The organism is Kocuria rhizophila DC2201, from assembly GCF_000010285.1.
Taxonomy (GTDB): domain Bacteria; phylum Actinomycetota; class Actinomycetes; order Actinomycetales; family Micrococcaceae; genus Kocuria; species Kocuria rhizophila_A.
This window is the reverse complement of sequence record NC_010617.1, coordinates 1957750-2015420: the sequence shown is the minus strand read 5'-3', so window position 1 is coordinate 2015420 and position 57671 is coordinate 1957750. Positions and strand designations below refer to the sequence as shown.

At 72.9% G+C, this 57671-nt stretch carries 50 protein-coding genes, 1 tRNA gene and 2 pseudogenes (2 of these 53 only partly in view); 31 read left to right on the top strand and 22 right to left on the bottom strand.

Going from position 1 to position 57671, the window contains the following annotated elements:
* On the top strand, positions 1 to 524 hold the 3' portion of the coding sequence (locus tag KRH_RS08735; protein ID WP_012398844.1) for a Bax inhibitor-1/YccA family protein. The gene continues 274 nt to the left of window position 1, outside the view; 524 of the gene's 798 nt are visible here — the last part of the coding sequence; the start codon falls outside the window, past its left edge; the stop codon is at positions 522 to 524.
* Between the two features lie 236 nt (positions 525 to 760).
* Here the strand turns inward: KRH_RS08735 and KRH_RS08730 are convergent, their stop codons facing one another.
* Positions 761 to 1363 carry a hypothetical protein gene (locus KRH_RS08730; RefSeq protein ID WP_105590587.1) on the bottom strand — a complete coding sequence of 201 codons (603 nt, stop codon included), beginning with the start codon at positions 1361 to 1363 and terminating at the stop codon, positions 761 to 763.
* Between the two features lie 74 nt (positions 1364 to 1437).
* Between KRH_RS08730 and KRH_RS08725 the strand changes: the two genes are divergently transcribed.
* Positions 1438 to 2805, top strand: a complete 1368-nt coding sequence (locus KRH_RS08725; RefSeq protein ID WP_012398842.1) for an AI-2E family transporter — start codon at positions 1438 to 1440, stop codon at positions 2803 to 2805.
* 153 nt (positions 2806 to 2958) lie between these two features.
* Positions 2959 to 4206: a threonine ammonia-lyase gene (ilvA, locus tag KRH_RS08720; RefSeq protein WP_012398841.1), complete on the top strand. Its 1248-nt coding sequence runs from the start codon at positions 2959 to 2961 to the stop codon at positions 4204 to 4206.
* Positions 4207 to 4225: 19 nt separating this feature from the next.
* Here the strand turns inward: ilvA and KRH_RS08715 are convergent, their stop codons facing one another.
* The 3 genes from KRH_RS08715 to KRH_RS08705 all read right to left on the bottom strand — a co-directional run bounded on the left by KRH_RS08715 (position 4226) and on the right by KRH_RS08705 (position 5746).
* A complete protein-coding gene (locus KRH_RS08715; RefSeq protein ID WP_041297397.1) occupies positions 4226 to 4438 on the bottom strand; it encodes a hypothetical protein in 213 nt (70 codons plus the stop codon).
* Between the two features lie 171 nt (positions 4439 to 4609).
* On the bottom strand, positions 4610 to 5107 hold the full coding sequence (gene greA, locus KRH_RS08710) for a transcription elongation factor GreA (protein WP_012398839.1): 498 nt from the start codon (positions 5105 to 5107) through the stop codon (positions 4610 to 4612).
* A gap of 165 nt (positions 5108 to 5272) precedes the next feature.
* Positions 5273 to 5746 (bottom strand): DUF4307 domain-containing protein, encoded by a 474-nt coding sequence (locus KRH_RS08705; protein WP_041297396.1) that lies wholly within the window; start codon positions 5744 to 5746, stop codon positions 5273 to 5275.
* Positions 5747 to 5899: 153 nt separating this feature from the next.
* Between KRH_RS08705 and mca the strand changes: the two genes are divergently transcribed.
* From mca to KRH_RS08690, 3 genes are all read left to right on the top strand, one after another.
* Complete coding sequence (gene mca / locus KRH_RS08700) at positions 5900 to 6811, top strand: mycothiol conjugate amidase Mca (RefSeq protein WP_012398837.1); 912 nt, start codon at positions 5900 to 5902, stop codon at positions 6809 to 6811.
* 8 nt (positions 6812 to 6819) lie between these two features.
* Positions 6820 to 7203, top strand: a complete 384-nt coding sequence (locus KRH_RS12700; protein WP_226905853.1) for a hypothetical protein — start codon at positions 6820 to 6822, stop codon at positions 7201 to 7203.
* A 159-nt stretch (positions 7204 to 7362) separates the two neighbouring features.
* Complete coding sequence (locus KRH_RS08690; RefSeq protein WP_012398835.1) at positions 7363 to 9648, top strand: thioredoxin domain-containing protein; 2286 nt, start codon at positions 7363 to 7365, stop codon at positions 9646 to 9648.
* Between the two features lie 149 nt (positions 9649 to 9797).
* Here the strand turns inward: KRH_RS08690 and trhA are convergent, their stop codons facing one another.
* Complete coding sequence (gene trhA, locus KRH_RS08685; RefSeq protein ID WP_012398834.1) at positions 9798 to 10511, bottom strand: PAQR family membrane homeostasis protein TrhA; 714 nt, start codon at positions 10509 to 10511, stop codon at positions 9798 to 9800.
* 138 nt (positions 10512 to 10649) lie between these two features.
* On the opposite strand from trhA, the gene KRH_RS08680 reads away from it, so the two are divergent.
* Both KRH_RS08680 and KRH_RS08675 read left to right on the top strand, forming a co-directional pair.
* Entirely contained in the window at positions 10650 to 11411 is a 762-nt protein-coding gene (locus tag KRH_RS08680; RefSeq protein ID WP_012398833.1) for an isoprenyl transferase, read from the top strand.
* A 182-nt stretch (positions 11412 to 11593) separates the two neighbouring features.
* The gene (locus KRH_RS08675) at positions 11594 to 13114 is read left to right on the top strand and encodes a PhoH family protein (protein ID WP_226905855.1); all 1521 of its coding nucleotides are present in this window, start codon (positions 11594 to 11596) and stop codon (positions 13112 to 13114) included.
* Between the two features lie 133 nt (positions 13115 to 13247).
* Here KRH_RS08675 and KRH_RS08670 read toward each other — a convergent pair whose 3' ends face one another.
* Positions 13248 to 14012: a hypothetical protein gene (locus KRH_RS08670; protein ID WP_012398831.1), complete on the bottom strand. Its 765-nt coding sequence runs from the start codon at positions 14010 to 14012 to the stop codon at positions 13248 to 13250.
* 79 nt (positions 14013 to 14091) lie between these two features.
* On the opposite strand from KRH_RS08670, the gene KRH_RS08665 reads away from it, so the two are divergent.
* Both KRH_RS08665 and KRH_RS08660 read left to right on the top strand, forming a co-directional pair.
* Positions 14092 to 14631: a prepilin peptidase gene (locus KRH_RS08665; protein ID WP_012398830.1), complete on the top strand. Its 540-nt coding sequence runs from the start codon at positions 14092 to 14094 to the stop codon at positions 14629 to 14631.
* A 29-nt stretch (positions 14632 to 14660) separates the two neighbouring features.
* Complete coding sequence (locus KRH_RS08660; protein ID WP_012398829.1) at positions 14661 to 15128, top strand: NUDIX hydrolase; 468 nt, start codon at positions 14661 to 14663, stop codon at positions 15126 to 15128.
* An 80-nt stretch (positions 15129 to 15208) separates the two neighbouring features.
* Here the strand turns inward: KRH_RS08660 and KRH_RS08655 are convergent, their stop codons facing one another.
* The 4 genes from KRH_RS08655 to KRH_RS08640 all read right to left on the bottom strand — a co-directional run bounded on the left by KRH_RS08655 (position 15209) and on the right by KRH_RS08640 (position 20498).
* Positions 15209 to 16951 carry a pyruvate dehydrogenase gene (locus KRH_RS08655; protein WP_012398828.1) on the bottom strand — a complete coding sequence of 581 codons (1743 nt, stop codon included), beginning with the start codon at positions 16949 to 16951 and terminating at the stop codon, positions 15209 to 15211.
* Positions 16952 to 17282: 331 nt separating this feature from the next.
* Positions 17283 to 18689 (bottom strand): class II fumarate hydratase, encoded by a 1407-nt coding sequence (locus KRH_RS08650; protein ID WP_012398827.1) that lies wholly within the window; start codon positions 18687 to 18689, stop codon positions 17283 to 17285.
* 209 nt (positions 18690 to 18898) lie between these two features.
* Complete coding sequence (locus KRH_RS08645; RefSeq protein ID WP_012398826.1) at positions 18899 to 19543, bottom strand: carbonic anhydrase; 645 nt, start codon at positions 19541 to 19543, stop codon at positions 18899 to 18901.
* Between the two features lie 151 nt (positions 19544 to 19694).
* Complete coding sequence (locus tag KRH_RS08640) at positions 19695 to 20498, bottom strand: DUF4245 domain-containing protein (RefSeq protein ID WP_105590588.1); 804 nt, start codon at positions 20496 to 20498, stop codon at positions 19695 to 19697.
* Positions 20499 to 20628: 130 nt separating this feature from the next.
* Between KRH_RS08640 and glpX the strand changes: the two genes are divergently transcribed.
* Together glpX and KRH_RS08630 are read left to right on the top strand one after the other, a co-directional pair.
* Positions 20629 to 21636, top strand: coding sequence for a class II fructose-bisphosphatase (gene glpX, locus KRH_RS08635; RefSeq protein ID WP_041297395.1), 1008 nt, complete (start codon positions 20629 to 20631; stop codon positions 21634 to 21636).
* Positions 21637 to 21755: 119 nt separating this feature from the next.
* Positions 21756 to 23462, top strand: a complete 1707-nt coding sequence (locus KRH_RS08630; protein ID WP_012398823.1) for a hypothetical protein — start codon at positions 21756 to 21758, stop codon at positions 23460 to 23462.
* Between the two features lie 108 nt (positions 23463 to 23570).
* Here KRH_RS08630 and KRH_RS08625 read toward each other — a convergent pair whose 3' ends face one another.
* The 5 genes and pseudogenes from KRH_RS08625 to KRH_RS08610 all read right to left on the bottom strand — a co-directional run.
* The gene (locus KRH_RS08625; protein ID WP_012398822.1) at positions 23571 to 24326 is read right to left on the bottom strand and encodes an SDR family NAD(P)-dependent oxidoreductase; all 756 of its coding nucleotides are present in this window, start codon (positions 24324 to 24326) and stop codon (positions 23571 to 23573) included.
* Positions 24323 to 25315: a lipid II:glycine glycyltransferase FemX gene (locus tag KRH_RS08620; protein ID WP_041297394.1), complete on the bottom strand. Its 993-nt coding sequence runs from the start codon at positions 25313 to 25315 to the stop codon at positions 24323 to 24325. Before KRH_RS08620 ends, KRH_RS08625 begins: the two co-directional genes overlap by 4 nt.
* 93 nt (positions 25316 to 25408) lie before the next feature.
* On the bottom strand, positions 25409 to 27145 hold the full coding sequence (locus tag KRH_RS08615) for an LCP family protein (RefSeq protein ID WP_012398820.1): 1737 nt from the start codon (positions 27143 to 27145) through the stop codon (positions 25409 to 25411).
* Positions 27146 to 27494: 349 nt separating this feature from the next.
* Positions 27495 to 27998, bottom strand: coding sequence for a 5-(carboxyamino)imidazole ribonucleotide mutase (gene purE, locus KRH_RS12845; RefSeq protein ID WP_267865994.1), 504 nt, complete (start codon positions 27996 to 27998; stop codon positions 27495 to 27497).
* 102 nt (positions 27999 to 28100) lie between these two features.
* Positions 28101 to 29219: pseudogene (locus KRH_RS08610) on the bottom strand (5-(carboxyamino)imidazole ribonucleotide synthase); the annotation flags it as partial.
* Between the two features lie 212 nt (positions 29220 to 29431).
* Here KRH_RS08610 and KRH_RS08605 point away from each other — a divergent pair.
* Positions 29432 to 30052, top strand: coding sequence for a GtrA family protein (locus tag KRH_RS08605; protein ID WP_041297393.1), 621 nt, complete (start codon positions 29432 to 29434; stop codon positions 30050 to 30052).
* Between the two features lie 72 nt (positions 30053 to 30124).
* Here KRH_RS08605 and KRH_RS08600 read toward each other — a convergent pair whose 3' ends face one another.
* Entirely contained in the window at positions 30125 to 30832 is a 708-nt protein-coding gene (locus KRH_RS08600) for a TIGR03089 family protein (RefSeq protein WP_012398817.1), read from the bottom strand.
* A gap of 230 nt (positions 30833 to 31062) precedes the next feature.
* On the opposite strand from KRH_RS08600, the gene KRH_RS12695 reads away from it, so the two are divergent.
* From KRH_RS12695 to KRH_RS08580, 4 genes are read left to right on the top strand one after another with little or no spacing between them, the layout of a single operon-like run.
* Entirely contained in the window at positions 31063 to 31632 is a 570-nt protein-coding gene (locus KRH_RS12695) for a WhiB family transcriptional regulator (RefSeq protein WP_050738062.1), read from the top strand.
* 5 nt (positions 31633 to 31637) lie between these two features.
* A complete protein-coding gene (locus tag KRH_RS08590; protein WP_012398815.1) occupies positions 31638 to 32207 on the top strand; it encodes a DUF3499 family protein in 570 nt (189 codons plus the stop codon).
* A gap of 53 nt (positions 32208 to 32260) precedes the next feature.
* A complete protein-coding gene (locus KRH_RS08585) occupies positions 32261 to 33529 on the top strand; it encodes a L,D-transpeptidase (protein WP_012398814.1) in 1269 nt (422 codons plus the stop codon).
* A 7-nt stretch (positions 33530 to 33536) separates the two neighbouring features.
* Complete coding sequence (locus tag KRH_RS08580; RefSeq protein ID WP_012398813.1) at positions 33537 to 34247, top strand: TIGR01906 family membrane protein; 711 nt, start codon at positions 33537 to 33539, stop codon at positions 34245 to 34247.
* On the opposite strand, the gene KRH_RS08575 is transcribed toward KRH_RS08580, so the two are convergent.
* Entirely contained in the window at positions 34231 to 35856 is a 1626-nt protein-coding gene (locus KRH_RS08575; protein ID WP_105590589.1) for a dolichyl-phosphate-mannose--protein mannosyltransferase, read from the bottom strand. The two genes, KRH_RS08580 and KRH_RS08575, sit on opposite strands and share 17 nt — an antisense overlap.
* A gap of 107 nt (positions 35857 to 35963) precedes the next feature.
* Here KRH_RS08575 and rsmI point away from each other — a divergent pair, with 107 nt between their 5' ends.
* Complete coding sequence (gene rsmI / locus KRH_RS08570) at positions 35964 to 36854, top strand: 16S rRNA (cytidine(1402)-2'-O)-methyltransferase (RefSeq protein ID WP_012398811.1); 891 nt, start codon at positions 35964 to 35966, stop codon at positions 36852 to 36854.
* A gap of 231 nt (positions 36855 to 37085) precedes the next feature.
* Here the strand turns inward: rsmI and KRH_RS08565 are convergent, their stop codons facing one another.
* From KRH_RS08565 to KRH_RS08555, 3 genes are read right to left on the bottom strand one after another with little or no spacing between them, the layout of a single operon-like run.
* On the bottom strand, positions 37086 to 39620 hold the full coding sequence (locus KRH_RS08565) for a transglutaminase TgpA family protein (RefSeq protein WP_226905856.1): 2535 nt from the start codon (positions 39618 to 39620) through the stop codon (positions 37086 to 37088).
* Complete coding sequence (locus KRH_RS08560) at positions 39617 to 41062, bottom strand: DUF58 domain-containing protein (RefSeq protein WP_012398809.1); 1446 nt, start codon at positions 41060 to 41062, stop codon at positions 39617 to 39619. Before KRH_RS08560 ends, KRH_RS08565 begins: the two co-directional genes overlap by 4 nt.
* Positions 41059 to 42009 carry an AAA family ATPase gene (locus KRH_RS08555; RefSeq protein ID WP_041297392.1) on the bottom strand — a complete coding sequence of 317 codons (951 nt, stop codon included), beginning with the start codon at positions 42007 to 42009 and terminating at the stop codon, positions 41059 to 41061. The genes KRH_RS08560 and KRH_RS08555 overlap by 4 nt, the downstream gene beginning before the upstream one ends.
* A gap of 200 nt (positions 42010 to 42209) precedes the next feature.
* Between KRH_RS08555 and KRH_RS08550 the strand changes: the two genes are divergently transcribed.
* The 4 genes and pseudogenes from KRH_RS08550 (at position 42210) to KRH_RS08535 (ending at position 47082) form a co-directional block, all read left to right on the top strand.
* Positions 42210 to 43211: a TatD family hydrolase gene (locus KRH_RS08550; RefSeq protein ID WP_041297674.1), complete on the top strand. Its 1002-nt coding sequence runs from the start codon at positions 42210 to 42212 to the stop codon at positions 43209 to 43211.
* Between the two features lie 125 nt (positions 43212 to 43336).
* A pseudogene (gene rsmA / locus KRH_RS08545) lies at positions 43337 to 44212 on the top strand (16S rRNA (adenine(1518)-N(6)/adenine(1519)-N(6))-dimethyltransferase RsmA); the annotation flags it as partial.
* 311 nt (positions 44213 to 44523) lie between these two features.
* Entirely contained in the window at positions 44524 to 45516 is a 993-nt protein-coding gene (locus tag KRH_RS08540) for a 4-(cytidine 5'-diphospho)-2-C-methyl-D-erythritol kinase (protein WP_012398805.1), read from the top strand.
* Positions 45517 to 45639: 123 nt separating this feature from the next.
* Positions 45640 to 47082: an RNB domain-containing ribonuclease gene (locus tag KRH_RS08535; RefSeq protein ID WP_041297391.1), complete on the top strand. Its 1443-nt coding sequence runs from the start codon at positions 45640 to 45642 to the stop codon at positions 47080 to 47082.
* Here the strand turns inward: KRH_RS08535 and KRH_RS08530 are convergent.
* Positions 47072 to 48427, bottom strand: a complete 1356-nt coding sequence (locus KRH_RS08530) for an APC family permease (RefSeq protein ID WP_012398803.1) — start codon at positions 48425 to 48427, stop codon at positions 47072 to 47074. The two genes, KRH_RS08535 and KRH_RS08530, sit on opposite strands and share 11 nt — an antisense overlap.
* Positions 48428 to 48722: 295 nt before the next feature.
* Here KRH_RS08530 and KRH_RS12375 point away from each other — a divergent pair, with 295 nt between their 5' ends.
* From KRH_RS12375 to KRH_RS12685, 6 genes are all read left to right on the top strand, one after another.
* Positions 48723 to 49277 (top strand): TetR family transcriptional regulator C-terminal domain-containing protein, encoded by a 555-nt coding sequence (locus KRH_RS12375; RefSeq protein WP_041297390.1) that lies wholly within the window; start codon positions 48723 to 48725, stop codon positions 49275 to 49277.
* Between the two features lie 14 nt (positions 49278 to 49291).
* On the top strand, positions 49292 to 50704 hold the full coding sequence (locus KRH_RS08520; protein WP_012398801.1) for a flavin monoamine oxidase family protein: 1413 nt from the start codon (positions 49292 to 49294) through the stop codon (positions 50702 to 50704).
* A gap of 73 nt (positions 50705 to 50777) precedes the next feature.
* Complete coding sequence (locus KRH_RS08515) at positions 50778 to 51083, top strand: antibiotic biosynthesis monooxygenase family protein (protein WP_012398800.1); 306 nt, start codon at positions 50778 to 50780, stop codon at positions 51081 to 51083.
* Positions 51084 to 51395: 312 nt separating this feature from the next.
* Positions 51396 to 52034: a hypothetical protein gene (locus KRH_RS08510; RefSeq protein ID WP_012398799.1), complete on the top strand. Its 639-nt coding sequence runs from the start codon at positions 51396 to 51398 to the stop codon at positions 52032 to 52034.
* 338 nt (positions 52035 to 52372) lie between these two features.
* Positions 52373 to 52882 carry a hypothetical protein gene (locus KRH_RS12690; protein WP_012398797.1) on the top strand — a complete coding sequence of 170 codons (510 nt, stop codon included), beginning with the start codon at positions 52373 to 52375 and terminating at the stop codon, positions 52880 to 52882.
* Positions 52879 to 53280, top strand: a complete 402-nt coding sequence (locus KRH_RS12685) for a GTP-binding protein (protein WP_226905858.1) — start codon at positions 52879 to 52881, stop codon at positions 53278 to 53280. Before KRH_RS12690 ends, KRH_RS12685 begins: the two co-directional genes overlap by 4 nt.
* Before the next feature lie 9 nt (positions 53281 to 53289).
* Here KRH_RS12685 and KRH_RS08500 read toward each other — a convergent pair whose 3' ends face one another.
* Positions 53290 to 55155, bottom strand: coding sequence for an ABC-F family ATP-binding cassette domain-containing protein (locus tag KRH_RS08500; protein WP_012398795.1), 1866 nt, complete (start codon positions 55153 to 55155; stop codon positions 53290 to 53292).
* A gap of 127 nt (positions 55156 to 55282) precedes the next feature.
* Here KRH_RS08500 and KRH_RS08495 point away from each other — a divergent pair, with 127 nt between their 5' ends.
* From KRH_RS08495 to glmU, 3 genes are all read left to right on the top strand, one after another.
* Positions 55283 to 56011: a hypothetical protein gene (locus KRH_RS08495; protein WP_012398794.1), complete on the top strand. Its 729-nt coding sequence runs from the start codon at positions 55283 to 55285 to the stop codon at positions 56009 to 56011.
* Between the two features lie 73 nt (positions 56012 to 56084).
* Positions 56085 to 56156: transfer RNA gene (locus KRH_RS08490), tRNA-Gln, on the top strand.
* A 22-nt stretch (positions 56157 to 56178) separates the two neighbouring features.
* On the top strand, positions 56179 to 57671 hold the 5' portion of the coding sequence (glmU, locus tag KRH_RS08485) for a bifunctional UDP-N-acetylglucosamine diphosphorylase/glucosamine-1-phosphate N-acetyltransferase GlmU (protein ID WP_387696442.1). It continues 25 nt past the right edge of the window; only the first 1493 of its 1518 coding nucleotides appear in the window; its start codon is at positions 56179 to 56181; its stop codon lies beyond the right edge, outside the window.

The following is a 57671-nucleotide window of genomic DNA, read 5'->3' as shown; positions in this document are numbered from 1 at the left end:
TCAACAGCTTCAAGCGTGAGCCCAGCCCCGTGCTGATCATCCTCTACGCCCTCGCGGAGGGCCTGTTCCTGGGCGGTGTCTCGGGGATCTTCGAGGCCCGCTACCCGGGCATTGTGATCCAGGCGGTCATCGGGACCCTCGCGGTCTTCGTCTCCGTGCTGGTGCTGTACAAGACCGGGGTGCTGCGCGCGACGCCGCGGGTGACCAAGTTCTTCATGGTCGCGCTCATGGCCTACGCGATCTTCGCCCTGGTGAACCTGGGCACCAGCCTGCTGGGCGGGTTCGACATGCGCTCCGAGGTGAGCGTCATGGGCATCCCGCTGGGGCTGATCGTGGGCGCGGTAGCCATCCTGCTCGCGGTGTACAGCTTTGTGCTGGACTTCGAGAACATCAGCGACGGCGTGGCCCGCGGCATCCCGCAGAAGGCGGCCTGGACCGCGGCCTTCGGACTCACCGTCACCCTCATCTGGACCTACGTGGAGATCCTGCGGCTGCTGTCCATCATCCGCTCCATGAGCGACTGACCCACCCTCCGGCCGCGGCCGGGGCTCCGGGGCCGTGTCCCCGGGCCGGCCCCGCGGTCGGTCGCGGGGACCCCTCGGACGGGTCGGTCACCGCACGTCACGGCGGCCCGGTGCACTGCGCACCGGGCCGCCGGTCCATGCACGCGACGGTCGTTCGTGGGCGGGCCGGACGGCGTCGCCTGTCGCCCTGTCGCCCTGTCGCACTGGGGCCCGTGGCCCGGCGCCGGGGGACGGGCTCAGAGGTAGCTGATGCCGAGTTCGCGCGGCGGCAGGTTGATGGCGCGCGCGGGCACGCTACTGCTCGCGGCGCGACCCACGAACAGCCAGCCCAGCACCTCCTCGTGCTCGTTCAGGGAGTAGAAATCGCGCAGCAGCGCACGGTCGTAGGGCTCGCGCCGGGACCACATGGTGGCCCAGCCCTGGGCGTAGAGCGCGGCCTCGAGCACCCCGCGGGCCGCGTGGACGTCCCCGCGCTGCTCCTTCTTCGACTCGGCCAGCTCCGGGTGGTGGCGGAAGACGATGGCCAGCGCCACCCCGCCGCGCGAGGCCCACTGCAGGCTGCCGCGGTAGGCGGCCAGCACCCTGATCTTCTTCCCCTTGAGCCGGGGGACCGGGCCCGTGAGGTTCGGCACGCTCGTGAGACCGGCCATGGCGGCCGCGAGCAGGGGCGCCGAGCGGCGGTCGGTCACGGCCACCCGCCACCCCGTGGGCCGCTCGTCGTACTTCGCCCCCGCGGCGGCGCGCAGGACGGTCTCGAGCTCCTCGCGGCGCGGGCTCTCCTGGGTCAGCAGGCTCGCGGGCCGGCGCTGGGCCAGGACCCTCAGCAGTGTGGTGGACATGGCAGCCATCTTGTCACCCTCCCGTGGCGTTCTCCGGTACCAGCGCTGCGCGCAATGGTGCGATGATAGGGGACATGTCATCCAGCGTTCCGACGTCGCGCCCGGGCTCGATCCCGCCCGGTGCCCCAGACGTCCCCTCCCGTCCCCATCCCGCCGAGGACCCCCAGGACATGGTCACTGCCCCGGTGCGGATCGCCGCGGCCTGGTCCTGGCGGGTGCTGCTCATCGTCGCCGGGGTGGGTGTGGTGTGGTGGCTCCTGGGCCACGTCACCACGGTGCTCATCCCGGTGCTGCTCGCCGCGCTGATCGCCGGTCCGCTCTCCCCGGCCGTGCGCTGGCTGCGGGCCCGGCACTTCCCGTCCGCGCTCGCGGCCATCACGGTGGAGCTCGGCCTGATCCTCGTGGTCCTGGGTCTGCTGGTGCTCTCCGGGCAGCAGATCGTCGTGGGCTTCGCGCAGCTCTCCGACAAGGCCGTGGCCGGCTTCCAGAAGCTGCTGGGCATGCTCGAGGACAGCCCCCTGAAACTCACCACGGACTCCATGAGCCAGTGGTTCTCCGAGTTGGGCAACACCCTGCAGGAGAACTCGAACGCCATCCTGTCCGGGGCCATGACGTTCGGCTCCACCGCCGGCAGCATCCTCACCGGCACCATCCTGATGCTGTTCGTGCTGCTGTTCTTCCTGTTCGACGGCGAGAACATCTGGCTGTTCCTGGTCAAGCTCTTCCCGCGCCGGGCCCGCGCCGCCGTGAACGGTGCCGGGCGCCGGGGCTGGATCTCGCTCGCGCAGTACGTGCGGATCCAGGTCTTCGTGGCGTTCGTGGACGCCCTGGGCATCGGGCTGGGCGCGTTCCTGCTGGGAGTGCCCTTGGCGCTGCCCATCGGTGTGCTCGTGTTCCTGGCCTCGTTCATTCCCATCGTGGGTGCCGTGGTCACCGGCGCCGTGGCCGTGCTGGTGGCCCTGGTGGCCGTGAGCCCCGGGATCGCCCTGGCCATGCTGGGCGTGGTGCTGCTCGTGCAGCAGATCGAGTCCAACATCCTGCAGCCGCTGATCATGGGCAAGGCCGTGTCCCTGCACCCCGTGGCCGTGCTGCTCGCCGTGGCCACCGGCAGCATGCTCTTCGGGATCGTGGGTGCACTGTTCGCGGTGCCGGTCATGGCGTTCGCCAACACCATCGTGCGCTACCTGGCCGCGCGGTCCTGGGAGCACGACGACCAGATCGCCTGGGAGCCGTTCCTCTACCCCTGGGAGATCAAGAAGACCGCGAAGAAGAAGAACCTCACGCCGGACCAGGTCATGGCCCAGCTGCAGCGCTTCCGCGGCAAGCGCCACCAGGAGCGCGAGGACGCGGAGAAGAAGCTCGAGGAGAAGCTCGAGGAGAAGCACCGGAAGGACACCCGCCACCGCGAGTCCTCCGGGCACCTCGAGGACACCCGGCACTAGCACCCGGCCCCTCGCGTAATAGCATGGAACGCGGCGTCTCCCACCCGGGGCGCCGCGTTCTCCGTGTTCCCGCAGCACGTCCGGCAGTGATCCCACCGGGCCGTGCCCCCGCAGGGCGAGCCGCCTCGATCGGCGCCGACGAAAGAAGTTCTTGTGGCCCACACTGCACTGTCCGTCTCCGTGGACGACGTCCGCGACGCCGCCCAGCTCCTCGACGGGGTCATCGAGCGGACTCCTCTTGCCCACTCCCGGGCGCTGTCCCGCATGCTGGGCTCCGAGGTCTACCTCAAGTGCGAGAACCTGCAGCGCGCCGGGTCCTTCAAGGCCCGCGGCGCCTACGTGCGCATGTCCCAGCTCTCGGAGGACGAGAAGCGCCGGGGCGTGGTGGCGGCGTCGGCGGGCAACCACGCGCAGGGCGTGGCGCTCGCGGCCGCGAAGCTGGGGATCACGGCGCGGATATACATGCCGCGGGGCGCGGCCCTGCCCAAGATCGCGGCCACCCAGGACCACGGTGCGGAAGTGGTGCTGCACGGCTCCTCCGTGGACGAGGCCCTGGCCGAGGCTCAGCGTTTCGCGGACGAGACCGGGGCGGTCTTCGTGCACCCGTTCGACCACCGGGACATCATCGCGGGTCAGGGCACCATCGGCCTGGAGATCATCGACCAGCTGCCCACCGTGGACACGGTGATCGCGGGCGTGGGCGGAGGCGGCCTGCTGGCGGGGGTCTCCGTGGCGCTCAAGGCCAAGGCCCGGGAGCAGGGCAGGGACATCCGCGTGATCGGCGTGCAGGCGGAGAACGCCGCAGCCTACCCGCCGTCCCTGGCCGGGGACGCGATCGTGACGCTCTCCAAGGTGTCCACGATCGCGGACGGCATCGCCGTGGGGCGCCCCGGGCAGCTCCCGTTCAGCATCATCCGCGAGCTCGCGGACGACGTCGTCACGGTCTCGGAGGACTCCCTCGCCCAGGCGCTGATCTTCATGCTCGAGCGCAACAAGATGGTGGTGGAACCCGCCGGCGCCGTGGGGGTGGCCGCGATCCTCGAGGGCGAGCTGCGCGAGAGCCACCCGGACCTGGGCACCACCGTGGTGCTGCTCTCCGGCGGGAACATCGACCCCATGCTCATGCTCAAGGTCATCCAGCGGGGACTCTCCGCGGCGGGGCGCTACATGACCATCAAGATGATGCTCACGGACCGGCCCGGTGAGCTGGCGCAGATCTCGCAGCTCATCGCCGCCATGGACGCGAACGTGACCGGGGTGAACCACACGCGGATCGGCGGCTCCCTGTCCATGGGGGACGTCTCCATCACCATCGACATGGAGACCAAGGGCCACTCGCACTGCGACCAGGTGCTCGCGGCCCTGGAGTCGCACGGCTACCACCCCGTGGTGGTGCACTGAGCCCGGCGCGGACGGGAGCTCAGCGGCGTCGTGCGCGCGCGGTGACGTAGGTGATCAGCGCCATCGCGAAGGTGGCGACGATCAGGAGGTTGCGCGGCCCGCCGGTGGCGTTGAGCGCGGGGTTGCCCAGGCCCAGCACGTGCACCACGATCGCCGCCACCGCGAGCAGCGCGGTGACCACGGTCAGCGGCACGGTCCAGGGGGCGGGGCTGCGGTTCCAGTGCGTGACCACGGGCGGGCTCCTCACGGTGCGGGGGACGGGGCGTGACGACGTGCCTCCAGCGTATGCCCTGCTCCTCGACGCGAGGTGTGAACGCCCGGCGGCCGCGGGGCGCCGCGCAGGCTCGGGAACGCCGGAGGCCACCCCGCCGCAGCGGGGTGGCCTCCGTGGTGAACCGTGGGATCAGCGGCTGAAGGGCTTGGCCTTGAGGATCTTCACGGTGATGTCCTTGCCGTTGGGCGCCTGGTAGCTCACGGTCTCGCCCACCTTGTGGCCGTTGATCGCGGCACCCATGGGGGAGCGCTCGGAGAAGACCTCCAGGTCCTCCCCGCCGGTGAGGTCCTCGGCGACCTCGCGGGAGCCCATGAGGAACGTCATCTCGTCCCCGGCGATCTCCGCGGTGACCACCATGCCGGCCTCGATCACGCCGTCGTCCGCGGGGGCCTCGCCCACCTGGGCGTTCTCCAGCAGCTGGGTGAGCTGCACGATGCGGCCCTCGTTCTTGCCCTGCTCCTCACGCGCGGCGTGGTAGCCGCCGTTCTCCTTGAGGTCACCCTCGGAGCGGGCCTGTTCGATCCGGTCCACGATCTCCTGGCGGTAGGGCCCGGCAATGTAGTCGAGCTCCTTCTTCAGCCGGTCGTACGCTTCCTGGGTGAGCCAGGCTCCCTCTTGTGCAGGCACGGTGCCTCCGTTCTCTGGTGTCCACCGCCCTGGTGGACACGTGTGAAAAACCCCGCCCCGGTGCGGGCCAGGTGGCCCAGCGGTTCCGGGTCGGGGATGTGATCTCGGCAGAAGTCTAGAGGACCGGCGGCGTGCAACCCAAAGTGACGTGCGACACCGGCGGGCTCACCCGGTGGTGTTCCAGCACGAGTCCACCCCGGCCGTGGTGGCCGTGTTGGTGGTCCGTACGGGCACCCGGTGGGTGCTGGTGCGCCCGTTGAGCTGGTCCTCGGGCACGTGGCCGATGGTCACCTCGTTCCAGCCGACCACCGCGTACTGCTCGTTGAGGGCCTGCACCGCGCACGTGACGCTCTGCTCCGGGTCCTTGGTGAGGTCGAAGTCCGCGTACCCGTGAGCGGCGTCGGTGATCTGGAAGCCGACGTCCTTGAACACGGGCCGCTGGGACTGGCCCCACACGATCCACACCACGAACAGCGCGCTCACGAGCGTGGCGGCCGCGGCGATGAGGATCCAGCCGCGCCCGGACGGGCCGCGGCGCGGGGTGCGGGCGACGGTGCGGTGCCCGGAGCCGTAGCGGCGGGTGAGCCGTTCGGTGGGGGTGGGCCCGCCGTCGGCCGGCTGGGACGTCGCAGAACTCATGCCCACGAGTCTAGCGAGCGCCCAGGGGTGCCCTCTGTGGGTTCCCGCCCGAGTGCGTCCCCGCGTGAACCGGTGCGGGATCCGGGCCCGGCCGGCGGCGTAGGATATCCGGGGTTGTCATTTTCGCTTCGACGTCTTGGAGGCATCCGTTCGGTGACGGACTATTCGCAGCTTCGTTTGTTGGCCATCCACGCCCACCCGGACGACGAGTCCAGCAAGGGTGCGGCGACCATGGCCCACTACGCGCGCCTCGGTGCCCGGGTCATGGTGGCCACGTGCACCGGTGGTGAGCGCGGGTCCATCCTCAACGCCGAGATGGAGGGCGACGTCGCGGCCGAGCGGGACCTCACCGGCCTGCGCCGCCACGAGATGGCGGCGGCCGCCGCGGCCCTCGGCGTGGAGCACCGCTGGATCGGCTTCATGGACTCGGGCCTGCCCGAGGGGGACCCGCTGCCGCCCCTGCCGTGGGGCTGCTTCGCCCTGCAGCCGCTCGAGCGTGCCTCGGCGCCCGTGGTGCAGCTGGTGCGGGAGTTCCGCCCGCACGTGATCCTGAGCTACGACGAGAACGGCGGCTACCCGCACCCGGACCACATCCAGACGCACAACGTGGCCATGGAGGCCTACCGCCGCGCCGGTGATCCCGAGGCCTACCCCGGCACGGGTGAGCCGTGGACCCCGTCCAAGCTCTACTACGACCGCGCGTTCAACCCGGAGCGCTTCCTGGCCCTGCACGAGGCCCTGCTGGAGCGCGGGCTGGACTCCCCCTACGCGGAGCGCATCGCGGCGTTCCAGGAGTCGGACCCGGAGGGCCACCGCCCGCCCGTCGCCCGCCACGAGACCACCACCAGGGTTCGCTGCGAGGAGGAGTTCCCCGCCCGGGACCGCGCGCTGAGCGCCCACCGCACGCAGGTGGACCCCAAGGGCCTGTTCTTCTGGGTCTCCACGGACACCCAGGCCGAGGTATGGCCGTGGGAGGACTACACCCTCGCGGAGTCCCGTGTGGCCAGCGAGCTGCCGGAGACGGACCTCTTCGCAGGAATCGACCCCACGACCCCCCGGAAGTGAGTGCCGCCGTGCCCACGCTGCTGACCGTCCTGACCGCCGCCACGCCCGCTCCTAGCCCGGAGAACACGCTGCGTCCCGGGCTGGACCCCAGCCAGGTCTCGCCGGGTCTCGTGGGCTTCCTCATGACGTTCGTGCTCACGGCGGCCGTGGTGCTGCTGGTGATCGACTTCAACCGCCGCAACCGTCGGCTGCGCTACCGCGCGCAGTACGCGGAGCAGCGCGCTGCGGAGGAGCAGGCGGTCCAGGTCACCGCGGGTGCGTCCGGGCACGACGCCGCCCGCTCCGGTTCCGCACCCCGGCCCGCCGACCGCGCTGCTCACCCTCACGATCACCCCGGAGCCAGCGGGGAGAACGAGCTCCGAGACGCCCCCGGGGACCGTCACCGGCCCTGAGGAGGGCCAGGCCACCCGCGGTGGGCGGCCGCGTCCGTTGGGACCGGTGTCCGTCCTGCGAGCCCGCGATAGCCCTCCCCGCCTGTCGGGAACCCCCTCTCGCGCTGCTCCGTGCAGCGGCCGGTACCACCGTCCGGCGGTCTGTGAGACGGTGGGGCCATGTCGAACCGCCTGGCCCGCGCCACCAGCCCGTACCTGCTCCAGCACGCCGAGAACCCCGTGGACTGGTGGGAGTTCACCCCGGAGGCGTTCGCGGAGGCGCGTGAGCGGGACGTGCCCGTGCTGCTGTCCGTGGGGTACGCGGCCTGCCACTGGTGCCACGTGATGGCCCACGAGTCCTTCGAGGACCCCGAGACCGGCCGGGAGATCAACGAGCACTTCGTGGCCGTGAAGGTGGACCGTGAGCAGCGCCCGGACGTGGACTCGATCTACATGGCGGCCACCCAGCTGCTCACGGGGCAGGGCGGGTGGCCCATGACCGTGTTCCTCACCCCACAGGGCAGGGCCTTCCACGCCGGGACCTACTACCCGCCGCGCCCGATGCAGGGTCGGCCGTCCTTCCGGCAGCTGCTCGCCGCGGTGCACGAGGCGTGGACGGCCCGGCGGGACGAGGTGCTGCGCAGCGCAGACCAGCTGGCGGACGCCCTGGCCCGGCACCCCCGGCTCGTGGACCGGATGCTTGCGGACGCCGGCCCCTCGGTGGTGACCGAACCGGGCGAGGACGCCCCCGACGCCGCGCAGCGGCTGGTGGGTGCGTGGCTTGACGGGCTGGAGCTCGCGCGCGACGCCGCCCACGAGGGTTTCGGCTTGGGCGCCAAGTTCCCGCCGTCCCCGGCCCTCGAGGCCCTGACACGGATCGCTCGCCCCGGCACCGCCGCGGATCGGCAGCACCGCGCGGCCGCCCCCGCCGCCGCGGGCGGCGCGACCCCGGACACCACCGGCTCAGCCGCCACCGACTCAGGCGGCATGGCCCCAGTCACCACCGACCCAGCCACCACTGACTCGGGCGGCACGGCCCCAGCCACCACCGACTCCGACATCCCCGACGCAGCCGCCACCGCCGCGGAGGCCACCGGCCCGGCCCCTGCGGAGCGGGAGACCGCTCGGGAACTGCTGTGCGCCACCCTGGACGCCATGGTGCGCGGGGCGCTGCAGGACCACGTGGGCGGGGGCTTCTTCCGCTACTCCGTGACCCCGGACTGGTCCCTGCCGCACTACGAGAAGATGCTCTACGACAACGCCCAGCTGCTGCGGGTGCTGGCGCGCACGGTGGAGCTGCTGGAGCGCGCGGGCACGGACACCGCCCGGGCGGCCCGATACCGGCACGCGGCCACGGCCCTCGTGGCATGGCTGCAGCGGGAGATGACCACCCCGGAGGGGGCCTTCGCGGCCTCGCTGGACGCGGACAGCGATCCCTCCCCGCACGACCCCGGGGCCGAACGCGAGGGCGCCTACTACACGTTCTCCCGCGGGTCGGCGGGCACCGGGGGAGAGGATCGGAGCGCGGGTCCGGGGCCCGTCACTGCGGCGTGGGGCGAGGCCGGCGCCGTCACGGGCATCCTGGACGAGAGTCTGCGCCGCACCCTCTGGGACCGTCGGCTGGAGCGCACCGCGCCGCACCGCGACGACAAGGTGGTCACGGCGTGGAACGGCATGGCACTGACCGCGCTCGCGGAGGCCGCGGTGCTGCTCGAGCACCCGCAGTGGCTCGAGAGCGCCGAGACGGCCGCCGAGTTCCTGTGGCAGCGGCACCGGGATCCCGAGGACGGGACCCTTGCGCGGACCTCGCGCGGCGGCGTCGTGGACCCCCACGAGGGGCGGCTGGAGGACTACGCGTTCCTGGGCGCCGGGCTGCTCGCGCTGGGCCGGGCCACGGGGCGCGGCGTGTGGTACGAGCGCAGCGTGGCGCTCGCGGACACGGCCGTGGCCCGGTTCGTGCGCGACGGAACCGTGCACGACGACGCCGCCCTCGACCCCACGCTCGAGGCCGCCGGGGCCACGGGGCGCGCCGAGCCGTTCGACGACGTCGCCGCGTCCGGCGCCTCGGTGCTCGCGCGCTGGATCGCGGAGCTGTCCCGGCCGGAGACGGGAGGGCGCCCGAGCCGGGAGATCACGGAGCTGGTGACCTCGTGGGCCACGGGGGTGGTGCTCAAGGCGCCCACCGCCGCGGGCGGGATGGTCTCTGCGGTGCTGAGCTGCACGCGGGCCCCCGAGCTGCTGGAGGTCGTGGACGCCTCACCCGGGCAGTGGCGCGAGGTGCTGGACGTCCTGGGCGCGGAGCGTGTGCTGGACACGCTCGTGCTGGACGGTGCCGTGGCGCCCTACGGGGTTCCGGCCACCGGCACCGCGGGGTTCACGGTGTGGCGGTGCCGGGACGGGCGGTGCGAGCTCCCCGTGCACTCGGTGGCCGAGCTGGCGGCCCGGTCGGGAGCCCGCCGCGGGTGAGGCCCGGTCCCGGACGGCCCGGCAACGGCGGACAGCGGCTCACGCCCCGACGGGGAACGGCTCCCCACGAGCGATGACCGGCGCGGGCGGTGCGACGCTCCGAGCGGCGTCCGGACCGGTCGTGCGGGGGTCGCGCGGCCGGGGCCCGCTCACGAGGCGAACATGGCCAGCATGATCGAGATGTAGTGGCACACGAAGCCCACGATCGTGCACGCGTGGAAGACCTCGTGGAAGCTGAAGGTCGCGGGCAGCAGCCGGGGCCACTTGGTGGCGTAGAACACCGCGCCCGCGATGTAGGCGGCGCCGCCGCAGATCAGCAGGACCGTGGCCGGCACGTTGACCGCGAAGAACGCGGGCAGGTACAGCAGGGCCAGGCACCCCATGACCACGTAGAGCGGGGTGTAGAGCCAGCGCGGGGCCCCGAGCCAGAACACCCGGAAGACCACCAGCAGTGCCCCGAGGGACCAGATCACCGCGAGCAGCACCGTGGCCCGGCCGCTGGGCAGGAACGCCACCGCCAGGGGCGTGTACGTCCCCGCGATGATCAGCGCGATGTTCGAGTGGTCCATCCGGCGCAGCACCGCGTTCATGCGGGTACCCCAGTAGAAGCGGTGGTAGACCGCGGAGGTGCCGAAGAGCATCACCGCGGTGATCGTGTAGACCACGCACGCGAGCCGCAGCTGCACGGTGGGTGCGAGCACGATGGCCACCACCCCCATGGCGATGGCGAACGGGCTGAAACCGGCGTGGATCCAGCCCCGCCACGCGGGCTTCTTCTCCACGGTGAGCGGACCGCTGCGGGTGTGGCGCACCACCGTGGGTGGCGTGGCCGTCCTGGACGTGGTCGCGCGATCGTCTCGCATGATCGGTTCCCCTGCCTTCCGTGACTGCCCCGGCCGGGGCCGGGGCGATGAGGCGCTGCTGGATTGCGCTTGACCTACGGGTAGTTTAGACGGTGTGAATCCGCGTTGGCCGAGTCGATCCAGGGGGTTTGGGCACCTGTGAAGCTCCCCCGTCTGCTGTACTCCTTCTACGAGCACCGCCTGGCTCGCACCCTGGACCCGCACGAGCTGCCGCACCACGTGGGCGTGCTCGTGGACGGCAACCGCCGGTGGGCCAAGCAGTTCGGCGCCACCACCGAGGAGGGCCACCGCGCCGGGGCCCGGAAGATCGTGGAGTTCCTGCGCTGGTGCCACGAGCTCGACATCCAGGTGGTCACCCTCTACGTGCTCTCCACCGAGAACCTCAACCGCCCGGCGGAGGAGCTCACGGCGCTGCTGGAGATCATCACGGACCTCATGCGCCAGCTCCAGGACGAGGGGCTGTGCCGCATCCAGGCCGTGGGTGCACTGGCCACGCTGCCCGAGGCCCTGCAGGAGCAGGTCGCGTGCAGCGTGCGCCGCACGGTCTCCAACCCCGGCCCGCACCTGAACATCGCCGTGGGTTACGGAGGGCGCCAGGAGATCGTGGACGCCGCCCGGGAGGTGCTCGCGGACGCAGACGCCCGCGGGGAGTCCCTCGCGCAGGTGGCCCGCTCGCTGAGCGTCGAGGACATCTCCGAGCACCTCTACACCCGCGGCCAGCCGGATCCGGACCTGCTGATCCGCACCTCCGGTGAGCAGCGGCTCTCCGGGTTCCTCATGTGGCAGTCCGCGTACAGCGAGTTCTACTTCTGCGAGGCCCTGTGGCCGGACTTCCGCCGCGTGGACTTCCTGCGGGCGCTGCGCGACTACGCCCGCCGGCACCGGCGCTTCGGGGGCTGAGGGCGGAGATCACACGGGGAGGCCCTCCGTTCACCCGGGTGCCCGGGGGAGGGCCGCGCGGTGGCGGATCCACGGGTGATGTTCACGCGGCGTTCACCGCGGGGGAGCCTGCACCTCGAACGGTGCTCCTAGCGTGGGCGGCGTCCGGCGACTGCCGGCGCGACCCGTGTGAAGAGGCCCCCATGAGCACCGAGACCCCCGTGGCACTCGTCCGCTGCACCACCGAGGCACCGGGCACGAGCCCCACCGACGCGGAGCCCGCGTCCTCCGCACCGGCGCACCCCGCCACGGAGCCCGGGCAGCCGGGGGAGGCAGCCGCGGGTGCGCCGGGAGCAGAGCGGACGGGGACGGGCGAGCGCACCGGCGGTGCAGCGTCGTCGTCGGGTCACGGTGCCGCGACGGGCGCCGGGACGAGCGTGCGCAGCTACGTGGTCGACACCTCCGTGCTGCTCTCGGACCCCCGCGCGCTGCTGCGCTTCGCCGAGCACACGGTGGTGGTGCCCCTGGTGGTGGTCACCGAGCTGGAGGCCAAGCGCCACGACCCAGACCTCGGGTACTTCGCCCGCGCGGCCCTGCGACTGCTGGACGAGCTGCGGGTGACCCACGGCGGGCTGGACCGCCCCCTCCAGCTGCCGGGCGGCGGGAGCCTCACGGTGGAGCTGAACCACGTGGCAGACACCGTGCTGCCCCAGAGCTTCCGGCTCAAGGACAACGACTCACGCATCCTCTCCGTGGCCGCGAACCTCGCGCAGGAGGGCCACGACGTGTGCGTGGTCTCCAAGGACCTCCCGATGCGCGTCAAGGCCTCGGCCCTGGGACTCGCCGCGGACGAGTACCGCGCCGAGTGGCTGGGCGGTGACGACGAGTACACGGGCGTGGCCCAGCTGGACGTGCCCGACGGCGTCGTCTCCGAGCTCTACCTGGACGGGCGCGCCGAGGTGCCCGGGGCCCGGGAGCTGCCCGTGAACACGGGGCTCGTGGTGCGCTCCACGGCCGGCAGCGCGCTCGCGCGCGTGCAGCGGGACGGTGCGGCACGCCTCGTGGCCGCGGACAAGGACGTGTTCGGGGTGCAGGGCCGCTCGGCCGAGCAGCGCCTGGCGATCGACCTGCTGCTGGACCCCTCCGTGGGCATCGTGTCCCTGGGTGGACGCGCGGGAACGGGCAAGTCCGCGCTCGCGCTGTGCGCCGGGCTCGACGCCGTTCTGGAACGCCGTGAGCACCGCCGGATCATGGTGTTCCGCCCCCTCTACGCGGTGGGCGGCCAGGACCTCGGCTACCTGCCCGGCACCGAGGAGGAGAAGATGAACCCGTGGGGCCAGGCGGTCTTCGACACCCTCTCCGCCGTGGTCTCACCTGCGGTCGTGGACGACGTCGTGGCGCGCGGGATGCTCGAGGTGCTGCCCCTGACGCACATCCGCGGACGCTCGCTGCACGACGCGTGGGTGATCGTGGACGAGGCCCAGTCCCTCGAGCGCAACGTGCTGCTCACGGCGCTGTCCCGGATCGGGCAGAACTCCAAGGTGGTGCTCACCCACGACGTCGCCCAGCGGGACAACCTGCGGGTGGGCCGCCACGACGGCATCATGGCGGTGGTCGAGGCGCTCAAGGGCCAGCCGCTGTTCGGCCACGTGACCCTCACCCGCTCGGAGCGCTCGCCCATCGCCGCGCTCGTCACGGACGTCCTGGAGCGCCACGCCGTGTGAGGCCGCCCGCGCACGCGCGGTCACGGCGGCGTCGGGCGGGGGACGACGCCGCCCGGTCCGGTGTGACGGGGCGGCGCACCCACGGCGTCCCCGCGGCGGCGGGATCGCACGTGGGACCGGAGGTGCCGTGCCGCTAAGAGGCGGCCACGGGCCAGGGGACGTGGCGCGAGACGTCCGTGAGGTCGAAGTCCTCGCGGGTGAAGAGGTCGTCCAGCATGTACTCGTCCACTCCCTCGACCACGAGCCGGTGGCCCTGCCCGGCGAGCGGTCCGCCGAGCACGCGGGAGGACACGCACACCCCGGTGGCGGTGTCCACGGCCAGACGCGTGGGGCCCGGTGCCAGCGGGTGCCCGGGTGTGACGGGTCGGTAGCGGGCGGCGGGATGCACAGTGGCGCACCACACGGGCCGTCCCGCGAACGTGTCCACCGCGACGTCCCGCAGCACCGCCGGGCGCTGCTCGGGCAGGTACGGGGGAGCGGGGGCGGACCCCGCGCACTCCACGGGGTCCAGGATCGCCTGCCAGCGGCCCCCGGCGAAGACCGGATCGCCGTAGGCGGCCTCCGGGCGGCGGGTCACGAGGGCGCGGTCGTCGTAGACGGGAGCCACCAGGGCCGGCGGCAGCAGCCACGAGCGGGGCGTGTCCGCCACGTAGAAGTCGTCCCGGGAGCGCTCCAAAGACGTGGTGGTGTACAGGGGCTCGCCGTCGAGGGTCTCGACCCGCAGGTCCGAGGGGCGGCGCAGCCACGCGCGCACCGGCTCGGCAGGCTCCGCAGCCCCCGTGCCCGTCCAGTGCAGCGTGAAGCGCAGGGTGTCCCAGCGCCACGGGGAGGAGCGGCACAGGGCCGCGAAGTCCTCGGCGGTGACGTGGGCGGGGCCGTTCTGCCAAGCGGCGGTCATGGCCCCAGTCTAGGGAGCGCCCCTCCACAGGCCCCGCAACACAGGGCGCTCCCGGGCGGGCGGTGCCTACGATGAGCACATGATGCAGCCCAACGCGGCGGGCATCGGGGGGTTCGTGGGGGATCACCTGCAGCAGGCGGCATTCAGCGCGCAGCTCGCGGCGGTGATGTGCGCGCTGGCCGTTCTGGTGCTCGCGTGCTCCGGAGTGTGGCTCGCCGCCACCGACATCCGGGAGCACCGCCTGCCCGGAACCGTGGTCCGCCCGCTCTACCCGGTGACCGCGCTGCTGCTCGGTGCTGCCGCGCTGCTCGCCCACGACTCCGACCGGCTGTGGTGGATGCTGTGGGGGCTGGTGATCATGGGCGGGCTGTTCCTCGTGCTGCGGCTGCTGCACCCGGCGGGCATGGGACTCGGGGACGTGCGCCTCGCCGGTGTGCTCGGGATTCTCACAGGGTTCTCCTCCGTGACGCACACGGTGCTGGCCCTGGCCGCCACGTTCGTGCTGGCCGGCCTGTTCTGCGCGGTGCTGCTGCTGGCTCGCGCCGCGGACGCAAGGAGCCGGATCCCCCTGGGGCCCTTCATGATCGTGGGAAGCTTGGGTGTCGTGGCATTCGCCTGACCACCCGCCCCGCCCCAGGAGACCGCACCATGGCAACACCGCAGTTCATCCAGAGCCTTCGCACCAGGATCGGCCACGAGCTGCTGTGGCTGCCGGGCTGTACCGCCGTGGTGCTGCACGAGGGCCGCGTGCTGCTCGGGCGGCGTGCGGACAACGGCAGCTGGGGGCTCGTCACGGGCATCGTGGAACCGGGGGAGGACCCCGGTGTGGCCGCCCGCCGGGAGTGCCTCGAGGAGACCAGTGTGGAGATCACCGTGGACGCCCTGGTGCGGGTCAAGGCCGGAGACGTGGTGCAGTTCCCCAACGGGGACCGCTGCCAGTTCCTGGACCACACCTTCCTGTGCAGCTACGTGGGCGGGGAGGCACGGGTCGCGGACGATGAGTCCCTCGAGGTGGGCTGGTACCCGGTGGACGCGCTGCCCGAGATGCCCGAGCACCAGGCGCAGCGGCTGCGGGCCGCGCTGGATTTCACGGGGCGCACCGGCTTCGAGAGCTGAGCCCGCGCCCGGACACGCGACGACGCCGCGGGGGCGGCCCCGCGGCGTCGTCAGTGCATGGTCCGGACCGGGCCCGGCGATCAGCCGCGCGGGATGTTGCGCAGGTTGGAGCGGGCCATGGAGACGGCCTCGCCGGCGCCGCGGTTGAGCACGATGCGGGACATCGCGGTGGCGAAGCCGAAGACCTGGTCCTTCTTGATCTCCGGGGGGATGGACAGGGCGTTGGGGTCGGTGATGACCTCCACCACGGACGGGCCCTGGTGGGCGAGCGCGGTGGTGAACGCGGACTCGAGGTCCTTGGGCTTCTCCACCCGGATGCCCTGCATGCCCATGGCGGTGGCGATCTGCGCGTAGTTCGCCTGGGGCACGTCCACACCGAAATCCGGTAGCCCGTCCACGAGCATCTCCAGCTTGACCATGCCCAGCGTGGAGTTGTTGAACACCACCACGGTCACGGGCAGGTTGTAGGTCGCCAGCGTCAACAGCTCGCCCATCAGCATGGAGAGCCCGCCGTCGCCCGACATCGAGATGACCTGGCGGCCCGGTTCGGCCAGCTGCGCGCCGATCGCCTGCGGCAGGGCGTTGGCCATGGACCCGTGCAGGTAGGAGCCCAGGATGCGACGAGTGCCGAGCGGGTTGATGTAGCGGGCGCTCCACACGTTGCACATGCCGGTGTCCGCGGTGAACACGGCGTCCTCGGCGGCCACCTGGTCCAGGATGGACGCGGCGTACTCGGGGTGGATGGGCGTGATCTTCTCGACCTTGCGGGTGTACGCACCCACGGCCTTGTTCATGAGCTTGTCGTGCTTGGCCAGGGTCTTGTCGAGGAACGAGCGGTTGGACTTGACCGTGAGCTCGGGCAGCAGCTTGAGGATCGTGGACTTCACGTCACCGTGCACGGGGATGTCCACGCCGGTCCGGCGCCCGATCACGGTGGGATCGGTGTCCACCTGGATGGTGGTGACGTCCGGGAGGAACTGGTCGTACGGGAAGTCCGTGCCGAGCATGACCATCACGTCCGCGTCGTGCAGCCCCTCCGCCGCGGCGCCGTAGCCCAGCAGCCCGGTCATGCCCACGTCGAACGGGTTGTCGTACTGGATCTGGTCCTTGCCGCGCAGCGAGTGGCCCACGGGGGCCTTGAGGGTGTCCGCGAGGGCGATCACCTCGTCGTGGGCTCCTGCTACGCCGATGCCCGCGAAGATCGCGACCTTCTTGGCCGAGTTCAGAGCCTGCGCCATGCGCTCGACCGTCTCGTCGGAGGGGACGACGGCGCTCGGTGCCGGCACGGCGAACGGCCGGGCTTCCACGGCGGCGTCCGAGTCCGCGAGATCGCCCGGCAGCGTGACCACGGAGACGCCCGGGCTGGTCACGGCGAACTGGATCGCGGAGCTCACCACGGCGGGGCACTGCTGTGGGGTGCTCACCAGCTCCGAGTACACGGAGCACTCGGTGAAGATTCGGTCCGGGTGGGTCTCCTGGAAGTACTCGGAGCCGATGTACTGCGAGGGGATGTGGGAGGCGATCGCCAGCACGGGCGCACCGGAGCGGTTGGCGTCGTAGAGCCCGTTGATCAGGTGCAGGTTGCCCGGCCCGCACGAGCCCGCGCACACGGCGAGCTTGCCGGTCAGCTGAGCCTCGGCGCTCGCTGCGAACGCACCGGCCTCCTCGTGGCGCACGTGCACCCAGTCGATCCCACCCTTGGCGGAGCCGCCGGTGCGGCGCACGGCGTCCACGATGGGGTTCAGGCTGTCGCCCACCACGCCGTAGATGCGCTCCACACCTGCTTCCACGAGCTGCTGGACGATCTGCTCTGCAAGTTTCACACTGTCTCCTCGGGGGAACGGCCCGCCGCGGGAGCACCCGGGCGGGCATCGCGAATGTCTCTGCCATCCAGGGTAGCCCCGGGTCCTTGCGGCCGAAAAGATCTGTGGGCAACGGAACAGGCGCGCGTGGGACGTCCCACGAGGGCCCCGCAGCACCCAGGTCCCGCGCCGGACGGGCGGGGGCCGGGTGCGCGGACCCGGCCCCCGTGGCGTGGTCCGCGCGGTGCGAACCGGGACCGGCGCGCGGTCCCCGGGCCGGGAACGGAAGGACCCGGCCACCCTCGAGGGGAGGCCGGGTCCTGTCACGCGCGGGCGACGGTCAGTCGGTCGCTCAGTGGTTGCCCGTCATGGTGGTGACGTCCAGCGCCTTGTCGAGCTGCTCCTCGGTGAGCTTCTCGCCGTCCACGTAGCCGAGCTCGATGGTCGCCTCGCGCACGGTGACCTTGTTGGCCACGGCGTGCTTGGCGATCTTCGCGGCGGCCTCGTAGCCGATGGCCTTGTTCAGCGGGGTCACGATCGAGGGGGAGGCCTCGGCCAGGAAGCGGCAGCGCTCCTCGTTGGCCTGCAGCCCGTCCACCATCTTCTCCGCGGCCACGCGGGAGGAGTTGGCGAGCAGGCGGATGGACTCGAGCAGGTTCGCGGCCATCACGGGGATGCCCACGTTGAGCTCGAACGCGCCGTTCGTGGAGGACAGCGCCACCGTGGTGTCGTTGCCGATCACCTGGGCGGCCACCTGGATGGTCGCCTCGCAGATCACGGGGTTGACCTTGCCCGGCATGATCGAGGAGCCCGGCTGCAGGTCGGGGATGTGCAGCTCACCCAGACCGGTGTTCGGCCCGGAACCCATCCAGCGGATGTCGTTCATGATCTTCATGTACGAGTACGCGATGTTGCGCAGCTGCCCGGAGGCCTCCACCAGACCGTCGCGGTTGGCCTGCGCCTCGAAGTGGTTGCGGGCCTCCGTGAGGGGCAGACCGGTCTCCTCGGAGAGCAGCTCGATCACGCGGGCGGAGAAGCCGTTCGGGGTGTTGATGCCGGTGCCCACGGCGGTGCCGCCCAGGGGGACCTCGGCCACGCGCGGCAGGGAGGCGTCGATGCGCTCGATGCCGTAGCGCACCTGTGCCGCCCAGCCGCCGAACTCCTGGCCCAGGGTCACGGGGGTTGCGTCCATGAGGTGGGTGCGCCCGGACTTCACGACGTCCTTGAACTCCGCGGCCTTCTTCTCCAGGGAGGTGGCGAGCACGTCCATGGCCGGCTTGAGGTCGTTGATCAGCGCGTTGGTCACGGCCACGTGCACGGACGTGGGGAACACGTCGTTGGAGGACTGCGAGGCGTTGACGTGGTCGTTCGGGTGGACCTCAACGCCGGCGGACTCCAGGGCCCGGGACGCGAGCGTGGCGAGCACCTCGTTGGTGTTCATGTTCGAGGAGGTGCCCGAACCGGTCTGGAACACGTCGATCGGGAAGTCGGCGTCGTACTCGCCGGAGGCCACGGCGTCCGCGGCGTCCCGGATGGCCTGTGCGCGCTGCGTGTCCAGCACACCCAGCTCCTCGTTGGCGGTGGCGGCGGCCTTCTTCACCTGGGCGAGCGCCTTGATGTGCTCGCGCTCCAGGGTGGTGCCGGAGATGGGGAAGTTCTCCACGGCGCGCTGCGTCTGCGCACGGTAGAGCGCGTTCTTGGGGACGCGCACCTCGCCCATGGTGTCGTGTTCGATGCGGTACTCGGTGTTTTCAGCCATGGCCCCAGTTTAGGCACCCGCGCCGCCGCGCGCCCGCCGCACCGGTGCCCGAACGGCCGCATGACGGACGACGACGCCGCCCGGGTGCCACCGCGCCGTCGCCCGCCCGCGTGCCGCCGTCAGGCGTGCTTGGCTCCCGTGCGCCGCCGTCCGGCGCGCCTGCGTTCCGGGTGCCGCCGGACGCGGTGCGCCCCGCCACCCCGGAGGGGCTAGCTGATCCGGGGGTCCTCGCTGTAGACGAGCTCGGCCTTGCCGTCCGCGAGGTGGTAGAACACGCCGATCACGGCGGCGTCCCCGCGGGCCACGGCCCCGGAGATCACAGTGGACTGGTCCAGCATCCGCGCCGCGGTCTGCTTGGTGTGCTCCACCACCATGTCCTGCAGGTCCGCGTCCCCGGCGCGCCGGGCCTGCAGGACGGACGGGGTGATGCGCTCCACGAGGTCGCGCTGGAAGCCGGTGGGCAGCTCGCCGGACTCCACGGCGTTGCGGGTGGCCGTCACGGCACCGCACGAGTCGTGACCGAGCACCATGATCAGGGGCGTGCCGAGCACGTCCACCGCGAACTCGAGGGAGCCCAGCACGGCGTTGTCGATGACCTGCCCGGCGGTGCGGATCACGAAGGCGTCCCCGAGGCCCAGGTCGAAGATGATCTCGGCGGCCAGCCGGGAGTCCGAGCAGCCGAAGATCACGGCGAACGGCTTCTGGGACTGCGCGAGGCTCTCGCGGCGCTGGGCGTCCTGGTGGGGGTGCAGCTTGTCCCCGGAGATGAAGCGGGCGTTGCCGGCCTGCAGGGCGTGCCACGCCTCCACCGGGGTGCGGGGGCTCTGGTCTGCGGTGGTGGTGTGAGTGCTCACGCTGGAACTCCAAGGGTGCTCGGCGGGTGGGGTGGTGCCACGCCGCTGCGGCGCGCGCCGGTTCCAGGGTAGACCCGCACCCGGGTCACCGCGGGCGGCGCGGCACTGGATTCCGCGGAGCACCCGTGCACCCGGACCGCGGGAGAACGGTTCAGGAGTGGGCCAGGGCGGCCGCTACGTGCTCGAAGTCGGCCTCGGGGGCCTTGCCGGTGAGTACCACGGTGGAGTCCTTGAGGTCCGCGACCCACGCGGTGAACTCCTCCTGCTTGCCGTCCGCGTCCCGGTGGTGCTGGTGCCACGTGACACCGTCCACGGTCTTCTGTCCGGTCTGCGGGATGAGCTCGGTGCGCTGCGCGAGCCACGTGGGGTTGGACTCCGCGGTCTGGACCATGTCCACCAGGTGGTAGTCGGGGGAGAGGTAGCCCACGTTCCACAGGGGCACACCGTCCTGGGACGTGGCGGTCCACTTGGCGTAGTTGGCGCTCCAGCCGTCCCCGAGCTGCGGGTCCGCGGGCGTGAAGGAGGCCTGGTCCCCGGCGAACTTGGCCTCCTGGCTCACGTCCACATCCGCGCGGTAGGGCTGGGCGTCCGGTTTGGGCTGCAGCCACAGGAACGGCAGCAGCAGCAGGAGCAGCACCACCATGGAGATCACCATGCCCCGGATGGGGGCGTTGAGCCGCGCGGCCTGCTTGCTCGTCAGCCGCGGGACGGGCTGCTCCTGCTCGCCGGGGTCCACCGATGCGGGGCCCTCGGGTGCCGGCTCCTCGGCTGCGGGGCCCTCGGGTGCCGGGGCCTCCGACGCTGGGCCCTCGGGCGCCGCGCCCGCGCCGTCGCCCAGGGGACGCCCGGGATCGAGCCGGGGTGCGGCGTCGTCGTCGGGGGAGCCCGCGTGCGCGGAACGGGGGTCGTCGGGGCCCGGGCCGGGGCGGGAAGCAGAGGAACTCACACGCTCCATTGTGCCGTGCCCGCGCGGACCGGCCCAACAGGGCGGGCCGGGGATATGCTGGGGACACCCGTGGTGGTGCCCCCGGGTCCCCGCAGCGGGCGGACCGGGGCACGGCCGAAACTCGAAGGTGAGGAACAACGTGGCAGAGACGACCCAACAGGGTTCGGGAAATGTGGCGGACCGGAACTTGGCACTGGAACTGGTGCGCGTCACGGAGGCCGCCGCGATCGCGGGCGGGCACTGGGTGGGCGCCGGGGACAAGAACCGGGCGGACGGCGCGGCGGTGGACGCCATGCGCTCGTTCCTCTCCACCGTGGACTTCAACGGCACCGTGGTGATCGGCGAGGGCGAGAAGGACGAAGCCCCCATGCTGTTCAACGGTGAACAGGTGGGCAGCGGTGCCGGACCGGCCTCGGACGTGGCCGTGGACCCCATCGACGGCACCCGGCTGACCGCGCTGGGCATGAACAACGCGCTCGCGGTGATCGCCGTGGCGGACGGCGGGTCCATGTTCGACCCCTCCGCCGTGTTCTACATGGACAAGCTCGTGGTGGGCCCCGAGGCCGCGGACATGGTGGACCTGCGCCTGCCCGTGAAGCAGAACATCCACCTGGTGGCCAAGGCCAAGGGCGTGAAGCCCAACCAGGTGACCGTGTGCGTGCTGGACCGCCCGCGCCACCAGGGCCTCGTGGAGGAGATCCGCGCCACCGGTGCGCGCACCCGCATGATCCTGGACGGGGACGTGGCCGGGGCGATCGCCGCGTGCCGCGAGGGCACCGGCGTGGACATCATGATGGGTATCGGCGGCACCCCGGAGGGCATCGTGACCGCGTGCGCCGTGAAGGCCACCGGCGGCGTGATCCAGGGCCGGCTGGCCCCCACGGACGAGGCCGAGCGGGAGAAGGCCGCCGAGGCCGGGCTGGACGTGGACCGCATCCTCACCACGGACGAGCTGGTCACCTCCGACAACTGCTTCTTCGCCGCCACCGGCATCACGGACGGGGACCTGCTGCGCGGCGTGCGCTACCGCGGCCGCACCATCACCACCCAGTCCATCGTGATGCGCTCGCACTCCGGCACGGTGCGCATGGTCGAGGCCGAGCACCTGGCCCGCAAGTGGGAGAAGTACGAGCGGCTCAACGGCTGAGCACCGCCCGCCCCGCCGCACACGAGCGCGCGTGTCCACCCCGTCCCGGGTGGGCACGCGCGTCCGTGTGCGGCCGCTATGCTGGCCCCGATGCATCGGGCCCGAGGAGAGGAAACACCGTGGCGCTGACCGTGTCCCCGTGCGGCAACCGCAAGACCTGGGACGCGCGGGTGCGCGTCACGGGCGGGCACCCCGAGCTGCTGTGGGGCATCGGTGAGGCCGAGGCGCTCACCGGGGAGCGGGTCGGTGTGGAGCGCGTCGCGGTGGACCGTGACGAGCAGACCGTGGGCTACGGCCAGCTGCTGGTCCACGCCGAGGACCGCCACACGGTGGTGGACGCCAAGTCCCTGCACGTGAAGAACCCCCGCGAGCTCGTGGCGGTGCTGGCCGCCCTGCAGGACCACGCCCGGGACGCCCACGGGGCCGCCGTGCTGCGGGTGAGCCCGGACACCCACGCCACCGTGGAGCTCGCCGCGCAGCTCGAGGCCGCGGGCTACCGGCGCCGTGACAGGCCGCGCCGGGGCGAGGCCGGCCCGCGCCACCTGCTCGTGCGCCTCGGGGAGACCGAGGGCGAGCTGTCCAAGAGGCTGTCCTCCGAGACTCTGCAGCGCTGCCGCGCCGGGCTGCGCGACTCCGGGGTCCGCGTGCGGCGGGTCAACGCCTCGGACCGGGATCTCAGCCACGTGGGCCTGCGCACCCAGCACATCCGCGAGCTGCTGCGCGCCGTGGGGGAGAACTCGGTGTTCCTGGTGGCCACGGAGACCCCCGACGAGGGTGCCGAGACCGCCCTGGGCTACCTCTGGTTCGTGCACACGGGCGAGTCCGCCATGATCTACCGCTCCGGCTTCACGGACCGCGCCCGCCAGCTGGGCGTGGACGACGCCCTGCTGCTCACGGGGCTCGTGCAGCTGCAGCAGCGCCAGGTCCACAAGGTGCTCGCCGGGGACCCCGACCAGCCCGGGCAGCCCATGGTGCTGCGCGAGCTGGCCACCGAGGACCACGAGGTGCTCGGCACGTGGGAGTACCCCCTGGTGGGCGAGTTCCAGGTGGCCGGGCGCGCGGAGAAAGCGCGCCACCGCTTCCTGGGCCGCCGGGCCAGGAGCGCGGCCCCGGAGGAGCTGCTGCCGGTCTCCCGTGCGTCCCGGCGCTCCCGCCGCCGTCGTACGACGACGCCTCAGGGCCCGGCGGTCCCGCCCGTCGCCGGTGGCGTCCCGGCCGCGGCGGCTGCCGACGTGGCCGCCCACGAGCACCCGGTGCAGCCCACGGGAACGCAGGCCGCCGAGCCCGTCGGCACGGGTTCGGGCCACGCCCGCGGGACCGCCCTCACCGAGGCGTCCGTCGATCGCGCCACCGACCCCGGTCCTGCCGGGGACGGCCGCTCGGCCGGGTCCCGCGCAGCGGCTGGGGGCGAGGACGGTCGTCCGGCCGCTGCACCGGGGGAGCAGGGTCCCGAGAACCGCGAGCACGAGTCCCTGGCCACGGTCACGCCCATTGCCTCGGCGGTCGACGCGGATCCGGACCTCGTGCGGCACGACGACACCACAGAGTCGAGCGGGCGTCCGGGCGAGGGGCGGGACGAGGCGCGCGAGCGGCGTCGTCGGACGCCGTTCCGCAGGCAGGCTCGGGGCCGTCGAGGGGCCCAGGCTGCGAAGTCGGACGGTACGACCGGCCAGGCGTCTCCTCCGGACTCCGCGTCGGAGCCCCGGCACCGGGACGGCGCACCTGACGATGCGGCCCGTGCGCGCGGCGAGCACCCGTCCGTGGCGCTGCTGCGCCGGGCGGTGGCCGAGGGCCGCGCCGCGGTGCGGGACGCCGCCCGCTGGTAGCCGAGCCACCCGCGGCCCGCCCAGTCGGTACGGCATCAGTCGAGGTCCATCAGACGGGCTCCATCAGCCGGGAGCGCGCCCTCCGGTGGTCGGCGCGCCCGGGGCGGATCAGGAGCGCCCGGACACCAGGTTGGCCACGCGCGCGGTGAGGGACGGGGGAAGCAGCCCCGCCACGCGGTCCAGCACGTGGTAGGCCCGCGGGAACACGATCCGGGAACGGCCGCGGTCCACAGCGTCGAGCGTGGCGGCAACGAGGTCCGCCGGGTCCGCCGAGCGGCCCAGGTCGATCGCGGAGGCGTCCGCGACCGCGAAGAAGTCCGTGTCCACCGGCCCGGGATTCACGCTGAGCACCCGAACGCCGTGCGGACGTGCCTCCACACCCACGGCGAGCGAGAACCGGTCCACGAACGCCTTGGACGCGCTGTAGGTGGCCATCGACGGCAGCGGCTGGAAGCCCGCCACGGACGCGATGTTCACGATCGCGCCGCTGCGGGTCGCAGTCATCGAGCGCAGCGCGGCGTGGGTCAGGGTCATGAGCGCGCGGACGTTCACGGTGAGCTCCTCGAGCTCCCGGTCCAGGTCCGCCGCCGCGAACTCACCGTGGGTCCCGAACCCGGCGTTGTTCACCAGCAGGTCCACGGGAGTGCTCTCCAGCACGGCCACGAGGGCATCGATGCCGTCCTGCGTGCCGAGGTCCGCGGCCACGGTGCGGGCGGCGCCGCCCGTGAGCTCCTCGGACAGTGCCGTGAGCTTCTCGGGGCTGCGGCCCGTGAGCACGAGCGACCACCCGCGGTGGTGCAGGGCCCGGGTGAACGCCCGGCCGATGCCCCCGGTGGCCCCCGTGACCAGTGCCGTGCGCGTCACGCCGCGGCCCTCCGCTCGCGCAGCTCCCGCAGTTTGCCCCGTGCCGTGCCCACGGCCTCGCGGGCCGCGCGGACACCGCTGTAGGCCGCGTAGCCCGCGCGGGAGACGGGCAGGTCCCACGTGCCGGGATAGGCCACGGGTTCGCCGCCGAAGGACTTCTTGAAGGACGTGAAGCCGTACCACTCGTGCTCCGGTCCCGCGCCCTCGGGGGCGGTGCCGAAGAGGTCGAACCACGTGAGCCCCTTCTCCCGGGCGTCCATGATCATGGTCACCACCAGGGGGATCCCGGCCGAGAGCCTGCGGTGCTCCTGGTCCATGGCGGCGTGCGCGTACGTGCGGGTGTCCTCGGAGTCGTAGACCAGGGACGCGGCAATGGGCTCGCCGTCCAGCGTGGCGAGGTACAGGCTCGCCGCGCCCGCGGGCATGAGGGACTCCGCGGCGGCCCGCAGGTAGTCGTCCTGCTGGCGGTTGAAGTTGCGCCGTGCTGCGGTCTCGTCCAGGAAGCGCAGCAGGTGCCGGACGTCCGCGGGGTCCTCAGAGCGCTCGATCCGCACACCCTTCTTGTGGATGTTGCGGTAGAGGTTGCGGTTGGTGGACTTCATGTCCTTGAGCAGGTCCTTGGGGTCCCTGCGCAGGTCGATGAGCTGGGTGTGACCGGGCTGGACCTGCCGCGGCGCCCGCTTCATGCCGCGGCGCACGAGGGACGCCTCCGGGGTCTCGAGCCCGTCCACCGTGTGGCCGTTGACGGGCTCCACGCGCACGAACCAGCAGCGGTGGGCCTTCGCCTGCGCCACGAGGTCCGCCAGCGCGAGGTCGAAGGCCTGGGGGGTCTCGGCCTCCGGACCGTACGGGCAGTACAGGTACCGCCCGGTGCGCCCGCCCTCCACGGTCGCCAGGTAGCGCCACCCCGGGCCCTCCGCCTGGACGACCCGGTGTCCGATGCTCTCTTGGAACTGTGCCCACTCGGGGGACTGCAGGATATTCGCCACGCCCCCACTGTACCGATGAGCCCGTCCCGTCCCGCTGGGATCCGGGTCACGCGCGGCCGGGCGCGTGCCGGTGGACACCACCCCGGGGGCGCGTCACTGGGGAACGGAGCACGTTCCGTTCGGGGACAGCTCCTCCTGTGCGGGGACCTTCAGGCCCGCGGGCACCACGGCCGCGGTGCCGACGCCCGGCCCGCCGCCGATCACGGAGACCCCGCGCGCGGCGGGCGCCCCGGCGGCGTCGGGAGGTGCGGGGGACGACGACGACGCGGTGCCGCCGCGCGCACCGGCCTGGGCGTCGTCGCCGTTGGCCTTCTCCAGCACACCCGCGAGGTCCGACTGGAACTGCGCGTAGTCGGGGTAGGTGGGGAAGGACTGGTCGTAGTACGGCGGGCCCGCCGCGTAGGACTGCAGCTCGTGGCGCTGGGCCTTCGTGGCCACCGTGACCATCGCCCCGATCGAGGACTGCGGGATGTCCGTCTCGAGGATCTGCTGGCCGGAGCTTGCGAGGTCGTCGAACTTGGTGACCACGGTGATCGGGTCCAGCTGCGCGAGCATCGCGGCCTGCACGCAGCGCTGGCGCGCCTGGCGGTCGTAGTCCGTGGCGCCCTCGCGGGAACGGGCGTACCAGAGGGCGTGGTAGCCGTCCATGTGCTGGGTGCCCGGTTCGATCCAGCCCAGGATCGGGTTCTTCTCCCCGGTGTCCAGGTTGGTGCCGCCGCCGATGGGCACGCGCCCGCCCACCGTGAGGTCGATGCCGCCCATGGCGTCCACGAAGGCCTCGAAGCCGTCCATGTCGATGAGCGCATACGCCTGGATCTTCAGCCCCGTGACGCCCTCCGCGGCCTCCTTGGTGGCCTGCGCGCCGGGATCCTCCACACCCCCGTAGAGGTCCTTGTGGTTCTGCATCACGTCCGTGTAGATGGCGTTCATGATGCACTCGTCCCCACAGTTGAACCCCTCCGGGTACACCCCGTGCATGGGGGAGTCCGAGGGAAAGGGGACGTTCTGCAGGTTGCGGGGGATGGAGACCGTCACGGTCTGCCCGGAGGAGGCGTCGATGCTGAGCACGGTCATGGAGTCCGGGCGCCGACCCTCGCGGTCCGCGCCGGCGTCCCCGCCCATGAGCAGGATGTTGTACCGGCCCTCGGACGGCGCGAACGGCATGCCGCCGCCGAATATCCCGGACACCGCGTGGCGGGCCACGGACACCACGTGCGCCGCGTAGCCCAGCCCGCCGCCCGTGACGAGCATGGCCAGCACGGTCACGATCACCACGGCCCTGCGGACCGGTGTGCTGAGCATCCCGGGGCGGATGAGCCGCAGGGTGTCGAACCACAGCAGCACCCACCCGATGGCCAGCGCCACGAGCCCGTACATGAGCAGCGCGCTGGTCACGGAGTTGGTGAGCAGCCACACCAGGGCGGTGCGCCACACGAAGAACAGCAGCAGCGCGGCCACGAGCAGGGCCCACACCACGGCGGTCACGCGCACCGCGATCCGCCCGAGGCCCCGCCGGCCCGCGACGAGCTGCGCCGAGCCGGGGACCAGCAGCGTGGCGCCCAGCAGCCACCACGCCCGCCTGGTGCGGGTCGCGGGTGCCGCGAAGCGGGGGCTCGAGAGGGGGTCGCCCACGCGCGAGCGGGTCCGTCGCGGTCCGTCCTCGGGGTCGCGCGCCGCGGTGGCTCCCGCCGGGTGCGGGGAGTCGTCCCCGGGCTGCGGGTCCGGTGGCGGGGTGTCCCGGGACGGGGCGCCCGCGGGCACCTCCTCGTAGGCCCGGGTGGCCGTGGGGTGCGCGTCAGCGCCGTCGGGGCGGTCGGTCGATCCGTTCACGTGAAACTCCGAGCGGGAGGGGAAGTCGGTGCGCCGGCGGGGCCGTGGGAGCGGCCCGCCGGATCGGGGTCCGGTGCTGCGGGGGCGGACTCCGACGCGCCCATTGTGCCCTGTTCACCTGGATCCCCGCCGACACGCCCGGGGCAGGGGAGTCGGGGCAGGGGGCGCGGCCGGACTCTCGCGCAACGGCGCCCCGCGATCAGCACGTGGAACGGCGCTCCGCGCGCGCGGATCCAGGTCCTCCGTCCGTGCGGGCAGCACGTGGGGTTCGTCGGCGCCCGGCGCGGGCGGACTCAGCGCCTGGACAGCCGGGCGCCCCGGTCCGTGCGCGCGGACCGATACCGCGGCGTCACCGTCCGGACGAGGCCCCGCGGGCCACGGTGTCCCGCAGCGAGTCGCCCTTGCGGTGCGCGGTCTCGGCGAGCTCCGCCGCGAAGTCCTGCAGCCGCTCCCGCAGCTGCTCGCCGCCGACGTCCGGGGCGGAGCCGAGCACGCGCGCGGCCAGCAGGCCCGCGTTGCGCGCGCCGTTGACTGACACCGTGGCCACGGGCACGCCAGCGGGCATCTGCACGATGGAGAGCAGGGAGTCCATGCCGTCCAGGGTCTTCAGGGCCACCGGCACGCCAATCACGGGCAGCGGGGTCACGGACGCGAGCATCCCGGGCAGGTGCGCGGCACCCCCGGCCCCGGCGATCACCACGCGCAGCCCCCGCTCGTGGGCGGTGCGCCCGTACTCGAGCATCTCGGTGGGCATGCGGTGCGCGGAGACCACGTCCGCCTCGTAGGGGATGCCGAGCTCCTCGAGGGCCTCCGCGGCGGCGGACATCGTGGCCCAGTCCGAGTCGGAGCCCATGACGAGGCCCACCAGGGGCGCCTCGTTCTGGGCGTCCGGGACCGCACCCCACGGCGCGTCCACCGGTCGCGGGTTCAGGTCGGGGCAGCGCGGCACGGACCCGCCCTCGCGCAGGGTCGACGCCGCCCGGGCGGCAATCCGCCGCAGGGCCTCGACCTCGTGGGAGCCCCCCACGGCGTTGACGTGGCCGACCTTGCGGCCGGGGCGCACGGCCTTGCCGTACGTGTGGATCTTGGCGCGCGGCTCGGCGGCCATGGCCTCGGGGTACGCCGCGAAGAGGTCCTCGTTGGCCCCGCCCAGCACGTTCTTCATCACGGCCGCGCCCGCCACCGGGTCCGTGGCGCCCAGCGGCCAGTCGAGCACCGCGCGCAGGTGCTGCTCGAACTGCCCTGTCACGGAACCGTCCATGCTCCAGTGCCCGGAGTTGTGGGGTCGCATGGCGAGCTCGTTGACCGCGAAGCCCGTGTCCGTGTCCGGGGTCTCGAACAGCTCCATGGCCATCACCCCGGTGACCCCGAGCTCCTCGGCCAGCTGCACGGCGGCGTCCCGGGCCGCGGCAGCCACACCGGGGTCGAGACCGGGGGCGGGGGCGATCACCTCGTCGCACACGCCGTCCACCTGGATGGACTCCACCACGGGCCACGCCACGGTCTCCCCGGAGGGGCGGCGGGCCACCATGGCGGACAACTCGCGACTGAAGGCCACAGCTTCCTCCGCGAGCAGACCCTGACCACCCGCGGCCGCGCTGCGCGCAAACCACTCGGCGGCCGTGCCGCGGGAGGCGTCCTGCGGCGTCACGACGCGCAGCACGCCCTTGCCGTCGTAGCCGCCCCGGGGGGTCTTGAGCACCACGGGCCAGCCCACGCGCTCGCCGAAGGTCACGAGCTCCTCGGGGGAGTGCACCTCGGCCCAGTGGGGATTGGGCAGACCTAGCCGCTGCACCGCCCGGCGCATCACCAGCTTGTCCTGGGCGTGCTGCAGGGCCGCGGGGCCCGGGCGCACCGCGACCCCCTGGGCCTCGAGCGCCTCGAGGTGCTCGGTGGGCACGTGCTCGTGGTCGAAGGTGAGCACGTCCACGTCCGCGGCGAAGTGCCGCAGGGCCTCGAGGTCGGTGTAATCGCCCGTGGGTGCGGTGGCCACGGCGGCCGCGGCACTGGTGTCCGGGCCCTCCGCCAGCACGCGCAGCTCCACGCCGAGAGCGGTGGCGGCGGGGGCCATCATGCGGGCGAGCTGCCCGCCTCCCACGACGCCGACGACAGGACCGGTAAGGGAAGGATTCACCGCATCAGGCTATCGTCCCAGCCGATGCCCAGTCATGTCGGAGTACGATGCACACCATCGCCCGGTGTCCACCGGGGCGTCCCGCGAGCCGCGACACCGTGCCGGGCCCGCCCGGATGCACCGTCCCCGACGAGCAGAGTGAGAACGAATCCTTGAGCAACCTGGCTGACCGCGCGCACGCGCTGTGGGAACTGTTCGTCAAAGAGCTCACCAAGTTCGGTCTGGTGGGTGCGGCGGCGTTCGTGATCAACGCGAGCCTGGTGTGGCTGCTCATGCACACCCCCTACTTCGCGGACAGCCACATCAAGGCCAAGGTCGTGGCCACGGTGGTGGCCATCATCTTCTCGTGGGTGGCCAACAGGATGTGGACGTTCCGGGACAAGCGCCAGGACGACAAGAAGAAGGAGCTCGTGCAGTTCCTCGTGGCCAACGGGATCGGCATGGCCATCGAGCTCGGCTGCCTCGGGGTCAGCTACTACGTCCTGGGCCTGACCTCCGCCACGGCGTCCTTCGTCTCCGGCACGATCATCGGCACCATCCTGGGCACGGTGTTCCGCTACTTCGCCTACCGCTTCTGGGTGTTCAGCACCAAGCTGGACGCGGACCCCGAGTTCGCGGACAGCCCGGACGAGGAGTTCGCGTTCATCACGGGCCAGATGCCGGTGGTCCATCCGGACTCCGCCCACCACGGCTCCCAGCACGGGCGTCCGGGCGGTTCCGGCCCCGCCCCGGACACGGATCCCACGGACGACGACGTCCGCCGCGCCTCCTGAGCGCCACCTTCCGATCGCGCGTCCTCACCGTCGCGGGGCCCGCCGGTCCGCCACCGCGCGCGAGGCGCGGGCTCAGGCGGTGGTGGCCCGTTCCTGCGCCAGCACGTCCGCCGAGGCGTCCTCCGGGCCCGCGGTGATCAGCACCGCCTCGCCCGAGACCACGGTGCCCAGCATGCGCAGCAGCTCGGCATCGCCCCAGCCGTCGTGCAGCGGGATCAGCACCGTGGTGCCCGCGACTTCCGGGGCGGCGGCCAGCGCGGCACCGACGAGCGCACCGTGCGTGGTGCCGGAGTCCAGGGCCGCAGCGGCAGGATCGGGGGTCTCGAAGCCCGAGTAGACGTCGGGCATGGCCCGCACCTCGTCCGCGAAGTCCACGGAACCGTCCGGGACGGGGCGGGCGCACGAGAACGCCAGCGCGGGTTCGGCGACGACGAGCAGCAGCTGCGCGGCGGCGTCGTCGTCCGGGCGGGTCTCCAGGTGCGCGTGGAGCACCGCGTCCGGTTCGGGGTGGTGCGTGAAGCGCACCGCGGCGCCCACGCGCAGCGCGGCCAGCGCGAGGACCACGAGGCGCCAGTGGGGCACGGGGGAGATGCTCACGAGGTCCCCGGCGGCCACGTCCAGCTCGTCGGCGAGCAGGCCCGCGGACTTCTCGACCCAGTTGACCAGCACCCGCCCCGAGAGCTCCACGCGCTCGGGGCCGCTGCGCCAGACCAGCGCGGGGGTGGGGCGCTCGGCAAGCTGTCGCAGTGCCTCGTCCAGGTCTCTCGGTGTGCGTCCCACGCAGAAACTCCTTAGGGTAAGTGACAGTGACGCTGCCGGGCGGACGGCGCGCCGAGCAGCCGGGCAACCCCAGGGTACTCGGCTTGACTCGCCGGGACTTACACACGTGTAATTAGGTGGTCCACCCGGCCCACGGAGGGAGCCCGATCGTGATGTCCGCGATCCCGGCCGGGTCAACCGGGCTGGTTGAGGGCACCGAGACAGCGAACGCGTGGGACGGAAGGACTGACATGGGAGAGGCCGCACGCCGCCGGATCGACGGGCGCGAGGACTCGGAGCCCGAGTCGGCCGTGAGCCCGGTCCCCGCCGACTGGTTCGTGGACCCCGTGGACCAGGCCCGCGGAGCCGCCGGGGTCACCACCCTGGACGACCTCGCCTCCGCGTTCCTCGCCGCCCACCCCGAGGTCGCCGGGGACGTGCTGCTGCGCTCGGACAACAAGAAATCTCCCGATCCCGAGCCCCCCGCCCCCGCCGCGCAGGACCTCAGCGCCATGGAGGTCCACGACGTCCAGAGCGTGGACGCGTCCGTGTGGCAGGCCGTGGCCGGGCTGTACTCGGTGAGCGAGGGCGACGCCGAGGGTGAGCTCGCGTGGCAGACCGACGCCCTGTGCGCCCAGACCGACCCCGAGGCGTTCTTCCCCGAGAAGGGCGGCTCCACCCGTGACGCCAAGCGCGTGTGCGAGGCGTGCCCTGTGAGCGGGCAGTGCCTGGACTACGCGATGTCCAACGACGAGAAGTTCGGCATCTGGGGCGGGCTGTCCGAGCGCGAGCGGCGCCGGCTGCGCCGCCGGGGACGCTGAGTCCCGTGCGGGAACCCGTGGCGCCGAAGCGCTCGTGCTCCAAGCAGACGTGCAACCGGGACGCCGTGTGCACGCTGACCTACGTCTACTCCGACTCCACCGCGGTGATCGGCGCCCTCTCCGCGCGGCGTGAGCCGCACGCCTACGACCTGTGCCCGGTGCACGCCGACGCCCTCACCGCTCCGCGCGGCTGGCGCGTCGTGCGCCTCGAGGCCCCCGGCGGGTGGGACCGCGACGACCTCGACGACGTCGTGGAGGCCGTGCGCCAGGACGAGGCACCCGCCGTGCGGCGCGCACCCGCGCGGGGCCCCGCCCTCGGTGCGGCCCGTCCCGGCGCGCGCGTGCTCCGGGACGTCTCCTACCGCGGGTCCGACCCCGAGCTGGGCGGGCCCCGTGCCGCCGATGACCCCGCCGGGGACGGCGCCTCCGCATCCCGGCAGGAGCCCACGGCCCGCGTTCCCGGGTATCCTGGGGTCACGCGTTCCGCGGCGGACGCCCCGCAGCACCAGGATCCGCAGCCGCGCTCCGTTCCCCTCCCCGACGCCCTGCGCATGCCGCACTGGCGGCGCCCCTGACCGGTGGGCCCGGTCCCTGGCCCCGGGGCGGGCACCCCCACTGTGAGGTACTCATGACCACGTCTCCGCACCCCGACCACCGCACGGCACCCGGACCCGCCACGACGTCCGCCCGCGCTCCTCGCCGCCGGTCCGTCCGCGCCGTGTCCCTGGGTGCCATCGGTCTCTCGGCCGTGCTGGCGCTGGGCGGCTGCGCCGCCGGGGACGACGCCGCAGCGCCGTCGCCCTCGGGGTCGAACGCCCCGGACGCCCAGGCGAGCCCCGCCGTGACCGTGGCCCCCAGTGCCGACGCCACGGCCGTGAATCCCGCGGACCCCGTGGTGGTGAGCACGAGCGCGGGGGAGCTCACCGACGTGAGCGTCACGGCCGCGAGCACGGGGGAGAAGGCCGAGGGCGCGTGGAACGACGCGCACTCGGAATGGCGCTCCTCCGCCCCGCTCGCGTTCAACGAGACCTACACGGTGGCGTACACCGCCCGCAACGGGCAGCGGGAGAGCACGGGCAGCTCCGGGTTCACCACGGTGGACGCCGCCCACGAGGCGGACGTGGGCCTCAACGTCAAGGACGGCCAGACCTACGGCGTGTGGCAGATCCCCGAGCTCACGTTCTCCGAACCCGTGACCAACAAGGAGGCTGTGGAGAAGGCCATCCATGTGGAGGGCGCCCACGAGAAGGGCGAGTTCCGCTGGTACTCGGACCGCAAGCTGCGCTTCCGCCCGGACAAGCCCTGGACCCCCAACTCCTCCGTGAAGATCTCCGCGGACATCCTGGGCACCGACCTCGGCAACGGGATGATCGGCAACGGCAACACCACCGTGACCTTCAAGACCGGTCCCGAGCAGCGGGCGTACGTGGACAACACCACCAAGACCCTCGTGGCCTACGTGGACGGCAAGCAGACCGGCAGCTGGCCCGTGACGCTGGGCAACCCGGAGTGGCCCTCCACCACGGGCAAGAAGGTGATCCTGGAGCAGGCGGCGTCCTACTCCTTCAAGGCCTCCTCCCTGCACCTCAAGCCGGGGGACCCCCACTACTACCCGCCGTTCGACGCGTCCAACGTGTCGCGGCTGACGTGGAGCGGAGAGTTCATCCACCAGGCCCTGCCCTCGGCGTGGCCCGTGCTCGGGGTGGCCAACGTGTCCCACGGCTGCGTGGGCATGCCCCCGGAGGGCGCCAAGTACATCTTCGACACCTTCCGCCCCGGGGACATGGTGGAGGTGGTGAACACCGACTACCCGCAGGCCGATCCCGACGACGGCTACGGGGACTGGAACATCCCGTTCGAGCACTACGCGGACGAGAACTGGCACGGGAACTGGTGATCCGACCGTGAGCTCCGCCGTGGCCCCCGCCCCTTGGGCCCGCCCCACCGCCGTGCAGCGGGTGCTGCAGGGTTTCCTCGCGCTCGCACTGCCCGTGCTGTGGCTCGCGCTGGCCGTGCGGCTTGTGGCTACCCCCGCGTTCCTGTGGTTCGAGTACCACCGCCCCGGCTTCCCCGCCGACCGCTGGGGGATGGGGACCGACGAGCGCATGGCGTTCGGCTCCTACGGGCTGGACTACATCATGAACCTCGCCCCGCCCTCCTACCTGGGGGGACTCGTGAGCCCCGAGGGCGGGATGGCCTTCACCCCGGCGGAGGTCTCCCACATGACGGACGTGCAGCACGTGATGCAGTGGGGACTGCTGCTCGCGGGGGTCATCGCCGTGCTCAGTGCGGCGGCGGCCCTGCACCTGCACCGGCGGGTACCGGGCACCGCCTCCGCCGCGTGGTTCGCGGGTTCCTGGCTCACTGTGGGGCTGCTCGTGCTCGCCGCAGTGGCCGGGGCGCTCGGGTGGGAGAGCTTCTTCGCGGGGTTCCACTCCCTGTTCTTCAGCTCGGGCACGTGGACGTTCAGCGTCACGGACACCCTGATCCGGCTCTACCCCACGCAGTTCTGGATCGACGCCGCGGTCACGGTGGCCGTGCTGAGCCTGCTGGGTGCCTTCGCCACCATGCTGCTCGCGGCGCGGCGGGCCCGGTCCCTCAGATCCAGGACCTGAACCACATCCGCCAGCGCCAGTGCTCGTACGGGATGGTCTGGGCGGTCCACACGGGCCAGAAGAACACGGCGAGGGCCACCGCCAGGAGCAGGTAGCACACGGTGACCGCCCGCCACCTTTGGGCCCACACGCCGGTGATCCGGTGCTCGTGTGCCGCGGCCACCGGTGTGCCGGCCGTGGCCCCGTGCCGCGGCACCGCGAGCCTGCCCGTGAGCACCCCCACCGCCCCGGCGATCAGCAGCGCGACGGCGGGGAAGTAGGACAGCGCGTAGAAGAAGAACATGGTGCGGTCGGGGTAGAGGAACCACGGCAGGTACCCGGCGGCGCAGACCCCCACGAGGGCGCCGAAGCGCCAGTCGCGCCGGCCCGCCCACAGCCACACGCCGAGCAGCACGGCGAGGATCCCCACCCACCACACGGCGGGGTTGCCCACGTTGAGGATGGCCTGGCTGCACGCGTCCACCGTGCAGCCGTCCGTGCCCGCCCCCGGGGACTCGTAGTAGTAGGACGTGGGGCGCAGCATGAACGGCCACGTGGCCGGGCCCGCCATGTACGTGTGGTGGAAGTCCAGCCCCGTGTGGAACGAGTACGCCGCCACGTGGTACTCCCACAGGGAGCGCAGCGCCGGGGGCAGCCATGGCGGGCCCTGCCCGGGGTTGAGCTGGGCCCAGGTGCGGTCGTAGCCACCGCTCGTGGCCAGCCAGCCCGACCACATGAGCACGTAGGTCACTAGGCCCGTGCCGATCACGGTGAGGAAGCCCCACGGGCCGTCCTTGAGCACCGCACCGGTGAACCAGTGCCGGACGCCGGCCACCCGCCGGGCGTTCATGTCCCACAGCACCACCAGGATCCCGAGGGCGGCGATGCTGAACAGCGCGTTCCACTTCACGGCCGCCGCCGCCCCGCACGCGGCCCCGGCGGCGATCCGCCACCACCGCACCCCCAGCCACGGACCCAGGGGGGAGCCGCCGAGACGGGCGGCCAGGCGGCGTCGTCCGTCGTCCCGGTCCAGCAGCGCCAGGACGAAGGCGAGGAGCAGGAAGAACATCAGGAAGATGTCCAGCAGGGCCAGGCGGGACTCCACGAGGTGCAGGCCGTCGAGTGCCGTGAGCAGCCCCGCGATCGTGGCCAGGGACACCGAGCGGAAGAGCAGCCACCCGGCCCACCAGATCAGCGCGATGGACAGTGTGCCGACCACCGCGGCGGAGAAGCGCCATCCGAACGGGTCCTCGGGGCCGAACAGCCACAGCCCCACGGCGATCAGCCACTTGCCGAGCGGCGGGTGCACCACGAAGGACGGCTGGTCCTGGACGTCCGGGACGGCCCCGGAGACGAAGCCCTCGTCCGCCCCCGAGGGCCACTGCTGCTCGGTGCCGTGCAGCAGCAGGGAGTAGGCGTCCTTGAGGTAGTAGGTCTCGTCGAAGACCACGGCGTGCGGCGAGGCGAGGCCCACGAAGCGCAGCACGCCGCCCAGCACGGTGACGAGCACCAGGGGAACCCACCACCAGCGGGGGAGGCGGGTGACGGCGGGCAGCAGCAGCTCGCGCGGCGACGCGGGGGAGCCGTCGGGGTGCCGGAGGGCTGCGGGGGAGAAGACGGTCGAGGGCACGGACCCATGGTAGGGCCCGAGCCCGGGAGGATCCGGCGTGGCACCGCGGCCCGCCGCCACCGCGCCGCCTGCCACCGGCGGGGCCCGCGGGTTCGTAGAGTGGACGCGTGAGCTCCCGAACATCTGCCCCCGCACACGAGACCCCCGAGCACGGCCAGGGCGCCCTGGTGGTGGTGGGAACACCCATCGGCAACCTCTCTGACGCCTCCGACCGCCTACGTCACGTGCTGCGCACCGCGGACGTCCTGGCCGTGGAGGACACCCGCACCCTGCACCGGCTCGCCAGCGGCCTGGGAGTGAGTGTGGGCGGACGGGTGGTCACCCACCACGAGCACAACGAGAACGCCCGTACCGACGAGCTGCTGAACGAGGTCCGGGCCGGGCGCACGGTTGCGGTGCTCTCCGACGCGGGGATGCCCACCGTCTCGGACCCCGGTTTTCCGCTCGTGCGGGCCGCGGCGGAGGCGGACCTCACGGTCTCGGTGCTGCCCGGCCCCTCGGCCGTGCTGGCCGCGCTCGCGGTGTCCGGGCTGCCCACGGACCGGTTCACGTTCGAGGGCTTCCTGCCCCGCAAGGCGGGGGAGCGCGCGGCGGTGCTCGCGGGGCTGAGCTCCGAGCAGCGCACGATGGTCTTCTACGAGTCCCCCCACCGGCTCGCCGAGATGCTCACCGCGCTGCGCGACGCCATGGGTGGGGACCGCCGTGCCGCCGTGTGCCGTGAGCTGACGAAGCTGCACGAGGAGGTGCTGCGCGACGACCTCGACGGTCTGGTCGCGTGGTCCACCGAGCACCAGGTGCGCGGGGAGATCGTGGTGGTGCTCCACGGCGCCGCCCCGGCCCCCGCACCCGCCCCGGAGGACCTCGTGGCCGAGGTCGAGGCGCGCGTGGCCTCGCACGGGATCAAGCTCAAGGCCGCGGCCCGCGAGGTCGCCGCCGAGCGCGGGGTGAGCACGCGGCACCTCTACGACGCGGTCGTCGCCGCCCGCGGACGGGACTGACCACAGCCCGACGTAGCCGTCCGTGGCCGCCGCCCGGACGCGCTGCAGGCATGGGTGGCGCAGGTTGCGTTGCCCGGACGGACTCCCCGGACGTGCGGCGCTCGCGCATCGCGCGGGGGGCGCAGCCCCGTGCGGTGTCCACGGCCGGGCGGGGCAGCCTCCCCCGCGCAAGCGGATGGTGCGAGCGCCCGCGACGGGCCGCGCACTCCGCTTTGCGCGGCGAGGGGCGGGTCAGCGGCGGGCGTCGCGCCGCAGGGACGCCGGCCACCACGTCCCGCGGAAGCGCTGCCCGCGGGGTGCGCGGTTCCGGTACTGCTCGCGGATCCGCGCGAGGTCCTCGGGAGTGGTGCGGGGGGTCCACCCGGCGTCCGGCGCCCCGTAGCTCGCGGTCTCGAGGTCGGCGACCACGCGGTCCACGGACTCGTGCGCCGCCGGGATGCCCTCCGCGAGCCGTCGCGCCCGCACCCGCGGGGTGTCCGCCGGGCGGGCGGTGACCCCGTAGTCGCGTGCGAGCGCCACGAACTCGTCCCACGCGGCGTGGGCGCGCCGCTGGGGGGACAGCGCGGCGTCGCCCATCGCGGCCGTCCGGGCACGACGCCGCCGGGCGCGCAGCCAGCGCGGCAGCACCGCGAGCACGAGCAGCAGGGGCACGAGCACTGCGGTGGCGGCGAGCCACCACGGCACGGCGAACCCGACCGGCTGCTGGGGCGGTGCATCGGGCTGCTGCGGGGCCACGGTCGGCTGCGGGCTCGGGGCGCCGCCGGTCTCCGAGGACTGCGGTGTGCTCGGCGGGGTGCTCTGCGGCTGCTCTGAGGTGCTCGGCGTCGCGGAGGGGGATGCGGAGGGCGACGCACCGTCCGCGGGGTCCGGCGCGGACTCCGGTGCGTAGCCGGGGGTGCTGGGCACACCCGGTGTCGGTTCGAAGCGCACCCACCCGATCTTCTCGAAGTACAGCTCGGGCCACGCGTGGGCGTCCCCGGTGCCCACCGGGAAGGACGTGCCGCCGTCCTCCTCCGTGGTGGCGGCCGTGGGTAGGTAGCCCACCGCCACCCGGGAGGGGATCCCCACCTCGCGGGCCATCAGCGCCATGGCGGGGGCGAAGTGCCCGGAGTAGCCCGCGCGGGTCCGCATGAAGGTGTCCAGGGACCCCATGCCCCCGGCGTCGTAGCCCTGGGCCAGTGGTGCGTCGATGTCCTCCCGGAAGTCCTTGCGCAGCCGGTTCTGGATCGCGAGCGCGCGGTCGTAGTCGGTGCGTGCTCCCTCCGTGTACTGGCGGGCGGCATCGGCCACCGAGCCCGGGCGGTCGGCGGGCAGGCGCAGGTACTCGGCCATGGCGGCGTCGTCGGCGGCGGGCGGTGCGGCGCGCAGCGCGTCGGGGGTCGCGTCCGGCAGCACGGCGGTGACCGTGTAGCCGGCCCCGGACATGCCCGTGGAGGCGCTGTAGACCGAGAGGTCCCGCGGGTTCCAGCCCCAGCCGTCGGTGCCCAGCCCGGCCACGTCCGCGGGGGCATAGGGGGTGGGCAGCCAGTGCTCGGTGTAGTCCTCGAAGCTGACCTTGGCCGTGACCTCGCGCCCGCCGGGCACCGCGTCCCGCGCGGCCGCACCCAGGCGCGTGAGGTCCTCGTCCAGGCCGTCGGTGTCCGGGAACCACTCGTCCCGGGAGAAGTCGGAGAGAGTGAGCAGGCGCATGTACTGGGGCTGGTCATCGGAGCTCGTGTAGCTGAAGCGGCGGGTGCGCTCGTCCGAGCGCAGGTCCTGCCCCACGGCGCGCAGGGGCCCCACGCCGGAGGCCCGGTCCGAGGTCAGGGAGCTGCCCTGTGGGAACGCACCGTTGTAGAAGCCGGGAATCACGGAGGGCACCAGCAGCACCACAGCGAGCACCCCCGCGACCACCAGCAGCGCACGCGGCAGCCCGCCGGGCGCGGGGGCGATCCGCTGCGCCCGGGTGGCTCCCCAGATGCGCGAGCCGGCCAGCAGGGCCAGGGCCGCGAGGGCGGCCGCGGCCAGACCCGGGACGCCCACACTGCCCGGCAGGGTCAGCGCGGGCACCACGAGCAGCGCGAGCAGCCCGAGGCACGCGAGGCCCGCCATGCGCAGGCCCACGAGCGCCGTCTCCATGAACACGGTGACGAGACCCACCAGCACGCTCAGCACGAAGGCGAGGCCGGGATCGGGACCGTACGGGGCGGCGTCGTGCGCCACAAAGTCTCCGGAGCCCCGCCACAGCTGGGCCGCCGCCGAGAACGTGCCCCCGGTGGGGATGAAGCCCAGCAGCGCGTGGTCCCCCAGGTGCAGCGCGGTCAGCGCGAGCAGCAGCCCGGCGAGCCCGAGCACCGCCACGAGCACCGGCGGCAGCCGCAGCCACCGGGCCACGCCCGTGACGAGCAGCACGGTCACCACGGTCGCGGCCACGGGCCACACCCACCAGCCACCGTCCAGGGCACCGGCCATCCCGGCGCAGCCCAGGGCGGTGGTCACGAGCAGCAGCACGGTCAGCTCCACCACCCGTGGCCGCGCGGTGGGGGCCGGGGTGGGCGCGTCGGATGTCTTGGAGGGCTCTGCGGTGGCGCGGCGGGGTGCCCCGCCCGGGCCCGGCGCGCCACTGCGACGACGCCGCCCCGCCGGGTTCCCGGCGCCGGTGGACCCGATCCCGGGGTTCGCAGTGCCGGTGTTCGCGGTGCCGGGGGCCGCGGAGTCACCCGGCGCGCGGTCCGCCGGTGTGCGGTCCCACGGGGAGCGGCGGGGGGAGCTGTCGTGGGGGGTCATGCGGTGGTCCTCCGTCGGGTGCGCCGCAGCACGTCGTCCATGTGCAGCTGGGGCGCGCCCGGCTGCGGGGGCGGGGGAGCCATCAGGGAGCCACCACCCACCACGGCCAGCCACGCGGCGTCCACGTCCGTCCAGCGGCTCGCGAGCACCACGGACCAGCCCGCGGCCTCGAGCGCGTCCGCGCCGGCGGGGCGCACGAGGGGAGGGGCCACCACCAGCACGGCGGAGCACGCGGCGGTGCCCGCCGTGGCCCGCACGTAGCGCTGCGCCGCCTCGGCGGTGAGGGCACCCGAGAAGAGCAGCACGGGGTGGTCCAGCCCCTCCCGTTCCAGGCGGGAGGCCAGCGGGTCCTGCGCGGCCCCCGGCTCGGGGCGCGGGACCAGCGCCGCCCGGGACAGCCCGTGGACCACCTCGGTGGCGGCGTCGTCTCGCACGGCGGTTTCGCGGCGCTCGGTGGAGCCGGAGTCCCCGCGGGGCAGGGCGCGGCCCTGGTCGTCCAGCGCGTGGACCACCGTCTCGCGGCGGGTCAGGTGCTCGAGCACGGACGCCGCGGCCGTGACCGCCCACTCGAACTCCTCCGTGGAGTTCAGCACGCCCGCGAGGATCCGCTCGCCGGGCCAGTGCTGCGCCGCGGCGTCCAGGACCAGCACGGCCTCGCGGGTGCTGCGCGGATCCTCCTGGCGCACCATCAGCTCCCCGTGCTTGGCCGACGCCGCCCAGTGCACCCGGCGCATCGGGTCACCGTGGCGGTACTCGCGCGTGGTCACGTTGTCCGGACCGGGCTGCGGCTGCGCCCGCCGGGACAGCTCGCCGCCGCTCTCCCGGGCGAGCGTGGCCCCGTGCTCGGTGAGCTCCTGCGGGTCCGGGGCCACGTGCAGGGACGTGCGCTCGGCCACGTCCAGCAGCTCGGTGACCACACCGAACGGATCGCTCACGCGCACCGTGGCCGGGCCCAGCTCGTGGATCCCACGACGCCGCGGGCGCACCGTGTACGCCACGGGCACCCCCGACACCGGCACGGAGAAGTCGCGGTCCCGGCCCAGCAGCGGGTCCACCGTCTCATGGACGTCCACGGCCGCGCGCTCCGAGCTCGTGGCACCCCGCCCGGCACCCCCGCCGTCCCGGCCGGGAGCCCGGGTGCGGTCGCGGGATCCGAAGGCCGAGCGGCGTCGTACCCGCAGGGCCACCTGGGCGGCGTCGCCGAGCGTGACGAGCGGTGGGTCCACCGAGCGCTTGAGCAGCACGCGCGGCTTGACGAGCCACATGGCCAGCGAGGACAGCAGCGGAACGGCGCCCAGGAACAGGGACAGGGCCAGGACGTCCTTGCGGCCCAGCCACGTGGCGGCCGCCAGGCTCAGCACGGCGGCGGCCAGGAAGCACCACCCGCGCACCGTGAACTTGGCGCGCGAGTCCACGCGCGCCGTGGCGCCGGTGGACCTCATCGGGTCTGCGGGGCGTCTTCGGTGGGCACGCGGACGTCGTCGAGGATCCCGCGCACGATGTCCTGGGCGCTGTCCGCCCCGGAGCGGCGCTCCAGGATCAGGCGGTGGGCGAGCACCGGGACGGCCACGTCCTTGACGTCGTCCGGGAGCACGTGGGCGCGGCCGGCCAGGGCGGCGTGGGCGCGCGCGGCGGCCTGCAGCTGCAGGGCGGCGCGGGGGCTCGCCCCCAGGCGCAGGTGCGGGTGCGAGCGCGTGGCCTGGCACAGCGCCACGATGTAGCGGCGCACCGCGGTGGACACGTGCAGGGAAGCTACGTGGCGCACGAGCTCGCGGGCCTGGTCGATGTCCAGCACGGGGGCCAGATCCGCCAGGGGAGAGCCCGAACCGTGCTCGGAGAGCATGGCGACCTCCGCGTCCGCATCCGGGTAGCCCATGGAGATCCGCGCGGTGAAACGGTCCCGCTGGGCCTCGGGCAGGGGGAACGTGCCGTCCATCTCCACCGGGTTCTGCGTGGCCACCACCATGAACGGGGACTGCAGGCGGTACGTGGTGCCGTCCGCCGTGACCTGACCCTCCGCCATGGCCTCCAGCAGGGCGGACTGCGTCTTCGCGGACGCGCGGTTGATCTCGTCCCCGATCACGATGTTCGCGAACACCGGCCCCGGCTTGAACTCGAACTCCCGGCGCACCTGGTCGTACACCGAGACACCCGTGATGTCCGTGGGCAGCAGGTCCGGGGTGAACTGCACGCGGCTGACCGTGCCGCCGATCGCACCCGCCAGCGTCCGGGCGAGCATGGTCTTGCCCACGCCCGGGACGTCCTCCACCAGCAGGTGGCCCCCGGCCAGCAGCACCGTCAGCGCGGTGCGGGTCTCGGCGGGCTTGCCGTCGATGACCGCGTTCATGCGGTCCAGGACGGCCTTCGTGCGGGCGGCGAACTGCTCCATATTTCCTCGTCTCACGGGCATGGGGGGCGGGGGTGGTCCGGGGACCATGGTCTCAGGAATTGTGCAGGTCCGCGTGCATTGCGGCTGCACCCCGCATCCGGGTCCGTGGGCGGTGCCGGGACCGGACGGAGACGGTGACCGCTGCGACGGTGCGGGCCGGCGCGGACGGGCGGGGCGGCGTCGTCGCCTATCGTGGTGCCGTGATCGAGACAGCCCTGACCGAGTCCCTCTGGCCGCACGGCGAGCGCCCCGAGCCCGTGCCCGGTGGGACGCCCGCCGCCTACGACCCCGAGCAGTACGCGCTGGCCGCGGACGTGCCCAGCGGGGAGGGCACCGAGCGGCGCGCGGACACGGACGTCCACGGGCAGAAGCGCAACCTCCGCTTCCCCGCGCTGCCCGAGCCCCTGCCGCACCCGGTGGTGGACAACCACACCCACCTGGACATGCAGGACGGGCTGGTGCGCGTGTCCGTGGCGGACGCCGTGGCCACCGCGTGGGACGCCTCCGTGGCCGGCGTGGTGCAGGCCGGGTGCGACGTGGAGTCCTCGCGCTTCGCGGTGGCCGCGGCGCAGGCGGTGCCCGGTGTGCTCGCGGCCGTGGCCCTGCACCCCAACGAGGCACCGGAGCTTTCGCGCCGCGGTGAGCTGGAGGCGGCGCTGCGGGAGATCGACGCGCTCGCGGCGCAGGACCGGGTGCGCGCGGTCGGTGAGACCGGGATGGACCGGGTGCACACCCCGGAGGAGGGGCTGGGGGCGCAGGAGGCGTCCTTCCGCGCGCACATCGAGCTGGCGAAACGCCACGACCTGGCGATGCAGATCCACGACCGCGAGGCCCACGAGGACGTCCTGCGCATCCTGGACGACGCCGGAGCACCCGAGCGCACGGTGTTCCACTGCTTCTCCGGGGACGCGGAGCTCGCCCGGGTGTGCAACCGCAACGGCTGGTACATGTCCTTCGCCGGGACCGTGACGTTCAAGAACGCGAAGGCGCTGCAGGAGGCCCTGCGGGTCGCGGACCCCGCACTGGTGCTGAGCGAGACGGACGCCCCGTTCCTCACCCCCCACCCGTTCCGGGGCCGCCCCAACGCGCCGTACATGGTCAACCACACCGTCCGCGGGATGGCGCAGCTGCTGGAGGCGGACCTGGAGACCGTGTGCCGCCGGATCTGGGACAACTCGCGCCGGGTGTACGGGGCGTTCTGAGCGGTCCCTGACGCGTGGGGAGAGGTTCTGCCGTGATCCTCGCGGAAATCCCGGGCAGAACCTCTCCTCAGGCCTCATCCGTGGAGCGGAGGTGCCCCGCCCGGCTCGCCCCGTAGGATTGTCCGGTGACCGAGCACAGCACAGCCGGCCCGCTGCTGGGGCCCGCGGAGATCAGGGAGCTCGCCGAGACGGCCGGGATCCGCCCCACCAAGACCCTGGGTCAGAACTTCGTGATCGACCCCAACACCATCCGCCGCATCGTCGCGGCCGCCCACCTCGCACCTGAGGAGCACGTCCTGGAGGTGGGGCCCGGGCTGGGCTCGCTGACGCTGGGGCTGCTGGCGGCGTCGTCGGCGGTCACGGCGGTGGAGATCGACCCGCCGCTCGCACGGCAGCTGCCGGAGACCGTCGCCCGTTTCTTCCCGGACGCCGCACCGCGCCTGAGCGTGGTGGAGGCCGACGCCGCCCGCGTGCGTGAGCTTCCCGGCGGCGCCGAGCCCACGGCGCTCGTGGCCAACCTGCCGTACAACGTGGCCGTGCCCGTGCTGCTGCACATCCTGGAGACCTTCCCGTCCATCCGGCACGGTCTGGTGATGGTCCAGGACGAGGTCGCGGACCGCCTGGCCGCGGGCCCGGGCTCGCGCGTGTACGGTGTGCCGTCCGTGAAGGCGTCCTGGTACGCGGAGGTGCGCAAGGCCGGGGTGATCGGCAAGAACGTGTTCTGGCCGGCGCCCAAGATCGCCTCGGGCCTGGTGCGGCTCGAGCGCCGCGAACCGCCCGCCGAGGAGCGCCTGCGGGTGCCCACGTTCGCGGTGGTCGACGCCGCGTTCGCCCAGCGGCGCAAGACCCTGCGGGCCGCCCTGAGCGGCTGGGCCGGCTCCGGTGCGCGCGCCGAGGAGATCCTGCGCGCCGCCGGGGTGGACCCCGCCGAACGCGGGGAGAAGCTCGGGGTCGCCGACTTCGCGCGCATCGCGGAGGCCGCCAACACCCTGGCCGCCGACGACGCCCCGCCCACGTCCCTGACCGAGGCCACCCCGGTCGTGGGTGGGGGTTCGGTTGCGAGCGAGGCCCCCGCAGCGAGTCAGGACAAGGGCCTGGCCACCGAGGAAGCCTCTCTGGCGGGCCGGGACCAGACCGCGGTCGTCGGCCGGAGTGAGAGGCCGGCAGCGGTTGCGAACGAGGTCCCCGCTGCGCGTCGGGACGAGGGCCCTGGCGCCAACGGAGCCCCACTGGCGGGCCGCAGCCAGACCGCGGTCGCGGCGCCGGGCGAGGTGCGTGGCACGCACCCGGAGGAGACACCGGGAGATCCGGCATGACCGTGGCGCCCCGGTGGGTCACCGCGAGCGCACCGGCCAAGACCAATCTGCTGCTGCACGTGGGAAGCCCCACCCCGGACGGCTACCACCCGCTGGAGACCCTGTTCCTCGCGGTGGACCTGCGCGAGACGGTGACCGCCACGCTGGACCCGGCCCGCGACGCGGGCGAGGGTGTCGCCGTGACCGTGGAACCGGCGCCCGGCAGCGGGTACGCGCGGATGGTCGCGGAGGGTGCCGCGCGGCTGTCGGACATTCCCCTGGACGCGCGCAACCTCGCGGTCCGGGCGGCCCGGGCGGTGTGCGACGCCGTAGGTGCCTCCGAGTCCGGCCTGGCACTGCACATCCGCAAGGCCGTGCCCGTGGCCGGCGGCATGGGCGGCGGGTCTGCGGATGCGGCGGCCGCGCTGGTGGCGGTCAACGACCTCGTGGCGCGGCACCTGGGCATCCCGGAGCTGGCCCCCGAGGAGCTGCGGCGACTGGGCGCAGAGCTCGGGGCGGACGTCCCCTTCATGCTGCTGGGCGGCGCGGCGGTGGGCCGCGGCACGGGCACGGAGCTGCAACCGGTTCCCACGGACGGGCTGCTGCACCTGGTGTTCGCCCCGCAGGACCGGGGCCTCTCCACCCCCGCGGTGTACCGCCGGTGGGATGCCGCCCACGGGCTGTCGGGCACCGGCGCACCGGACCCGGCGTCCCCCCGGGCGCTCGCGGCCCTCGACCCGGCGGACCCCGGGGCACTCGCCGCGCTGGTCCGCAACGACCTCCAGGCACCGGCCCTGCACCTGCTCCCGGAGCTCGCGGACGTGCTCGAGCACGGTGCGCGGCTCGGGGCGCTCACCGGCTGGGTCTCCGGCTCCGGGCCCACCGTGTGCTTCCTGGCCCCGACCGACGACGCCGCCCGGCAGCTCGCCGACGCCCTCGCACGGGAGGGCCGGCTCGCGCTCCCGGTGAACGGTCCCGCCCCCGGGGCGCGGGTGGACGCGCGCGGATGAACCGGTACGCGCGGGCTGCCCGGGGCACAATCGGGGCAGCACACGCGTGTCAGCACGGTTCGTCCGGACCGGGGCGCGCCCGGGCGGAACTCCTCGGGTGACGTGCCCGGGTGAGGAGTGAGCATGGCCATTCGTCCGCAGCAGGTCCATCCCGTCCCCGAGCCGCTCGTGGCAGCGCTGGAGGCCCTGCGCCATGAGCTCGCCATCCCGGACGACTTCCCGCCGGAGGTCCACGACGCCGCCGCGGCAGCCGCCGCCGCACCGCGCCTCCCGGGCACCGACCGCACGGACCTGGAGCTCGTGACCATCGACCCCGAGGGCTCGCGGGACCTGGACCAGGCCGTGCTGATCGAGGCCGTGCCGGACGGGTTCACGCTCTGGTACGCCATCGCGGACGTCGCCGCCTTCGTGGCACCCGGGGACCCCGTGGACCTGGAGGCGCACCGGCGCGGGCAGACCCTCTACGCCCCGCACCAGCGCACGCCGCTGCACCCGCCCGAACTGTCCGAGGACGCGGCGAGCCTGCTGCCCGGAGTGGTGCGTCCGGCGGTGCTGTGGCGGCTGGGCCTGGATGCGCGCGGCGAGCTGGTGGACACCGGGGTGGAGCGCGCCCTCGTGCGCAGCCGGGCGCAGCTGAGCTACCGCGACGTGCAGGACCGCCTGGATGCCGGGACCGCGGAGCCCTCCCTGCAGCTGCTGCGCACCGTGGGGCTGCTGCGGGAGCGGATCGAACGGGAGCGCGGCGGGGTGAGCCTGCGGATCCCCGAGCAGGAAGTGGTGGTGGAGGAGCGGCAATGGCGCGTGGTGCACCGCAGCGCCCTGCCCGTGGAGGGCTGGAACGCCCAGGTCTCCCTGCTCACGGGCATCGCGGCGGCCCAGCTGATGCTCCGCGCGGGGGTCGGGCTGCTGCGGGTGCTCCCGCCCGCCACGGACACGGCGGTCCAGAAGCTGCGCGTCACGGCGGCCGCGCTGCAGATCCCGTGGCCGGATGAGGTCTCCTACCCGGAGTTCGTGCGCGGGCTGGACCCCTCGCGGGGCACGCACGCCGCGATGCTGCACGCGTGCACCCTGCTGTTCCGCGGCGCGGGCTACGAGGCGTTCGACGGCGCCGCACCGCAGCACCGCGAGCACTCCGCCCTGGCCACGCCCTACGCCCACGTGACCGCTCCGCTGCGCCGACTCGTGGACCGCTACGGCAGCGAGGTGTGCCTGGCCGTGGCCGCAGGCCGCCCGGTGCCGGAGTGGGCGCTGCGGGCGCTACCGCAGCTGCCCGCCGAGATGGAGATCTCCGGGCGCAGGGCCTCCGCGTACGAGCGGGGAATCGTGAACATGGTGGAGACCCTCGTGCTCTCGGCCCATGTGGGTCAGGAGTTCACGGCCACCGTGGTGGACGTCAAGGAGGACGGCACCCGGGGCACCATCGTGATCCGGGAGCCCGCGGTCGAGGCCGGTCTCAAGGCCCCGGGCCTGCGGCTCGGCAGCGAGATCCGGGTGCGCCTGCTCAGCGCGGACGTGGCCGCAGGGCGCAGCGAGTTCGAGGTGGTCCCGGGTTCCACTACTCGCTGAGGTGCATGCGCGGCACGGGGCGAGAGAACATCCGGGTGTGCCACAGCAACCGAGAGACGCCGATGACCATCCATGTGAGTCCCAGGACTACCGCGACGGGTGTCAGGCTGGTCCACAGCCAGGCAGTGAGGAGGAACCCCACCGCGGGGATCACGCCGTAGAGCAAGTATGTGCTGATCGTTCGGCGCTCGGCCCGCACCAGATATGTGGCGATGACACTCAGGTTCACCATGGTGAAAGCGCTGAGCGCGCCAAAGCTGACGATGGATGCCACTAAGTCGACGTCTGCCACCAGGGCGCTGAGGGAGATGGCGGCGACGACGAGGATCGCACCCACTGGCGTGCGGAAACGGGGGGAGACCGTACCGAAGAGTTTTCGGGGCAGCAGCCCGTCTCGACCCATGGCAAACAGGATGCGTGAGACGGACGCCTGGGAGGCCAGCGCGGATCCCAGGGCGCCCGTGACGTAGGCCGCGAGGAAGAGGGCGGTCAGGAGGTTTCCGCCGATGTTGGCGAGCAAGGAGATGGCCGCGACGTCGGCGGCGTCACCGACCATGACTTCGGGTCCGGCCATGTGCGCGAACCATGCCACGGAGACGAAGAACGCACCACCGATCACGGTGGTCAGGATGACGGCGCGGGGAACGGACCGGCGAGGCTCCCTCGCTTCCTCGGCCATGGTTGATACCGCATCGAAGCCCAGAAACGACAGGCACAGCACTGCGGCGCCGGCCGCCACAGCAGTGACGTCAAAGCCCGGTCCGACAAACGGGTCGAGAGGTTGCACCGAGGGGTCGAAGGCCCGGGCCGCGTAGACGAAAAAAATCCCGAAGAAGACGACTTGGAGGAGGACCAGAACTACGTTCGCGCTCTTCACGGCGGCCACTCCCACGATGTTCAGGCCCGTGACCAGGGCCAGCGCCGTGAGGGAAAATACCCATGCGGGTACGGCGGGAAATCGCTCACCGAGATAGAGCCCGATCAGCAGGTAATTCAGCATCGGCAGAAGGATGTAGTCGATCATCACGGTCCACCCCGTGAGGAAGCCTGCTCCGCTGCCGAGACCAACTCTTGTGTAGGCGTACGCCGATCCTGCCGAGGGGACGACCTTGCCCATGAACGCGTAGCTGCACGCAGTGAAGAGCATGGCGAGCAGCGTGAGCAGATAGGCGGTGGATAGGGAGCCGCCTGTGATCTCGTTGACGATCCCGTAGGTGGTGAACACAGTCATCGGCACCATGTAGGAGAGCCCGAAGAAGACCAGGGTGGGAACCCCCATGGACTGGCGCAACGTGCCGTTCGCGTCCGGCGTGCCAGATCCATCGCGGCGGGATGACGTGGTCATGGGGCGGCTCCTTGGGGATGTGCCCGGGAAGAGTGACAGTGCGGACAGCAAACTGCGGCAGTCTCCGAGGTTGCGCCCCCCCTTGACCCAGGGCGGCACACCTCTTCTAATTGACCATGTGGTAAATATCACGTGCGCCGAGCGTAAGAGGGGGCGAAGACGGGTGTCAAGGGCTGATTCTGCGGCGAACTGCACGGAACCTGAGGGATCGGACCCGGGAAGCCCACGGCGTCGGCTCGGCCGCGCCCAGCGGCATCAGCAGATCCGGGATGCCGCCGCATCCCAGGCGTTGCGGGTGGGACTACAACAACTCACGCATCGCGGCATCGCCTCCGAGCTGGGCGTCACGCACGCGCTGGTGGTTCACTACGAACCCGACATGGCGGCGTTGAGGGCGCACGTGTGCCACGCGCTGTTGCAAGAGGAGTTCCTCCAGACATCCCGCTGCCTTGAGGGGATCGCAGACGCCGTGGACGGGGTGAGGACTCTGATCGGGCTCATGAGCAGCCCGCGCCGGGCGGCACACGCGGCGATCTGGCTGGACGGTTGGAGTCTGGGTCGCCACCACCCCGGTACGGCAGAGGTGGTGCGCGCCATGATGCGACGCTGGGAGGACCTCGTGTCTGGGCTGGTGTCCCGTGGGGTCTCGTCCGGCGAGTTCGCGGATGTTGACGCTCGCGCCTGCGCGTGGGAGGCAATCGCCCTGCTCGACGGGCTCAACGCACACATGCTGGTGGGATACGGCCACCGCAGTGAGTATGTCGAGCGGATAGCCGTTCCGTGGGAAGCGAGGCTGGGCCTGGCGCCCGGCACGCTGTCGCCGATCCGGGAGCACGACAACAAACTATGAGACAGGAGACGTCCATGAAGGCATCATCCCAACGCCCTGCAGGCTCTCTCGGTTCTGCCGATGTGATCGTCGTGGGGGCCGGGATCTCCGGGCTCTCCGCCGCGGAACGACTGGTGGACCGCGGCCTGGACGTGCTGGTCCTGGAGGCCCGCGACCGCGTGGGCGGGCGCACGGAGGGCGGGCACTTCGCCTCGGGGACACCCATCGAGCTGGGCGGGCAGTGGGTGGGCCCCACGCAGGACGAGGTGCTGGCGCTCGCGCGGCGGCTCGGGCTGGAGACGTTCACCGTGCACGACACCGGCCGCTCGCTGCTCTTCGCGGACGGCTCCCGGCGCGAGGGCGACGACGACTCCTTCGGCCTCGGGCCCGACGCCGCCCGGGCGTTCCAGGACTTCGTGCGCCTCGTCGACACCACCGCCGCGCGCGTGGACACCGAGCAGCCGTGGCGCTCGCCGGACGCGCTCGAGCTGGACCGGGTCACGGCCGCCCAGTGGGTGGACGCGCACTGCGGGGACTACGTCGCACGCCGCTTCGCGCACACCCTGCTCGCCTCGATCTTCGCGGCCGAGAGCGACGAGTACTCCGCGCTGCACATGCTCGTCTACCTGGCCTCGGGCGGCGGGCTGCACCGCATGATGCTCACGATCGGCGGGGCCCAGGAGTCGCGGATCCTCGGCGGCACCCACCAGCTCTCCGAACGCCTCGCGCAGCGGCTGGGGGAGCGGGTGGTGCTCGGCGCGGAGGTGCTGGGGATCTCGGGGTGGGACGCGGCGTCGTCGTCCGGGCAGCCGCGGCCCGTGCGGGTGCAGACCTCGGCCGGGGACGTCCGGTGCGCGGGCGTGGTGGTGGCGCTGCCGCCGGTCATGGCCTCACGCGTGCGCTACGCACCCCCGCTGCCCGCGGGCCGGGACATCGCCCACTCCCAGATGAGCCCGGGCGCGGTGATCAAGTTCCAGGTCGAGTACGAGACGCCGTTCTGGCGGGCCGAGGGCCTCAGCGGCACCGTGCTGAGTCTGGACCACGACGTGTCCCTGGTCTACGACAACTGCGTCCCGGACTCCTCGCACGGGATCCTGGTGGCGTTCGTGGAGGGCCGCCACGCCCGCGCGTTCAACGCCCTGGACGAGGCCACCCGGCGGCAGCGGGTGCTCGAGGACCTCGGCACGTTCTTCGGGGACGCCGCCCGGCACCCCCGCGAGGTGCTGCAGCGCAACTGGTCGGAGGAGCCCTTCACGCGCGGCTGCTACGGCGGCCGGTTCGGCACGGGGCTGTGGACCACGGTGGGGGCGGATCTCTCCCGGCCCGTGGGTCGCCTCGCGTGGGCCGGTGCGGAGACGGCCACCGTGTGGGCCGGCTACATCGACGGCGCCATCCGGGCCGGGCGCCGGGCCGCGGACGAGGCGGCCGAGGCCGTGTCCACCCGCTGAGGGCGCGGTCCCAGCCAGCGGTCACCCGGCGGTCCTACAGTGGCAGCCGTCAACCCACACACGAGGAGGCACCATGTCCGTCGTCAAGATCAACGCCATCGAGGTTCCCGAGGGCTCCGGCCAGGAGCTGGAGGCGCGCTTCGCCGCACGCAGGCACTCGGTGGACGGCGAGCCCGGTTTCGAGGGTTTCCAGCTGCTGCGCCCCGTGGCGGGGGAGAACCGCTACTACGTGGTGACCACGTGGGCCACGCAGGGGGACTTCGAGGCGTGGCGGGACGGCAGCGCGAAGGCCGCCCACGCCGGCGGCGACCGCAAGCCGGTGGCCACCGGGGCCTCGCTGCTCGAGTTCGAGGTCGTGGACCTCGGCGCGGCGGACTGAGTCCGCGGCACGCCGCCGCACCGGCCGGGCCCGTGCCCGGCCGGTGACGACCGGGCTGCGGCTTTGCCGGCGAGTGTCCCCGGCGGGGCACGCGCCACCGGCCGACCCGCAGCCGCCCCGGGCCCGGCTCCACGCGCTGCCTGGATCCGACTCGCGCACCCATCCCGGACCGGCCCGCACCCGGGTTGCGGCCCGCCCCTCGGACGGGCCCGGGGCTGGCCCGCGGGCGGGGCCGCGCGCGAGAATGAACGGGTCACGCCACGGACGCCGGAGGGCCGGGTCCGTGGGACCGAACCGCAGAGGAGCGCCACCATGACAGACGCCGTTGCCGGGATCGCCGTACCGGACACCGCACTGACCCGGGACGTCACCGAGTACGTCCGGGACACCGAGGACGACCTGCTCTACCACCACTCCCGCCGCGTCTACTTCTTCGGGGCGCTGCTGGGGCAGGTGCAGGAGCTGAGCGTGGACCACGAGCTGCTGTACGCCGGGGCCATGTTCCACGACCGCGGCCTCACCGAGGATCACAAGGGCTCCACCCTGCGCTTCGAGGTGGACGGTGCCAACGAGGTCTTCGAGTTCCTCATGAAGCGCGGGGCCTCCCACGAGCGGGCGCACACCGCGTGGTTGGGCATTGCGCTGCACACCACCCCGGGCGTCCCCGAGTTCATGGCGCCTGAGGTGGCGCTGGTGAGCGCCGGCGTGGAGACGGACGTGCTGGGCATGCACTTCGACCAGCTCACCGACGCCCAGCGCCGGGCGGTGGTGGACGCCCACCCCCGCCCGGACTTCAAGAACCGCATCCTCCGGGCCTTCCACCACGGCATGGAGCACCGTCCGGGCTCCACGTTCGGCACCATGAACGCCGACGTGCTGGCCCACTTCGACCCCTCGTTCGAGCGGGACGACTTCGTGGAGGTCATCCGGACCAACGACTGGAGCGAGTGAGCCGTCACGCTCCCCGGACCCTGTCGCGGCCCCGCTCGGAACGCTCCGAGCGGGGCCGCGACTGTCCCTGGGCCTCCCGGCACGGCATAACGAGAACCGTTATCATTTGGTCCGCACGTCCTCGACCACCCGGCTCCGGGGGGGGGCGCCCTCGGGTGCGACGGCTGCGCACGGGCTGCTGCACCCAGCACAACCCAGGGAGGCCCCATGGAACCGGTCGACGTCGTAGCAGTGGTGGGCAGCTGCGCCCCGGAGCGCTCTCGGTTCGCCCGCGAGCTGGCCCGGTGCACCGGTCGCATGCTCGTGCCCGCCCCGCGGGTGGGGCTCTGCCCGGACCCGTGACCGAGGCCGTCTCGTTCGTTCCGTGGTGCACCCGGGGAGCGGGGGCGCTCGTGGAGTTCCCGGAGCACATGGACGTGACAGAGCTGATCGGGGTCGGTGCCGCGCCCGGCTCGGGGCTCACCCTGCGGGAGGTGGTGTGCGTGGTGGACGCGGCCCACCTGATCGCGGACCTGCACCGTACGGACTACGTGATCCACCCGGCGAGCCACCCCGCCCACTGGCGCCACACGGCCCGCGCGCTGCTCACCGTCATGGGAATCGAGTTCGCCTCCACCGTGGTGCTCGTGAACTGGGAGCCGTTGAACACCCCCGAGCTCTCCAGCGTGATGGGCCTCGTCAACCACCTCAGCCCCCGGGCGCGGCTGCGGCTGCACCACGGGACCAGGACCCGTGGCTGCACGCGGCACCCGCCACCGACGCCGGGTACGACGTCGCCCAGGAGCGCTCGGGGTGGGTCACCCTGCTCAACGGGGAGCACGATCCCTGGGTCACGGATCCCCACGTGAGCTCGCTGCGCTACGAGAACGTCCGCCCCCTGCACCCGCAGCGGCTCGGGGACCTGCTCGACCACCGGATCGAGACGGGCGAGTTCGGCACCGTGCTGCGCTCCGCCGGGTTCTGCCGCCTGGCCACCCGCTCGCACGTGATCGCGCAGTGGAACCACGTGGGCCGGATGATCTGCCTCTCACCGCTCGCGCGCGACGAGGACATGGGGGAGCGGGACGAGCTGCTGGCCCTGGGTCAGGACCTCGGGATCATCGGACTGGATCTGGACGTCCCGGCGCTGCGCCGCGCGTTCGACGACGCTGCGCTCACGGACGACGAGCTCGCGGCGGGTCCTGCGGCGTGGTCGCAGTTCCACGACCCGTTCCCCGCCCGGCCCACGGCCGACCGCGCGGACTGAACCCGGAAGCTACTCGAGCGCCTCGCCGAGCTCGAGCCAGCGCAGCTCCAGCTCGTCGATCTCGTCCTCCAGCGCCGTCTTCTGCGCCGCGAGCTTGCCGAGGCCCTCGAAGTCGGAGGGGTCCGCGGCGGCCATGGTGTCGTCCAGGCCGGCCACCTCCTTCTGCAGCTTCTGCAGCTTGCGCTCGACGGCGCCCAGTTCCTTCTGCGCCGCGCGGGCCTCCGCGCCGCCCAGGGCGGGCCTGCCCGCGGGCCGGGACGCGGCGTCGTCGCCCGCAGGACCGGACGCCGCGGAGGACGCGCCGCCCGCGAGCGGGTTGGACGCCCCTGCCGAGCCCGCGGCGGAGCCCGAGGCCGCCGCGGAGGACAGCGCGAGGTACTCGTCCACCCCGCCGGGCAGGTGCCGGAAGCGGCCGTCTATCACCGCGTACTGCTGGTCGGTCACGCGCTCCAGCAGGTAGCGGTCGTGGGAGACCACCAGCAGCGTGCCGGGCCACGTGTCCAGGAGGTCCTCCATGGCGGCGAGCATGTCCGTGTCCAGGTCGTTGGAGGGTTCGTCCAGGATCAGCACGTTGGGCTCGTCCAGCAGGATCAGCAGCAGCTGCAGGCGCCGCTTCTGGCCACCGGAGAGGTCCTTGACCGGGGTCTTCAGCTGCGCGGAGGTGAAGCCGAGCCGTTCGAGCAGCTGCGTGGGCGTCATCTCCTTGCCGCCGGTCAGGTACGAGGTCTTCTTCTGCGCCACCACGTCCGAGACGCGGTCCTGCGCGACGTCCTTGAGTTCGTCCAGCTGCTGCGTGAGCGTGGCGATCTTTACGGTCTTCCCGCGCTTGACCCGACCGGACGTGGGCTGCACGTCCCCGGTGACCAGGCCCAGCAGGGTGGACTTGCCCGCGCCGTTGACGCCCAGGATGCCGGTGCGCTCGCCGGGGGCGATGAGCCACGTGACGTCCTCCAGCACACGGGTGGTGCCGGAGCCGTCCGCGGCGGGGAAGGAGACCGAGACGTCCTCGATGTCCACCACGTCCTTGCCCAGCCGGGACACGGCCATCCGGGACAGGGAGACGGTGTCCCGCGGCGGGGGCACGTCTTCGATCAGGGTGTTCGCGGCCTCGATGCGGAACTTCGGCTTGGACGTGCGTGCCGGGGCGCCGCGGCGCAGCCACGCGAGCTCCTTGCGCATGAGGTTCTGGCGCTTCTGCTCCACCACGGCGGCCTGGCGGTCCCGCTCCACGCGCTGCAGCACGTACGCGGCGTACCCGCCCTCGAAGGGCTCGACGACGCGGTCGTGCACCTCCCACGTGTCCGTGCAGACCGCGTCCAGGAACCAGCGGTCGTGGGTCACCACGGCCAGGGCGCCGGAGTTCTTCGACCACCGGCTGTTCAGGTGCTTGGCGAGCCACGTGATGCCGTCCACGTCCAGGTGGTTGGTGGGCTCGTCCAGGAAGATCACGTCCCAGTCCCCGGTGAGCAGGCTCGCGAGCGCCACGCGGCGCCGCTGCCCGCCGGAGAGCTGGCCCACGGGGGTGTCCCAGTCCACGTCCGAGACCAGGCCTCCCACCACGTCCCGCACCTTCGGGTCCGCGGCCCACACGTAGTCCGGGACGTCCCCCACCACGGCGTGGCCCACGGTCTGGCCCGGGTCCAGGGTGTCCGCCTGGTCGAGCATGCCCACGGTGGTGCCCGAGCGCACGGTCACGCGACCCGAGTCCGGCGGGATCCGACCGGCGAGCAGCCGCATGAGCGTGGACTTGCCGTCCCCGTTGCGGCCCACAATGCCGATCCTGTCGCCCTCGTCGATCCCCACGGTGACCGCGTCGAACACGGTCTTGGTGGGGTACTCGAGATGGATGTTTTCTCCGCCGATCAGATGAGCCACCCGCACAGGATACAAGCGCGCGGCAGGCCCCCGGGCGGCGTCGTGGGCCGGAGGCACGCCCCGCGGACCGCACGACGCCGCCGCCCGGCGCAGCGGATCCCCGGCCACCCGTGGGAGACTGGCCGGTATGCAGGAGACAGGTGTGGGCCGGCAGGATCCGGGAACCGTGCTGGACAAGCCCCAGGACCTCGCGGGCGCGGTGGCGCGGGTGCGCGAGGCGCCCGGCCCGGTCGAGATCACGATCGGCGCCGACCGCCCCGTGGGATCCCACATGGGATCGCGTGTGCGCCGCCAGGCCGCCCAGACGCTGCGCGAGGCCGGGGCGGAGCCGCTGCTGCTGCGCGCGCCGGTGTCCGTGGACGAGGACATCCCGGACGAGGGCGTGCTCGCCGCGGTGGACGACGCCCTGGAGCTGTGCCGCGGGGTGGACGCCGGGATGCTCGTGCTCGCGCTCGGGGGAGTGTCCCACCGCGGGCGGCAGCGGCAACGGCTGTACTCGATGCTCGCGGCGCTCGCGGAGGCCGCCTCGCACCACAGGGTCCGGCTCATGGTGCAGAACAGCACGTCCGTGGACGAGGTGCTCATGCTGCTCGCGCTGCTGGACCGGGAGTTCGATCAGGGCTCCCTGGACGTCGCCTCCCCGGACACCACCTCCCTGGCCTGGGACGTGTCCCGTTCGCGTGCCGCGGGCCAGGACGACGACGCCGCCTGGCACCACGTGCGCCGCGCGGCGGACCGCGCCCAGATCCTCGTGCGCGGCATCACGCAGCGGGACGAGTCGGGCCTGCTGAGGACCCTTCCGGGCTACGCCGAGGGGCGCTCCGCGGGCCGGATTCTGGCCGTGCTGACGCGCTGAGGGCAGGTGCTAGAGTGAATTTTCGTGCGTCCTCACACGCACATCCCCTGTTGGCGCCCGCGGGTGGCAACGCTCCGCCATGGTGTAATTGGCAGCACACCGGCCTTTGGAGCCGTGAGTCTAGGTTCGAGTCCTAGTGGCGGAACGAACGACACATCGAGGCGCAGATGGCACCCACCGCCTCACGAGCACCCAGAGGAGCCTGCTCCGTGAGCACCGCTGACACCGCCGCCGCCGGGGAGAACCCCGCCGCGATCATCGTCCTGGCCGCGGGCCAGGGAACCCGCATGAAGTCCCGGACCCCCAAGATCCTGCACGAGATCGGCGGGCGCTCCATGCTCGCGCACGCGCTGAAGGTGGCCGGCGAGCTGCGGCCCGAGCGCATCGTGGCCGTGGTCCGGCACCAGCGGGACCTCGTGGCGCAGCACATCGCGGACGTGGCCCCGGGCGTGCTCACCGCGGACCAGTCGGACGTGCCCGGCACGGGCTCCGCCGTGGACGCGGGGCTCGAGGTGCTCGACGCCGAGACCCCCGTGAGCGGCACCGTGCTGGTGACCTACGGGGACGTCCCGCTGCTCACCGCCGAGACCCTGCGCGCGTTCGTGGCCCACCACACCGGGCAGGGCAACGCCGTCACGGTGCTCACCGCGGACCACCCGGAGCCCGGCAAGTACGGCCGCATCCTGCGGGACGGCGAGGGCCGGTTCACGGAGATCAAGGAGTTCAAGGACGCCACCGAGGACGAGCGCGCGGTCACCGAGGTCAACTCCGGGATCTTCGCGTTCGACGCCGCGGTGCTGCGGGACGCGCTGTCCCGCGTGGACACCGACAACGCCCAGGCCGAGAAGTACCTCACCGACGTCCCCCGACTGGCCCGCGAAGCGGGGCACCGCGTGGACGCCCTGAAGATGGCCGACTACATGGAGCTCGAGGGCGCCAACGACCGCGTGCAGCTCGCGGCGCTCGGCCGCTACCTCAACCAGCGCACGCTGGAGACCCACATGCGCAACGGGGTGACCGTCGTGGACCCGGCCAACACCTGGATCGACGACACCGTGGAGCTCGAGGCGGACTCCACCGTGCTGCCCGGCACCCAGCTGCACGGCAGCACCCGGGTGGGGGAGGGCGCCGTCGTGGGCCCGGACACCACGCTGACCAACGTGACCGTGGGCCGCGGGGCCACCGTGGTCCGCACGCACGGCAGCGACTCCGAGCTGGGCGCGGGGGCCTCCGTGGGCCCGTTCGCCTACCTGCGCCCGGGCACGGTGCTGGGCGAGGACGCCAAGATCGGCACTTTCGTGGAGACCAAGAAGTCCACGATCGGGCGCGGCTCCAAGGTCCCCCACCTGTCCTACGTGGGGGACGCGACCATCGGGGAGAACTCCAACATCGGCGCGGCCTCCGTGTTCGTGAACTACGACGGCGTCAACAAGCACCGCACGGTGATCGGCAACGACGTCCGCATGGGCTCCGACAACATGTACGTGGCACCGGTGACCGTGGGGGACGGCGTCTACTCCGGTGCCGGCACCACGGTGCGCAAGGACGTCCCCGCTGGCGCTCTGGTGCTCACCGAGGGCAGGCAGGTCATCGTGGAGGGGTGGGTGCAGCAGCACCGCCCCGGAACGGCCGCGGCCCGTGCGGCGGAGGCCGCCCAAGA

Coding starts and splice junctions, on each gene's coding strand:
- KRH_RS08730 (WP_105590587.1), bottom strand. CDS start 1,363: ATGTCCACCACACTGCTGAGGGTCCTGGCCCAGCGCCGGCCCGCGAGC.
- KRH_RS08725 (WP_012398842.1), top strand. CDS start 1,438: ATGTCATCCAGCGTTCCGACGTCGCGCCCGGGCTCGATCCCGCCCGGT.
- KRH_RS08705 (WP_041297396.1), bottom strand. CDS start 5,746: ATGAGTTCTGCGACGTCCCAGCCGGCCGACGGCGGGCCCACCCCCACC.
- KRH_RS08690 (WP_012398835.1), top strand. CDS start 7,363: ATGTCGAACCGCCTGGCCCGCGCCACCAGCCCGTACCTGCTCCAGCAC.
- trhA (WP_012398834.1), bottom strand. CDS start 10,511: ATGCGAGACGATCGCGCGACCACGTCCAGGACGGCCACGCCACCCACG.
- KRH_RS08675 (WP_226905855.1), top strand. CDS start 11,594: ATGAGCACCGAGACCCCCGTGGCACTCGTCCGCTGCACCACCGAGGCA.
- KRH_RS08670 (WP_012398831.1), bottom strand. CDS start 14,012: ATGACCGCCGCTTGGCAGAACGGCCCCGCCCACGTCACCGCCGAGGAC.
- KRH_RS08665 (WP_012398830.1), top strand. CDS start 14,092: ATGATGCAGCCCAACGCGGCGGGCATCGGGGGGTTCGTGGGGGATCAC.
- KRH_RS08660 (WP_012398829.1), top strand. CDS start 14,661: ATGGCAACACCGCAGTTCATCCAGAGCCTTCGCACCAGGATCGGCCAC.
- KRH_RS08650 (WP_012398827.1), bottom strand. CDS start 18,689: ATGGCTGAAAACACCGAGTACCGCATCGAACACGACACCATGGGCGAG.
- KRH_RS08640 (WP_105590588.1), bottom strand. CDS start 20,498: ATGGAGCGTGTGAGTTCCTCTGCTTCCCGCCCCGGCCCGGGCCCCGAC.
- purE (WP_267865994.1), bottom strand. CDS start 27,998: ATGGGCTCCGACTCGGACTGGGCCACGATGTCCGCCGCCGCGGAGGCC.
- KRH_RS12695 (WP_050738062.1), top strand. CDS start 31,063: ATGGGAGAGGCCGCACGCCGCCGGATCGACGGGCGCGAGGACTCGGAG.
- KRH_RS08585 (WP_012398814.1), top strand. CDS start 32,261: ATGACCACGTCTCCGCACCCCGACCACCGCACGGCACCCGGACCCGCC.
- KRH_RS08565 (WP_226905856.1), bottom strand. CDS start 39,620: ATGACCCCCCACGACAGCTCCCCCCGCCGCTCCCCGTGGGACCGCACA.
- KRH_RS08560 (WP_012398809.1), bottom strand. CDS start 41,062: ATGAGGTCCACCGGCGCCACGGCGCGCGTGGACTCGCGCGCCAAGTTC.
- KRH_RS08555 (WP_041297392.1), bottom strand. CDS start 42,009: ATGGAGCAGTTCGCCGCCCGCACGAAGGCCGTCCTGGACCGCATGAAC.
- KRH_RS08540 (WP_012398805.1), top strand. CDS start 44,524: ATGACCGTGGCGCCCCGGTGGGTCACCGCGAGCGCACCGGCCAAGACC.
- KRH_RS08535 (WP_041297391.1), top strand. CDS start 45,640: ATGGCCATTCGTCCGCAGCAGGTCCATCCCGTCCCCGAGCCGCTCGTG.
- KRH_RS08530 (WP_012398803.1), bottom strand. CDS start 48,427: ATGACCACGTCATCCCGCCGCGATGGATCTGGCACGCCGGACGCGAAC.
- KRH_RS08520 (WP_012398801.1), top strand. CDS start 49,292: ATGAAGGCATCATCCCAACGCCCTGCAGGCTCTCTCGGTTCTGCCGAT.
- KRH_RS08515 (WP_012398800.1), top strand. CDS start 50,778: ATGTCCGTCGTCAAGATCAACGCCATCGAGGTTCCCGAGGGCTCCGGC.
- KRH_RS08510 (WP_012398799.1), top strand. CDS start 51,396: ATGACAGACGCCGTTGCCGGGATCGCCGTACCGGACACCGCACTGACC.
- KRH_RS08495 (WP_012398794.1), top strand. CDS start 55,283: ATGCAGGAGACAGGTGTGGGCCGGCAGGATCCGGGAACCGTGCTGGAC.